The 57671-nt window shown below is 66.9% G+C and carries 48 protein-coding genes (1 of these 48 running past the window's edge); 16 read left to right on the top strand and 32 right to left on the bottom strand.

Annotated elements, in window-relative coordinates; genetic code table 11:
- Both H5V43_RS16385 and H5V43_RS16390 read left to right on the top strand, forming a co-directional pair.
- Positions 1-1188 carry a replication initiator protein A gene (locus H5V43_RS16385; RefSeq protein WP_025552294.1) on the top strand — a complete coding sequence of 396 codons (1188 nt, stop codon included), beginning with the start codon at positions 1-3 and terminating at the stop codon, positions 1186-1188.
- A gap of 54 nt (positions 1189-1242) precedes the next feature.
- A protein-coding gene (locus tag H5V43_RS16390) for an IS5 family transposase (RefSeq protein WP_128830902.1) occupies positions 1243-1994 on the top strand; the annotation gives its coding sequence in 2 pieces (ribosomal slippage) (positions 1243-1573 and positions 1573-1994; 753 coding nt in all).
- Positions 1995-2809: 815 nt separating this feature from the next.
- Here the strand turns inward: H5V43_RS16390 and H5V43_RS16395 are convergent.
- From H5V43_RS16395 to H5V43_RS16405, 3 genes are all read right to left on the bottom strand, one after another.
- Complete coding sequence (locus H5V43_RS16395) at positions 2810-3739, bottom strand: hypothetical protein (RefSeq protein WP_025550466.1); 930 nt, start codon at positions 3737-3739, stop codon at positions 2810-2812.
- A gap of 1156 nt (positions 3740-4895) precedes the next feature.
- Positions 4896-5768: a Ros/MucR family transcriptional regulator gene (locus H5V43_RS16400; RefSeq protein ID WP_037483436.1), complete on the bottom strand. Its 873-nt coding sequence runs from the start codon at positions 5766-5768 to the stop codon at positions 4896-4898.
- Between the two features lie 758 nt (positions 5769-6526).
- Complete coding sequence (locus tag H5V43_RS16405) at positions 6527-6802, bottom strand: HU family DNA-binding protein (RefSeq protein ID WP_007684484.1); 276 nt, start codon at positions 6800-6802, stop codon at positions 6527-6529.
- 449 nt (positions 6803-7251) lie between these two features.
- Between H5V43_RS16405 and H5V43_RS16410 the strand changes: the two genes are divergently transcribed.
- The 5 genes from H5V43_RS16410 to H5V43_RS16430 all read left to right on the top strand — a co-directional run bounded on the left by H5V43_RS16410 (position 7252) and on the right by H5V43_RS16430 (position 14147).
- Complete coding sequence (locus tag H5V43_RS16410) at positions 7252-8946, top strand: ShlB/FhaC/HecB family hemolysin secretion/activation protein (protein WP_242495899.1); 1695 nt, start codon at positions 7252-7254, stop codon at positions 8944-8946.
- Between the two features lie 47 nt (positions 8947-8993).
- On the top strand, positions 8994-9554 hold the full coding sequence (locus H5V43_RS16415; protein WP_025550470.1) for a 2OG-Fe(II) oxygenase: 561 nt from the start codon (positions 8994-8996) through the stop codon (positions 9552-9554).
- Between the two features lie 583 nt (positions 9555-10137).
- Positions 10138-11646, top strand: a complete 1509-nt coding sequence (locus H5V43_RS23685; RefSeq protein ID WP_037483438.1) for a hypothetical protein — start codon at positions 10138-10140, stop codon at positions 11644-11646.
- Positions 11647-11836: 190 nt separating this feature from the next.
- Complete coding sequence (locus H5V43_RS16425) at positions 11837-13054, top strand: autotransporter outer membrane beta-barrel domain-containing protein (RefSeq protein WP_025550474.1); 1218 nt, start codon at positions 11837-11839, stop codon at positions 13052-13054.
- 94 nt (positions 13055-13148) lie between these two features.
- Entirely contained in the window at positions 13149-14147 is a 999-nt protein-coding gene (locus H5V43_RS16430) for a ParB/RepB/Spo0J family partition protein (RefSeq protein WP_025550476.1), read from the top strand.
- A gap of 77 nt (positions 14148-14224) precedes the next feature.
- Here the strand turns inward: H5V43_RS16430 and sorB are convergent, their stop codons facing one another.
- Both sorB and sorA read right to left on the bottom strand, forming a co-directional pair.
- Entirely contained in the window at positions 14225-14539 is a 315-nt protein-coding gene (gene sorB / locus H5V43_RS16435) for a SorB family sulfite dehydrogenase c-type cytochrome subunit (protein WP_007684475.1), read from the bottom strand.
- Entirely contained in the window at positions 14536-15756 is a 1221-nt protein-coding gene (gene sorA, locus H5V43_RS16440; protein WP_025550478.1) for a SorA family sulfite dehydrogenase catalytic subunit, read from the bottom strand. Before sorA ends, sorB begins: the two co-directional genes overlap by 4 nt.
- A gap of 315 nt (positions 15757-16071) precedes the next feature.
- Between sorA and H5V43_RS16445 the strand changes: the two genes are divergently transcribed.
- A complete protein-coding gene (locus H5V43_RS16445; RefSeq protein WP_025550480.1) occupies positions 16072-16284 on the top strand; it encodes a hypothetical protein in 213 nt (70 codons plus the stop codon).
- A gap of 141 nt (positions 16285-16425) precedes the next feature.
- Here H5V43_RS16445 and H5V43_RS16450 read toward each other — a convergent pair whose 3' ends face one another.
- Complete coding sequence (locus H5V43_RS16450) at positions 16426-17493, bottom strand: cellulase family glycosylhydrolase (protein WP_025550482.1); 1068 nt, start codon at positions 17491-17493, stop codon at positions 16426-16428.
- 233 nt (positions 17494-17726) lie between these two features.
- A complete protein-coding gene (locus H5V43_RS16455) occupies positions 17727-19937 on the bottom strand; it encodes an SDR family oxidoreductase (protein ID WP_025550483.1) in 2211 nt (736 codons plus the stop codon).
- A gap of 292 nt (positions 19938-20229) precedes the next feature.
- Here H5V43_RS16455 and glf point away from each other — a divergent pair, with 292 nt between their 5' ends.
- Positions 20230-22476 (top strand): UDP-galactopyranose mutase, encoded by a 2247-nt coding sequence (glf, locus tag H5V43_RS16460; protein ID WP_065847779.1) that lies wholly within the window; start codon positions 20230-20232, stop codon positions 22474-22476.
- A gap of 291 nt (positions 22477-22767) precedes the next feature.
- On the opposite strand, the gene H5V43_RS16465 is transcribed toward glf, so the two are convergent.
- The 18 genes from H5V43_RS16465 to hutI form a co-directional block, all read right to left on the bottom strand.
- A complete protein-coding gene (locus H5V43_RS16465; RefSeq protein ID WP_025551554.1) occupies positions 22768-23301 on the bottom strand; it encodes a hemerythrin domain-containing protein in 534 nt (177 codons plus the stop codon).
- Positions 23302-23417: 116 nt separating this feature from the next.
- Complete coding sequence (locus H5V43_RS16470; protein ID WP_025551556.1) at positions 23418-23843, bottom strand: TadE/TadG family type IV pilus assembly protein; 426 nt, start codon at positions 23841-23843, stop codon at positions 23418-23420.
- A gap of 5 nt (positions 23844-23848) precedes the next feature.
- Entirely contained in the window at positions 23849-24031 is a 183-nt protein-coding gene (locus H5V43_RS16475; protein ID WP_025551558.1) for a Flp family type IVb pilin, read from the bottom strand.
- A 73-nt stretch (positions 24032-24104) separates the two neighbouring features.
- On the bottom strand, positions 24105-25901 hold the full coding sequence (locus tag H5V43_RS16480) for a TadG family pilus assembly protein (RefSeq protein ID WP_025551560.1): 1797 nt from the start codon (positions 25899-25901) through the stop codon (positions 24105-24107).
- Positions 25898-26101, bottom strand: a complete 204-nt coding sequence (locus tag H5V43_RS16485; RefSeq protein WP_103001658.1) for a hypothetical protein — start codon at positions 26099-26101, stop codon at positions 25898-25900. The genes H5V43_RS16480 and H5V43_RS16485 overlap by 4 nt, the downstream gene beginning before the upstream one ends.
- A gap of 1 nt (position 26102) precedes the next feature.
- A complete protein-coding gene (locus H5V43_RS16490) occupies positions 26103-26705 on the bottom strand; it encodes a tetratricopeptide repeat protein (RefSeq protein WP_025551562.1) in 603 nt (200 codons plus the stop codon).
- A gap of 8 nt (positions 26706-26713) precedes the next feature.
- Positions 26714-27577, bottom strand: coding sequence for a type II secretion system F family protein (locus tag H5V43_RS16495; protein ID WP_025551563.1), 864 nt, complete (start codon positions 27575-27577; stop codon positions 26714-26716).
- Positions 27577-28470 (bottom strand): type II secretion system F family protein, encoded by an 894-nt coding sequence (locus H5V43_RS16500; RefSeq protein ID WP_025551564.1) that lies wholly within the window; start codon positions 28468-28470, stop codon positions 27577-27579. Before H5V43_RS16500 ends, H5V43_RS16495 begins: the two co-directional genes overlap by 1 nt.
- Positions 28464-29792: a TadA family conjugal transfer-associated ATPase gene (locus H5V43_RS16505; protein ID WP_025551566.1), complete on the bottom strand. Its 1329-nt coding sequence runs from the start codon at positions 29790-29792 to the stop codon at positions 28464-28466. The genes H5V43_RS16500 and H5V43_RS16505 overlap by 7 nt, the downstream gene beginning before the upstream one ends.
- Entirely contained in the window at positions 29789-30940 is a 1152-nt protein-coding gene (locus H5V43_RS16510) for a CpaE/TadZ family protein (RefSeq protein ID WP_025551568.1), read from the bottom strand. Before H5V43_RS16510 ends, H5V43_RS16505 begins: the two co-directional genes overlap by 4 nt.
- 2 nt (positions 30941-30942) lie before the next feature.
- Positions 30943-32064 (bottom strand): type II and III secretion system protein family protein, encoded by a 1122-nt coding sequence (locus tag H5V43_RS16515; RefSeq protein WP_044662947.1) that lies wholly within the window; start codon positions 32062-32064, stop codon positions 30943-30945.
- A gap of 218 nt (positions 32065-32282) precedes the next feature.
- Entirely contained in the window at positions 32283-33194 is a 912-nt protein-coding gene (gene cpaB, locus H5V43_RS16520; RefSeq protein WP_065847675.1) for a Flp pilus assembly protein CpaB, read from the bottom strand.
- A 312-nt stretch (positions 33195-33506) separates the two neighbouring features.
- A complete protein-coding gene (gene hppD / locus H5V43_RS16525) occupies positions 33507-34547 on the bottom strand; it encodes a 4-hydroxyphenylpyruvate dioxygenase (RefSeq protein WP_025551574.1) in 1041 nt (346 codons plus the stop codon).
- 67 nt (positions 34548-34614) lie between these two features.
- The gene (gene phhA / locus H5V43_RS16530) at positions 34615-35478 is read right to left on the bottom strand and encodes a phenylalanine 4-monooxygenase (protein WP_025551576.1); all 864 of its coding nucleotides are present in this window, start codon (positions 35476-35478) and stop codon (positions 34615-34617) included.
- Between the two features lie 107 nt (positions 35479-35585).
- Positions 35586-37253 (bottom strand): urocanate hydratase, encoded by a 1668-nt coding sequence (hutU, locus tag H5V43_RS16535; protein ID WP_065847677.1) that lies wholly within the window; start codon positions 37251-37253, stop codon positions 35586-35588.
- Between the two features lie 87 nt (positions 37254-37340).
- Entirely contained in the window at positions 37341-38132 is a 792-nt protein-coding gene (gene hutG, locus H5V43_RS16540; RefSeq protein ID WP_025552217.1) for an N-formylglutamate deformylase, read from the bottom strand.
- The gene (gene hutH / locus H5V43_RS16545) at positions 38129-39649 is read right to left on the bottom strand and encodes a histidine ammonia-lyase (protein ID WP_193666841.1); all 1521 of its coding nucleotides are present in this window, start codon (positions 39647-39649) and stop codon (positions 38129-38131) included. The genes hutG and hutH overlap by 4 nt, the downstream gene beginning before the upstream one ends.
- Positions 39646-40833 (bottom strand): imidazolonepropionase, encoded by a 1188-nt coding sequence (hutI, locus tag H5V43_RS16550; RefSeq protein WP_170825658.1) that lies wholly within the window; start codon positions 40831-40833, stop codon positions 39646-39648. Before hutI ends, hutH begins: the two co-directional genes overlap by 4 nt.
- Positions 40834-41134: 301 nt before the next feature.
- On the opposite strand from hutI, the gene H5V43_RS16555 reads away from it, so the two are divergent.
- Both H5V43_RS16555 and hutC read left to right on the top strand, forming a co-directional pair.
- Entirely contained in the window at positions 41135-42463 is a 1329-nt protein-coding gene (locus tag H5V43_RS16555) for a formimidoylglutamate deiminase (protein WP_103000785.1), read from the top strand.
- Positions 42460-43155 carry a histidine utilization repressor gene (hutC, locus tag H5V43_RS16560; protein ID WP_025548458.1) on the top strand — a complete coding sequence of 232 codons (696 nt, stop codon included), beginning with the start codon at positions 42460-42462 and terminating at the stop codon, positions 43153-43155. Before H5V43_RS16555 ends, hutC begins: the two co-directional genes overlap by 4 nt.
- Positions 43156-43195: 40 nt before the next feature.
- Here the strand turns inward: hutC and H5V43_RS16565 are convergent, their stop codons facing one another.
- Genes H5V43_RS16565 through H5V43_RS16575 form a run of 3 tightly spaced genes read right to left on the bottom strand, consistent with a single transcriptional unit; the run spans position 43196 to position 50530 of the window.
- Complete coding sequence (locus H5V43_RS16565) at positions 43196-44041, bottom strand: oxygenase MpaB family protein (RefSeq protein WP_037482109.1); 846 nt, start codon at positions 44039-44041, stop codon at positions 43196-43198.
- A gap of 45 nt (positions 44042-44086) precedes the next feature.
- A complete protein-coding gene (locus H5V43_RS16570) occupies positions 44087-47482 on the bottom strand; it encodes an acyl-[ACP]--phospholipid O-acyltransferase (RefSeq protein ID WP_025548460.1) in 3396 nt (1131 codons plus the stop codon).
- Positions 47483-47506: 24 nt separating this feature from the next.
- Entirely contained in the window at positions 47507-50530 is a 3024-nt protein-coding gene (locus H5V43_RS16575; protein ID WP_193666842.1) for a DUF2339 domain-containing protein, read from the bottom strand.
- 109 nt (positions 50531-50639) lie between these two features.
- Between H5V43_RS16575 and H5V43_RS16580 the strand changes: the two genes are divergently transcribed.
- Genes H5V43_RS16580 through H5V43_RS16595 form a run of 4 tightly spaced genes read left to right on the top strand, consistent with a single transcriptional unit; the run spans position 50640 to position 53906 of the window.
- Positions 50640-51239 (top strand): TetR/AcrR family transcriptional regulator, encoded by a 600-nt coding sequence (locus tag H5V43_RS16580; protein ID WP_025548462.1) that lies wholly within the window; start codon positions 50640-50642, stop codon positions 51237-51239.
- Between the two features lie 53 nt (positions 51240-51292).
- Positions 51293-52441, top strand: coding sequence for a sterol desaturase family protein (locus H5V43_RS16585; protein WP_025548463.1), 1149 nt, complete (start codon positions 51293-51295; stop codon positions 52439-52441).
- Between the two features lie 38 nt (positions 52442-52479).
- Positions 52480-53112, top strand: a complete 633-nt coding sequence (locus tag H5V43_RS16590; RefSeq protein ID WP_025548464.1) for a DUF1326 domain-containing protein — start codon at positions 52480-52482, stop codon at positions 53110-53112.
- 2 nt (positions 53113-53114) lie between these two features.
- Positions 53115-53906 carry a DUF2182 domain-containing protein gene (locus tag H5V43_RS16595; RefSeq protein ID WP_025548466.1) on the top strand — a complete coding sequence of 264 codons (792 nt, stop codon included), beginning with the start codon at positions 53115-53117 and terminating at the stop codon, positions 53904-53906.
- 38 nt (positions 53907-53944) lie between these two features.
- Here the strand turns inward: H5V43_RS16595 and fixJ are convergent, their stop codons facing one another.
- The 3 genes from fixJ to H5V43_RS16610 form a co-directional block, all read right to left on the bottom strand.
- The gene (gene fixJ / locus H5V43_RS16600) at positions 53945-54568 is read right to left on the bottom strand and encodes a response regulator FixJ (RefSeq protein WP_025548467.1); all 624 of its coding nucleotides are present in this window, start codon (positions 54566-54568) and stop codon (positions 53945-53947) included.
- Between the two features lie 67 nt (positions 54569-54635).
- Positions 54636-55781 carry a sensor histidine kinase gene (locus H5V43_RS16605; protein WP_025548469.1) on the bottom strand — a complete coding sequence of 382 codons (1146 nt, stop codon included), beginning with the start codon at positions 55779-55781 and terminating at the stop codon, positions 54636-54638.
- Positions 55782-55801: 20 nt separating this feature from the next.
- The gene (locus H5V43_RS16610) at positions 55802-56617 is read right to left on the bottom strand and encodes a universal stress protein (protein WP_025548471.1); all 816 of its coding nucleotides are present in this window, start codon (positions 56615-56617) and stop codon (positions 55802-55804) included.
- Positions 56618-56731: 114 nt separating this feature from the next.
- Between H5V43_RS16610 and H5V43_RS16615 the strand changes: the two genes are divergently transcribed.
- Positions 56732-57094: a hypothetical protein gene (locus H5V43_RS16615; RefSeq protein ID WP_025548473.1), complete on the top strand. Its 363-nt coding sequence runs from the start codon at positions 56732-56734 to the stop codon at positions 57092-57094.
- A gap of 361 nt (positions 57095-57455) precedes the next feature.
- On the opposite strand, the gene H5V43_RS16620 is transcribed toward H5V43_RS16615, so the two are convergent.
- A protein-coding gene (locus tag H5V43_RS16620) for an elongation factor G (protein ID WP_052816678.1) crosses the window boundary here: on the bottom strand, positions 57456-57671 show its 3' end. The gene runs 1755 nt beyond the window's last position; only the last 216 of its 1971 coding nucleotides appear in the window; its start codon lies beyond the right edge, outside the window — the gene reads right to left on this strand; its stop codon occupies positions 57456-57458.

Below are 57671 nucleotides of genomic sequence, written 5' to 3' on the forward strand. Positions count from 1 at the left end.
ATGACCCGCGCTTCCAGGACCGAGATCACCGACCAGTTCGAACTCTTCCTCCCCTATATCGCGGACATGCCCCTGCGCGACCAGCGCGAGATGATGGAGCGCCCCTTCTTCAGCCTCGCCAAGTCCAAGCGGGTCAAGCCGATCGACTACACCTCCCCCGACGGCAAGGCCTGGGTCCATGTCTCGGCCAATCCGGACTATGGCATGGCCACCATCTGGGATGCCGACATACTGATCTACTGCGCCTCCGTCCTGGCCGACATGGCGCGCCGCGGCCTCAACGACATCCCGCGCAAGCTGCACCTCATGCCCTATGACCTGCTGCGCGCCATCCACCGCCCGACGACCGGCCGCGCCTATGAACTGCTCGGCCAGTCGCTCGACCGGCTCGTCTCCACCACGATCAAGACCAACATCCGCGCCGAAAACCGCCGCGAAGCGACCTTCAGCTGGCTCGACGGCTGGACCCAACTGGTCGACGAACGCACCGAACGCTCCCGCGGCATGACCATCGAACTCAGCAACTGGTTCTATGAAGGCGTGCTGATGCAGGGCGGGGTGCTCAGCATCGACCGCGCCTATTTCGACCTGACCGGCGGCCGCGAACGCTGGCTCTACAAGGTCGCGCGCAAACATGCCGGCGGGGCAGGGGAGGGGGGCTTCGCCATCTCCATGCCCACCCTCTTCGAAAAGTCTGGGGCCGAAGGCGCCTATCGCCGCTTCAAATTCGAAATCGCCAAGATCGCCGAACGCGATCCCCTGCCCGGCTATACGGTCGAACTGGAACAGCCCGACGGCAAGCGTGAACCGTCGCTCCGCATGCGCCGCCGCCCCCAGGCCGATCCGCTCCCGGCAACCGTCGCCCGCCGACCGGCGACGGCCTCGCAATCCACCCCTCCCAAGACAACGCCGTCCCCCGCACCAACCGACGCCGACATGCTGGTCGATGCCGGCAGCATGATCCGCCGGACCCTGGCCGGAATGTCCGCCAAGGCCAGCGCCGGGGAGATCACGGACGCGACCATGGCGACCCTGCGCGCCGACTATCCCGGCTGGGACTATCAGACGCTCCATCAGGAGTTTCGCGACTGGCTCGAAGCCGACCCCACCCGCACGCCTGTCAATTATCAGAAGGCGTTCATCGGCTTCGTCCGCCGCTTCCACGAGAAGAACCGCCACCGCCTCTAGGGGTTGTGGGGATTTAGGATTCCCATTTGTTGGGAGATGTGATTCACGCTCTGGATGGACCGTTTCGTACTGACCGACGCCCAATGGGCAAAGATGGAGCCACATTGTTTGGGTAAGCCGACTGACCCTGGGCGGAGCGGAAGGGACAACCGGCTATTCATGGAGGCGGTGCTGTGGATTGTTCGCACGGGCAGTCCATGGCGTGATCTGCCCGCCATGTTCGGCAACTGGAATACGGCGTTCAGGCGGTTTCGCGATTGGCGGGAAGCCGATATTTTCAAGCGTATTTTCGATGTGCTGTCGGAGGAACCCGACATGGAATACGCCATGGTCGATGCGACCATCGTCAAGGTTCACCGGCATGGCCAGGGCGCAAAAGGGGGACTCAGGGCCAGGCCATTGGTCGCTCAAAAGGCGGCATGACGACCAAGATTCTGGCGCTGACCGATGCCTTGGGCAATCTGGTGCGCTTCGAGTTGCTGCCGGGCAACCGCTACGACACCATAGGCGTCGCACCGTTGATCGACGGTATCGAGTTCGGTGCCCTGCTGGGCGACAAGGCCTTCGATTCCAACTGGATTGTACAGGATCTTGATCAGCGTGGGGCGAAGGTTGTCATTTCACAACATCCCGGCCGTGCCCAAAAGCTCAAGATCGACGTCGAGATGTACAAATGGCGTCACCTGATCGAAAACTTCTTCTGCAAACTTAAGGAATTCAAACGCATCGCTATGCGTGCCTGCAAAACCGACCAGAGCTTCTCTGCAATGATCTATCTCGCCGCAGCCATCATCAACTCACGATGAATCCCCACAAACCCTAGAGCATCGTGCGCAAAAGCGGGAACCGGTTTTGCGCTTAAAAGGATACGACAACAAAAGCCTGGAGCGCGCGGCCTGCGTATGATTTAACGCAGCGCGCTCCAGAGCGGGTTTCGCTCCGATTCCATCAGGTCGCCGCTCCACATTCCCCGTCTTCCGCGATTCCCGCCAGATTCGGAACCGGTCGCCTGGAAATCGCTCCAGAGCGCGCTGCATTAACCGGACGCAGGTCGTCACATCCTTTCAAGCAGAAAACCGGCCGTGCGATGCCGAGCCGCATCCCAAAAGGCCAAACCGCTTGACCAAAACCGGCCCAAAACTCGCGCCATATCCCGACCCTGCAATTCAGCCGACGCACCCCATGCCCATGCAACGCCGAAATGCCGGGGAGGGCGTTCCCGAAGTGTCGGGTAGCGCTGATGGGAAAGGACAACCCGTCAAACACCCCGATAGCGGACCTCAATCCGCCCCGGAATTTGAACGTCCTTTCCAACACCCCCCTCCAATATGATTCAATCCCCCACCCACCGACAACAGCAAATCGCATGCTTCGACACTCCGGGAACACCCTTCGCCCCTTTAGGAACGTTTCCCCGACATTTCAGGAACGCCAGCGTCGACACTATAGGAACGGACCAACGATCCTATGGGAACAGCGATCCAACGCCGACTCGTGCTCTTATGGCGATTCGCCTCCCGCATCCCCGCCCAGTAACTCTTTAACTTTCCTAGAAACCTTATAACCTGGGCGAGACATATTTTTGGCAAGAAACTGGATGAGAAGCCTTGGGCAGCGCCGTCTAATGCCGCCCTGTCAGTCTTTCGACCTGCGCTACCAGTTTCGTCGCGCCCTGGTGCGAAACGCCCAGCAGCCGCGCGACCGCCATCTTGCTCAGCCCCGGATAGGCCAGCTCAAGCCGCATCAGCAACGGGGCCTTGCTCCGCCGCGTCACCTCCAGTTCCACCGGCAGCCGAGCCAGCTTCGCCTCCAGCCGATCCAGTTCTATCAACCCCTGCGCCGCCTGGCGCGCGACCATGGCGGCAATCTCTCCCGCCAAAGAAGCGGCATCGTCCGGCAGGAAGCGCGGCAACCCGACAAGGCAGGGCAGGTGACGCAGGCTGAGCCCCGCCGCCACGAAGGCGCCGGGAAGGTGGCAGGCAAGCACCCAGCCCATATCAAACCGTCGCGGATCGATGCGCCATTGCCGCCCGTCGGCCGTCGTCACCAGATGCCCCTCGGTGACGGGCGTATCGAGGCTCCCCCTCGCATCGATCAGCCGCTGCGCGACCGCCGGCAGGGTGCCGGCAGCGTAGGGGGCGTCCAGCAGCATCTGGGCCATGCGCCACGCCGGGCCGAAGCGGACCAGATCCTCGGGCGCCCACAATCCCACCTCCTTGCGGTCGTCAAGCAAGGTGCGGGAGATGTTGAGGGTCGCGCGCGCGACCGGGTCCCGGTCATCGCCTGCCGACAGCGCAAAATGGAAGAGCGCGGCGACGGAAAGCGGATCGTTGAGCCCCTCGCTATGGCGCGGCGGCGGCGTCCGCCCGCAAATCCAGTTCTGAAGCTCCGCAACCGACACCGGCACGCCGGCAAAGCCCGACAGCATGGAGGCGCCCTTCAGCCTTGCCCTGGCCAGCCAGACATCGGTCGCCGGGCTGTTGCAAAGCCGCCCGTCGAGCCGCCCGAGAAGAAGCAGGGCATGATCCGGCGAAGCTGAAAAATCCTGCATTTCCCATGGATAGCGCAAGATGGACTACAACCAAAGAGGCGAGTTGGTTGTATATGCTATGATGGTGGGGAAGGCAGCTGCTCCGTCTGATCGACGGCGAATGGCCACGCTCTTTCTTATGCCATAATGCAGTAACGCCCGCCAGCGTCAATCGAACATCCAAAGTGGGGACCCGAACAAAAGCCCTGAAATAAGACGACGCCCCTCTCGGACACGTCCGTCGGGTAAAGGCGAAAGGGGAGGGCATCCAACCGATCCGCAAAACGGGAACAAAAGAGGAAATAGTGCTATTTTGCCCTGGGAAGCCCGTCAGGCACCGGTGGGCAGTCAAATATAGACAAGCTCATCGACACCGCCCTTTGCCTTTCAGAGAGCTTCCCAGCCTGCCCAAATTTTAGGCACTAGGCCCATCGATCTGTTCTCCCGTCCCACAGGAACAATGCGCCGGCTGCCGTAGCTCCTATCCTGCTGGGGATCGCGAACGTCATAGAGCCGCACGCGATGGATAGGGCGGCATCGATTCACCCCACGATGACCTGCTGCGGAGAAACTCATCATCATATCAAAGGAACAGGAACGGATGCCGCAACACGCCCGGCCTATATTCGATCGCCCCCGACGGGAGCAGGCAAGGGCACCGCCTGATCGACCGGACAACTGAAAGTCCCCGCAGAGGATCATGGGATATATTCATGATCCAGTGCAGCAATCTTCACCGGCATCCGGCCTTTGACAATCGCAAAACGGAGTCAGGCACGACCAAAGCCCGTCCATGACCATTATAGGGCATCCCAATCGAAGAGCCCGTTATCCCGAGAGGCACGGAGCGAGATCATCCAGCGAAGACTTTCACCCATCGGATCATCTTGCATTGCTGGCAAAGCTCGAACATTGCATCGCAAGGCAAGGGCGTCTCAATTGTGGTAATGGAGATGGATAGATCAACAGTTCAAGCCGCTGCCACCATTCTCGCCGCCTCCCGGTAATTGCGATTGCACAGCGCGATTTTCCGATAGCCTTGACCCCGCCGCCATCAATAAAGTCCAGCCCTCATCGGCCGCATCCTTGAAAGGAAAACGCCCCGAACGACATTTGCGTCGTTCGGGGCGTGATCTTGGTCGGCGGTCCGGATCGTCCGAACCGGCCAGACGTACAATCAGGCTTTTTCGGCCACAGGCGCCTTGGCGGACTTGGCTGCCGGCTTTTTCTTGGGAGCGGCCTTGGCGGGCGCCTTGGCAGGCGTTGCCGCCTTGCTTCCCGCCGCTGCCTTTTCCGCAGGCTTGGCAGCAGCCGGAGCGGCAGCGTCCTTCTTCGGCGCGGGCGCCGATGGCGTAGCGATGGAGAGGCGCTTGCGCGATGCGGCGGGCTTGGCAGCCGGAGCCTTGGCGGCGGGCGCCTTGGCAGCAACCGGCTTCGCCTCGGCAGGCTTCGTTGCGGGCGCCTTTGCCTCAGGGGCCTTTGCCGCCGGGGCTTTCGCTTCCGCAGGCTTGGGAGCGGACGTCTTCGCAGGGGCCTTGGCCGCCGCCGGCTTGGCAGGCGCTGCCTTTGCAGGTGCTGCCGTTGCAGGCGCAGCCTTGGGAGCAGCGGCCGCCTTCGGAGCCGCTTCGGCCGGCTTCTTGGCATTCACCGGCTTGCGGCCAAGGCCAAGCTTCGTCGCGACGGCGCGCCGCGCTTCCGAATAGTTGGGCGCGACCAGCGGATAGGACTTCGGCAGGCCATAGCGTTCGCGATAGTCATTGGGCGACAGGCCATGGCTGGCCAGGTGGCGCTTCAGCGTCTTGTACGGCTTGCCGTCGATCATGCTCAGAATATGTTCGGGCGAAGACAGGCTTTTGCGGACCGACACGGCCGGCGTGTAAGTCGGCGCCGCCTCCTCCTGGGGCTTTGCGGCAAGATCATCAGTCAAGGCCAGACGCGTGGTCCGAATGAGGTCGGCAAGACCTTCGCTCGCTACATTATTGTTGGAGACAAAGGCACTCACCAGCTGAACAGTGAGCGTCGTGATGTCAGGCTGGTTGTTTTCAGACATTGGCCCCGCTTCCCATCTTTGAGTAATAGAAGCGGCCTTTTGCGCGGTTTTGCGTTAAATGTAAATCCGAAACGACTTGACAGCCCGTCCGCATGCTGTCGAACAGGAACAAACAAGCTCATTTTGTTTCGAGATGGGACAGCCTGACCGCGCAATTCCGTCCGCCGGGGTGGAACCATCTTCGCCATATCATTCGCCAGTCAACGGCGCGAAGGCAGGGCGCCTTGAACAGCATAGGCAGGGCGCTCATCTATATTCGCCTGCCCAGTACCAGTGTTCGACCGGCGGGCGACAATATTTGTCGACAGCGAAACCTGTTCTGCACAAAAAAAGGCCGGTCTTTCGACCGGCCTACTGAGTTTAGGAGAGGATGCCTGAAAGGCACCCGCCAAATGGCGCGCCGGACTTCCAATGGCAAATGCGAAGCGCGGCGATGTGATTGCGTTGCGCGCAATTCCCGGCGCCGGCTTCATATCGCACCATGTCGGAATGCCCTGCCACGGACGGCGCATCGTTCAGGGCGAACGCTTCGCGACGAACGTCCATGCCGCGTGCGACGCACCCGGCAAAGATCGCGCATATGTCTGAAAAGGGCAGGGCGGGGGTCCATCCCGCCAGACTGGCGCGCGCCCCGCCGGTACGACAGGGGCGCGCCATTCGATCAAGGAAGGGATGGCGGCCCGTTCGTCCGGGCCGATCCTTCCGATCTTGCATCGATGAAGACTTGGGCGGCCAGGCGCGGCCGCCGAAGATCGTCTTCAGCCGTTCAGCTGGTCCTTCACGGCCTTGGCCGGGGTAAAGGTCAGCTTCTTCGAGGCGGCGATCTGGATCACGGCGCCGGTCGACGGATTGCGGCCTTCGCGAGCGGGCTGGTCCTTGACCTTGAACTTGCCAAATCCGTTCAGCGAAACTTCCTCGCCCTTCGCGGCGGCACCGGCGATGGCGGAGAAGACGCCGTCGACATATTTGCGCGCGTCGGCCTTGGTCAGGCCATGGTCGGCGGCCAGTGCTTCGGCGAGTTCAGTATTGTTCATGATGATCTCCCTTTCGTGGACGGATGGTCTTAACCTGTCTCTTCGCACTCAACTAGCCCCTTTGCGACCGGCGAACAGCGAAAATCGGCAGTAAAATCGCGTTATTGGCGCTTTCGGATGGGAAAATGACCCCGACCGGAGCCTTCGGGCCGCCTTTCCCGCCGGCGGCAACTCCTCCGCCCGGGTTCCGATCCGCCGCACGAGCAGGCATTTCGCCCGTGAAAAGGGCCCTCCGGGCGGCTGTTCCGCCAAAATGGTCGCAATTGTCGCGCGCCCCGCCCGCGCCGTGCCGGGGGTGGACCGCCAAGGGCGGGACTTTGGCCCGGCGCAGCCCTTTTACAAAAGCTTGCGGATAGAACCGATCCGGTCGCGGTTGCAGATGAAGGCCGCGTCATTTTCTCCCATCCTTCCTGCACGGCGGCCCCTTGCGGCCGGAATGGCGTGGGACGATGTGGCGGCAGAGCATGGCGGGGATGGGGTGGTGCAGGCGCGCGGCGCGGGCGGTCGCGGTGGGCCTCGGGCTGATGCTGGCGGTCCCTGCGGCGGCGCAGGACGCAGCGCCCGGCCAGCAAAGCGCCGCCCCGATCATCGACCGCGACCGCACCGACCGGCTCGAACCGCAGATCGCGCCTCCGCCTGTCGCCGCGCCGCGCCCGGCGCCCTCGGTCCAGGTCGCGCCCGCGGCTTCCTCCGCGGCCCAGACGCTGCTGACGCGGCTTATCTATAGCGGAACGACGCTGCCCAAATCCCGGCTCGATGCCGCCACTTCCCCCTTTATCGGTCGGCCGCTGACCGGTGAAACGCTCCAGGCCATCGCTCATGCGATCAGTGCGACCTATGCGAAGAGCGACATCGCCTTCTATTCCGTCTCCATTCCGCCCCAGCTGCCTGGCGGCGGCGTCCTGACCGTCCGTCTGGTCGAGGGGCGGGTCAGGGATTATCGCCTCGCGGGCATGTCGCCCAGCATGCCCGCCGGGCTGATCGCCGCGCATATGCGCCGGCTGATGCGGGACGCGCCGCTGCGCAGGAGCCGTCTGGAACGGACATTGGCGCTGCTGCGCGACATTCCGGGGCAGACGGTCGACGCCCGGCTGCGCCAGTCGGGCGCGCCCGGCGATCTCCTGATCGACCTCATCGTCAAGCGCAAGCAGGTGCAGATCGGCCTCACGATCGACAATAGCGGGGTCAGCAATGTCGTGCAGGGCGTGCAGGCGCAGATGTCGGTCACGGTCAACGGCCTTGCGCGCGAAGGCGACAGCACGCGCATCGCCGGCTACCTGCCCTTCTATCCCGACCGCTATCAATATTATTCGCTCAGCCACAGCACGCCCATCGGCAGCAATGGCCTGACCCTGGCCGCGCAGGCCGCCCATGTCGAAACCCGTTCGCGCGACAGCAGGACGACGGGTGAGGCGACATTGGCCGGCCTGACGCTCAGCTATCCCGTGCTGCGGTCGACAAAGTCCCAACTGTCCGTCACGGCGTCCCTCGACGGCATCGACAGCGACAATTATTTCCTCGACATCCGCTTCGGGGATTACCGGTCGCGGGCGCTGCGCCTGGGGGCCTCCTGGTCCCGCGCCGACGCAAGGAACGGCTATGCGGTTTCCACGGTCGTCAGCCAGGGGATCGACGCGCTGGGCGCCCGGCCCTTCACCGGCTTTTCCGAAACCGGCTTCACCAAGGTCAATGTTCAGGCCATCGCAGTGAAGGGGATCAGCAGCAGGCTCAGCCTCCGGACTTCGGTCAAGGGCCAATATTCGAAAGACGATCTTCCGGTGACGGAGCGCTTTCCGCTGGGCGGCCGGGGCGCGGGCATGGCCTTTCGCACCGGAACGCTGACGGCGGAACAGGCCCTTGCCGGCAGCGCCGAACTCTCTTGGTCGCTGCCCGCCCGGTCGCCTGTGCTGAAGGCCAGCGCGCTGTTCGTCGCGCTTGACGGTGCGCTGGCGCATGGCACGGCGCGGCCCGCCTACCGCCTCGCGGCGCGGGACTACAGCCTTGCATCGGCGGGGGGCGGGCTGCGGCTGGGCCTGGGCGCGAAATGGCGGGTCAGCGCGGAAGTGGCCGTGCCGGTCAAGCGGCCCGACCCGACCCTCAGCCGCAAGGCGCGGTTTTTCTTCGGGGTGGGGCGGGCATTTTGATCCGTCCTTTTGCGAATACGCAAAAACAAGAAAATGGGAAGCAAGACATGAACAATGTGTGGGAGGTATGGCCCTCGGCCCTGACCGGGGCCGAATGCGACGCCATCGTCAAGCGCGCGGCGCTCTATCAGCCGGAAAGCGCGACCGTCGGCTTCGCGCAGGCGGTGCGCAGCGATCATGCATATCGCTCGTCCACCATAAGCTGGCTGGACGTTCATCGCGACAAGGACATTGTCGACCGGCTGATGCAGTTCGTCCATTCTTCCAACCGCACCAATTTCGGGATCGACATCGCCGGCCCCTATGAACTGCAATATACCGAATATCATGGGCGGGCTCAGGGCAAATATGACTGGCATCAGGATGTGTGGCTGGAATCCTCCCGCCCCTTCGACCGCAAGCTGTCGGTGGTGGTGCAACTGTCCGACCCGGATGAGTATGAGGGCGGCGCCTTCGAATTTTTCGGCCTTCAGCAGCCGGGCGTCAATTTCGCGCCACGCGGCAGCATGCTGATCTTCCCCTCCTTCCTCCAGCATCGCGTCCTGCCGGTGACCAGAGGCGTCCGCCGCAGCCTGGTGAGCTGGATCGAAGGGCCCCGGTGGCGCTAGAGCCAATCGACATTCAGCCCTGACGGCCTGCAAATGACGCTTTTCCGTGCTTCCGGTGCTTACCTACCTTGAGTAGGCTGCGCTCCGGGTCACGGAAAACCACCCTTTTACCTTCGGTGGCCTTCGGCTCGGCTCGTCATCATCTGAATGTCGATTGGCTCTAAGCCGCCGCTGACGGTCCGATCCTCCGATCTCTGATCTTCCGGCGATCGAACCACGATCGGCGCGGCCCGCATGGATGCGCGCCGACCGCAGCCGCAACCCATGCCTTCCGTCGCCGCTTCGAAGGAAAATGGACCATATCGGAAGCAATTCCGCGAAGGACGATTTGCTTGCCCTGAACCCGGCTTTGCGGACGAGGGACCTTAAGGATGCCGCCAAAAGCCGCCGGATATGCGGATTCCCTGATCTTTCGACCAGCTTTGCGCAGGCGGCAACAGGCTTTTGCGCGCTGAACCGGGACCAATATCGGCAAAGCCGGCCGTTCTGACCAGACCGGTTTCTTCTTGACGCGGCGATAAGGACTGCCGGGCCTAACTTGCTCCCGTTGCGATCTGCTCGCAGGAAAACAGGGAGTCTTGCAATGCCACGTTATGGATCGGTCCGGTCGGGACGGCACTATCTGCTGTGCGCCACGGCGATACCTCTTCTTTTGCTCAGCGCCTGCGCCGACGGCGTGGGCTTCGACATAGGGGCGGGCGGCGGCCAGTCCCCCTCCGGTCCCAGCGGCCCGACAGGTCCGACAAGTCCCACCGGCCCGACCAACCCGTCCGGTCCCTCGGGTCCATCCGGCCCGTCCGGTCCCTCCGGTCCCAGCGGCCCCACGGGTCCGGGCGGCCCCGCCGGTCCCACCAGCCCAACCGGCCCAGCAGGCCCGACCGGCCCCTCCGGTCCCGTGGGCCCCGGCGGTCCGACCGGCCCAGGCGGCCCCACTGGACCCACTGGCCCGACCGGCCCCGGCGGACCCACCGGTCCCGGCGGCCCGACTGGTCCTGCCGGACCCACCGGACCCACCGGTCCGACCAGCCCCACCAGCGGCGGATCGATCATCGGGGCTTCCATCGGCAATCTGCCGGTGGTCGGGCCCACCGGTCCCGGATCGCTGATCGGCGTCAACGTCCTGCCGGGCGACAGCCAGGCGACCGGCAGCGTGGCCACCGTCGATCTGCTGACAGGCGACGGCACCGTCGCCCAGCTCGCCCTGCCGACCACGCCCCAGAGCGTGCAGCAGGGGCTGGCGCCGGTCGGCACGCTCGCAGGCGGCCTGCTCGGCGCACCGGCGGGGGAAGCGGTGACGCAGCTCACCGACGGTCTCTCCCCCACGGTGGCGGCCGTCACCTCGACGGTCGGCCAGCTCACCACGCCGCTGCTCGATACGGTCAACGGCGCGCTTTCGCCCGTCACCGGTCCGCTGGTGGGCGACAATGGCGTCCTCGCGCCCGTGACGGGGCTGGTCGAAAATGCGGTGGGCGGCCTGACCGGCGCTCTGGGCGGCGTCGGCGGCGATCCTTCCGCCGCACTGGGCGGACCGCTTGTCGGCGCGAATGTCGGCGGCAATGTCCTGACCGGCGCCTCTACGCCCGGCACGCTTGTCGGGGTCAACCTGCTGCCGTCGGACGGCGGCGCGGCTGCCGGACAATTGGCGACGGTCGATGTCCTGACGCAGGGCAATCTGGTCGACATCGCCGTGCCGACGACCGCGGCCGGGGTAGAGGCCGGATTGCAACCGGTCGGCAACCTGGCCGGGGGTCTCCTTGGCCCGCAGGCCGAAGCGACCGTCACTCAGGTCACCAGCGCCGTCGCCCCCGTGGTCGCGGCCGCCACCAGCACGGTCGACAGCGTCGCCGCGCCCCTGCTCGACACCGTCAACAGCCTGGCCCCGGCGCTGCCCGGAGGAGAAAGCGGTTCCCCGCTCGCGCCCGTGACCGGCCTGGCCGGCGGCCTGCTGGGAGCAGGGGAGGGGACCGGCGGCAATGCCCTGGCCCCCGTCACCGGCCTGCTGAACGGCGCGCTGGCCCCGGCGACCGGATCGGGTTCCGCCACGGCGCCCGTGACCGGCCTGCTCGGCGGGCTGCTCGGGGGCGGCAACTGACGCGGCGGCGCGGCCCGCCATGGTCCTCATGCATGGCGGGCCGCACGCCGACGATGCTCTCCCCCATAGCCCCCGGGGGAAGGGCGGGGGCGAGGAGGCAGTGGGCGCACTGCCTCCTCAAACCGATTCCGAACGCAGGCCGGCACGCTTTGCGTTCACGCAAAAATCTTCGCCAAAGGGGAATATCATCTTGCCGAACCGCCTTTTCTTCATCCGCCGCCTGATCGATGGCGCTGCGGCCCTGCTGCTGCTCAATGCCCAGCCCGCCATGGCCGGTCCCTACGCGCCCTATGCCGTAACGCCGGGCGAAACCGCGGTGGGAACGATGCTGGACGCGGCGACGCACGCACCCGGCGGCGACCGCGCGGCCATGCTCGCATCGATCGACGCCCTGCCGGCGGCCGCGGCGCGTGCCGATGCGCTGGGCCAGCTCTCGCCGCGCAGCTATTCGCTGCTGCCCCGCCTGTCGATCCAGTCGATGGACGCCGCCGACCGGGAAATCCGCTCCTGGCTGGCCGAACGGCGCAGCATCGCCATCGATGCGCCGGCCGATGTTCCGGCCAGCGGCGACCGCACCATCACCATGATGCTGAGCGGAGGGATAAAGCGGGCGAGCTATAAGGCGCGCGTCGACCGCCCCGAAGCGGAATCCGACAGCCGGTCGCTGCGCTTCGCCGTCGATGTGAAGCCCGTGCCCGGCCTCATCGTCGGCGCGACCCTGGGCATCGACGGCATCGATGCGCGGCTCGACCCGGCGCGGCGCCCCCGCATCAGCCAGTTCAACAGCCAGATCGGTTCCTATGCCAGCTATAGCGACGGCCGCTTCTATGTCGACGCGACGGCGGCCTATACGCTCTCCGAATATAAGCTGCGGCGCCAAATCGGCTGGGCGGGCTTTACCGGGCGGCTGGTGGCGCCCGTGGACGGCGACGGCTGGGCCGCATCGGGCGAGGCGGGCGCGATGCTGCGCGCAGGCCCGGTCCGGATACAGCCCTTCGCCGGCCTGCACCATCGCTATGCCGATGTCAGCGGCTTCGTCGAAAATGGCGGACCCGCCGCGCTGGAGGTCGCCGCCTTCCGCACCAGATCGCTTCGCGGCGCGTTGGGCGCGCGCATCTCCGCCAATGCGACGCAAGGCGGCTGGACCCTTCGCCCCTCGGTCGAGGCGCAATGGCAGCGCGAACTGCGCAGCCGCCCCGACAGCCGAATAGAGGCCCGCTTCGCCACCCGCGACTTGCCCATCTTCACGCTGCGTCCCACCCGGCTGGCGCGTGACGCGGGCCTGGTGAATGCCGGGATCAGCGCGACCTGGAACAACCGCACCACGTTCCGCCTGGGCTATGCGGGCGAGTTCGGTTCCGACCGCCATGTCCACGCGGCGGCGCTGACGGTCGGACGGCGTTTCTAGGCAAAAGGGATTGCTCCGAAACGAACCGGATTCCGCGCCACAATCGTGCATATCCCGCTATTGCGTGGGCCTGCTCACGCAAAGGAAGTGATCCATGGCCCGCTTCATCCGCGACATATTGGCGACCCTTTCCCACGAACCCGCCGGCAGGGGCCCGCCCGATCAGCAGGCGCTCAGCCGCCTCGACCAGCGGCTCGCGCCTTTCGCGGACAAGGGGCCGGGATCGCGCGGCACGATTTCGATCCAGCCGGACGAATGTTCGGTCTGGGACGGCAATCCGCGCGACCAGCCGGGACTGACGGCGGACGGCTGCCGGTCGCTGATCGATTCCATCGCCAGCGAAGGCGGCAACCGCATCCCCGTCCTCGTGCGCCTCAATCCGCCGGGTTCGGACCGGCCCTATCAGCTTCTGGTCGGCAGCCGCCGCCGTTTCGCGGTGGACTGGCTCAACCATAATGGGCGGCCGGAAATGCGGCTGGCGGCCCTGGTCGTCGACCTGTCGGACGAGGAAGCCTTCCGCCTTGCCGACATCGAAAATCGCGAGCGGGCGGACATCAGCGAACTGGACCGGGCGCGCAGCTATCAGCATGCGGTCGAACGCTTCTACGGCGGAGTGCAATCGCGCATGGCCGAAGCGCTCACCCTTTCCAACAGCCAGCTAAGCCGCCTGCTCGCCTTGGCGCAATTGCCGGAGGAGGTGGTGAACGCCTTCGCCACTCCCGATGAATTGCGCGTGCGCTATTCCGAAATCCTGACCCCGCTGCTGCGCCGTCCGGACCAGCGGGCGCGCATGATTGCCGAAGCGCAGTCCATCGGGGAACAGCAACAGGCGCTCGCGCGGGATGGCGGCCGCATGCTTTCCCCCGCGACGGTGCTGGCCCGGCTGCGCGATGCCGCCACGCCGCAGCCTTTGGAGGAAGCGCGCGACATGGCGATCGTCGCGGGCGGCGCGCGCATCGGCCGCCCCCGGCCCGGTCGAAGCGGCGGCCTGACCATCGACCTCAGCATATCGGAGGATGCCGATCTGGACGAACTGCTGGCGCGGCTGCGCGAAACCATCGTCGCGGCCCGCGCCGCGCCCGTCATGCAATAGGATCGCGATCGTTTCCGGAGCCTCAACAGGCGACTTTGCGTATACGCAAAAAGCCCGCGACCATTGATGCCGGCGCTCTATGAAGGCCCGGCGGCCTCCTTCCGGCCGTAAGTGGCGGCCAGATAGGCGGCGATCCGCTCGGCATCGGCAGGCTCGATCGGCGCGCCATAGACCTTGATCATCTTGCCGACGCTATCCTGCCAGAATTGCGCCCCCTTGCCGCGTGGCTGAGTGGTGACATAATCCAGCGAATGGCAGGCGGAACAGGTCGCCGCCGTCAGTTCCGCGCCGTCGCCGGGCGGCAGGACAATGGGTCGTTCGTCGGGCAGGCGATAGCCCGCGGCAGCCGCGCCGCTCGCGGCGAGAAGGGCGATGGGCAGCAGCGCTTTCACAGGGCGACGACCTCCACGGCTTCGACGACATTGCGCATATAGCCGGCGGGCTGCCAGAGCGGATCGAACGGCTGGACCTCTCCCGACCGGCCCGTCGCGCGGACGAGCATGCGATGGCGGCCGGGCGCCAGCCTCTGCGCCGACCGCCATGACCGGAAGCTGTAGCGGCCCAGATCCTCGCCCAGTTCGGCCTGCCGCCAGCTTGCGCCCCCGTCGGCGGAGATGTCGACCCGCGCGATTCCCGATCCGCCGTCGAACGCGATGCCGGACAGCGCCACCGGCTTGCCCGCCGCCACCTGCGCCCCGGACATATGGCTGGTGAGGAAGGACCGGATGTTGAGCCGGCCAATGGGCCGCGTCCTGTCCGGCTTGCCGCCGGGCGCGACGCAGGCGCAATCATTGTCGGGAATGCGATAGGCGGTCTTCATCCAATAGCCGTCATAGGCCGCGTCCACGACGTTGATCTCATGCAGATGCTTGATCCAATAGGTGCCGTAATGGCCCGGCACGACCAGACGCAACGGATAGCCGTTGAGAAAGGGCAGGTCCGCGCCGTTCATCGCCCAGGCCACCATCACCTCGCCATCGCGGGCATGGTCGACGTCCAGCGCCTTGATGAAGTCCGGGATGCCGTTGGCCTGCGGATTGTCGAGCCCGTTGAACGCAACCTGCCGCGCCCCCGCGCGCACCCCCGCGCGGTCCAGCAGCGCGCGAAGCGGAACGCCGCGCCAGCGGGCATTGCCCATCGCGCCATTGCCCAGCTGCCCGCCCCCGACACGCGGTTCGAAAAAGCCGCGCCCATTGCCGGAACATTGGTTGACCGCGACGATCTCCTGCACGGGAAAGTCGCGCTTCAATTCCGCGAGCGAAAGGGACAGCGGCCGCTCGACATGACCGCCCAGCGCCAGCCGGAACCGCCGCGCATCGATGTCGAGCGGCAAATCCGAAAGATGGTAGCGCACGAAGAAGGCATCATTGGGCGTGATCGGCCCGTCGAACAGCGCCAACGGCGTCTCCAGTTGCGGCGGCCGCGCGGTAAGGCCGATGAGCGCCCGCTTCTGCGGATAGCGGACTAAGGGCCGCTCGCCATTGCCGAAGGGCAGGGCGGCGTGGCCGTCACCGGCCCGCGCCCAGCCGGGCACCGGCAACATCGCCCCCGCCATGGCGGCGATAAGGCCGCGCCGATCCACCCCGTTCATGGTCCGTCCGTCCGCCATGGCTGTCCTGCCTGCACCTTCCTGCACTCTGATGATCGGAATGCGGCCGGTGATCCGGTGCGCGGTCTGGCTTTGTTTCTCTCGCCGCCCCGACGCCCCAGGGTCGGGCAACGCCGATCCGCTGTGGGTAGGATGCGGCGGCGGGCCAGTCAATCCGGGAGGTGCGGAGCTGCCTCGGCAGGATGGAAGCACGATCATCATTAGCGAAGCCCCGCCCCGCAAAACCATCTTGAACAGCCTCCGCCCTGTCCCTAATTTGGCGCGTGGCGGTCGCCGCCGGAAGGAAGAGAGGATTGGAAGAAAGGAGGCAAGCCCATGTCCCTCTCCCATTTTCAAGGCCCCTTCGAAGTGGCCCATCATCCCCAGTTGGAACCTGAAGTGAAGCGCGCGATCCTCGCATCCTGGGCTTCGGACGCCAATGCCGTGGAGGGCAATCCCGCCGTCAGGCGCCCGCCGCGGCACGATCGGCCGATCCCCATTGACGAGATTCTGGACGCGCTCCGCAAGGTGGATCGCAACCCCATATAGAGCAGCCAGAATCATCGGCCGCCCCCGGCCTTTGTTCTACCGCGTTTTCCGGGCCAGCAGATGATTCTGCCTGCCCGGAAAACGCTCTCGTCTCTCGATGCCGCCTCTCCCGAGCCGTCGCCCGCAGGAAGAGAGCCTCCTTCAGGCGGTCACTTCGTCCAGCCGGTTGATGAGCCGCAGGAAGGCCACCTCGCTTTCGTCATGCGGCGTGCCGTCCGCATCGAAAATATCGTGGAACCATTTTTCCTTCAGCCCCTCCAGATTGGGGTTTTCCCACTTGTCCCACGGCAGATGGGTCTGCGTCTTCCCCTTCACCAGGCCCCAGCAGAAGGTGCCGACCTGCTCCTCCTTCGCGATCGGCAGGATCGCCTGGAAGGTGCTGCCCGCCGGCCGCGCCATATATTCGGTGCAGAGCAGCGGGCGGCCCATGGTCTTCAGCCATTTGACGCGCTGCGCAAAATCCTCCGCAATGCCGTAATTGTGGAAGGAGATGACGTCGGAATGCGATGTCTGCGCCTGCTGGATCGGACTGAGCAGGTCGGGCGCCGACCAGTCGCCCAGCCAGATGCCGCTGGTCAGCGGCTGCATCGGCTGCATTTCCCGCGCCCAGCCGAACGCCGCGACCAGCAGCGGCACGACCAGGTCTGCCTTCGCCCTGAGCGCCGCGGGATCGCACAGCGCGACCTCCGGCCCATTGTCGGGCTCGTTCCAGATGTCCCAGGCCAGCACGCGCTCATCCTGCCCGAAGCGGCCGACCACGCCCCGCACATAATCCTCCAGCCGCGCATGCTCGGCCGGATTCCGGAGCACGGCGACGCCCGGCGACTGGACCCAGCCGCTGTTGTGAACCCCCTCGCGCGGCGGGGGCTGGGGCCCCAGCGCCGGTTCGGGATGCCAGCAGGAATCGAACAGCACCAGCATGACGCGGATGCCATGCCGATCCGCCACCGTAAGGAAGGCGTCGATGCGGTCCAGAAAGGCCGCCGCGTCGTCCAGCCACAACAGGTCGTGCAGATAGACCCTGACGCTGTTCATCCCCACCGAAGCCGCCAGCTCCAGCTCGCGGTCGATGGTGGCAAGGTCGAAGCTGCCCGCCTGCCACATTTCCAGTTGGTTGATGGCGTTGGAGGGCGTGAAATTGCACCCCACCAGCCACGGTTGCCGTTCGAACCAGCGATGCGCCGCTTCCGGCGTCCAACGATTGCCCATATACCCGCTCAAGACCCGCTTCTACTGTCACCCTGAAGGCGGCCATTAACATCGGTCATCTATAGGACAAGAAGATTAATATGATCTGAGTAAGAGGAAATTTCGATCTTTTCGAAGATTGTCCCAACCCGTCTTCGTTACATGATCGTTATAGTATGGAAACGCGCCCTTTGATTATGAAATCGAAATAATACAGGTCCGAAACGACCAACCGCATGGGACGGGATGCGGTCTCACGCCGCTTCCCGGACCATCTCCCCCGGCAGATGCGCCGCGAAATGATCGATCGCCGTGGCGAGCGAATGCAGCGGCGCCCCTCGACGGCTCGCCAGCGCCGTATTGGCGGGCCGCTCCGCCACCCAGCCGAGCGTCCGGTGGGGAACGCCCCGGATGCGCGAGGGGTCGCCGCCGCAGCGCATCGCGATCCGGCGGGCGAAATCGGCCCAGGACAGCGCCTCGCCATTGGTCAGGTGCCACGGCCCGACCTCGCCGTCGATCAGCAGGTCCAGCGACGTCGCGACCAGATGCGGCACATAGGTGGGCGTCACGATCAGGTCCTCCGCCGCCAATATGGTCTCCCCCCGGCTCAGCGCCCGCACCACGGCGACCGCGAAATTATGATCGTCATGGGGCGAGAAGAAGGCGGCGGTGCGGATGATCAGGTGGCGATTGGGCACCCCAAGCGCGGCGATCCCTTCCTCCATCTCCGCCTTGCTGAGGCCATAGCAATTGCGCGGTGCGGCCGCGTCATCCTCCACATAGGGCGCGCCCTTCTCCCCATCGAAGACGAGATCGCTGGAGAAGGAAAGCGACGCGATGCCGCGATCCCCGCATGCCTTCGCCAGCGCCACGGCCCCCCGCGCATTGGCGGTCAGGCAGGCGTCGCGTGCCGTTTCGGCCTCGTCCACCCGGACCCAGCCGGCGGCGTTGACGACGCCCCAGGGCGCGATGCGGTCGAGCGCGGCGGCGATCGTCCCCGGCGCCAACAGGTCCAGTTCCCCCCGCGACGTGAGGACGAAGGGAATGTTCCGCAACGCGCAGGCGCGCGCCATCGCCCGCCCCAGCGTCCCCGTCGCGCCGCATATCAGCAGCGGCCGTGCCGGAGAGAGACGGGCCGGAGAGGGATGCAAACGCCCGGCCAGATGCGCCTTCATCGATGCGGGGCGCGCCACGCCGGGATGGGCGATCCGCACGGGGCGCTGCCACCAGCCGGCGCCCTCCGCCAGCATCGGGCGCTCGCCCCCGCGCGCCAGCGCCCGCGCCAGAGGCAGCAGCGCCGTGGCGCGCGGCGTTCCGCTGCTGACGTCCCACAGCCCCGGCTCATAATGACCCGGCTGCGTCAGCAGGCTGTTCCACCCCGAACTGCCCAGCAGCGACCAGAGGGTGACCGCCTCGACCTTTATCCCCTCGGCGCACAATCGGCCGGCGACGTCCCAGGCCTGCGCGATCCAGCGCAACTGCTCCTCCCGCGTGCAGCCATTATGGACCTCGGTGACGGCCAGCGGCCGCCCATAGCGCGCCCATGCCTCGCGCAGCGCACCCTCCAGCCCCTGGGGCGGCGGCTCCAGCACGCGGATGGCTTCCACATCGGCATAAAGCTGCGTGTCGCTGCCGCCATGGCTATGCCCGGGATAGCGGTGAAGCCGATGGTCGAGGAAGCGGTCGCTCGTCAGATAATGGTTGATGCCGATGACGTCGGGCGGACAGGGATCGTCGGCAATGGCGCGCAGCCGGTCCGCGAAGCCGAAGCCCGAAAGGCGCTCCCACAGCGGATGCTCGCGCGTCATCATGCCGCAGAGCAGGTCCCAGCTCGCCCAGCGGCGCAGATTGTCGAACCCCGCCTGTTCCCGAAGGGAGGCGGTGGCATAGGTGCGGCCCAGATCGTCGGTCTGGATCAGCCGCGCGCCGGGACTGACGCGGCGGATGGCCCGCATCGACAGGCGAATGGCGTCGGTCTGGTTCAACAGCGCCAGCCAGAAGGATGGTTCGGACCGGTGATGCGGATACCAATGGCCGTACAGGGCGGAAAAGCGGGCGGTGGTCAGCGGCTCGTTGACCGGCGTCCAGTCGGCGATCCACGGATAGCGCTCCGCCGCCGCCCCGGCATGACGCGCCAGCCCGGCGGCGAACCCCTCGTCCAGCAGGCCGGTATGGGCCGGGCCGCTGCCATGATGGACCAGCCCGGCGATGACGCGGATGTCAAGGTCGCGCAGCCGCTTCAACCGTTCGTCGGTCCATTGCCAGTCGCGCTCGTCCGGATCGCGCGGGCTGACCCTCTCCCACAGGACGGGATAGCGGATCGCCCGGATGCCCAGCGTCGCCAGCCGGTCCAGGTCGTCCGCCCGATCCTGATGCCCTGTCGCGCGGATCTGGTCGCGGTAACTGTCGTGGACGCGGTTCACGGTGCATTCCAGACCACCCCATAGCTGCGGCTGCATGGTCATTCCGGTCTCCGTTGCAATGATGGGCGCGATTATTTGGCTCGTTGAACTTCGATCAAGTGAAAGCAGGATAATTGCGACATGCCAGCAACCTGGATCAGTGGAGAAGAAGGAACGGATCGTTCTCCGCCGCGGTTTGACCAATGTTCATCCCGCAGAAAGGTTGCATATAATGGTCCAGCCCCAGTCTTCCCCTTGGCATGAATCTGGATCAATTCCGTCGAACGGCACGCATACCATCCTCTGCTTCAGTCATTTGCGGTGGAAATTCGTCTTTCAACGTCCCCAGCACCTGATGAGTCGCTTCGCCGCCCAGTCCCGCGTCCTCTTCTGGGAAGAACCCTGCCTTGTCGAAAAGCTGGCGGAGCCCGACCTGCATATCGACGTCTGCGCCGCCAGCGGCGTCACCGTCATCACGCCGCAACTGCCCGCCGACGGCGCGCGCGAACAGGATGGGGAGAATTTGAAGGGCCTGCTCGACCTGTTCCTGGCGGGCGAATCCGGCCCGTTCGTCCGCTGGTACTACACCCCCATGATGCTGCCCTTTTCGGAGCATGTCATGGCCGACTGCATCGTCTACGACTGCATGGACGAGCTGGCCAATTTCAGGGGCGCGCCGCCCGAACTGCTGCCGCTGGAACAGCGCCTGCTCTCCCAGGCCGACCTGGTGTTCACCGGCGGCTACAGCCTCTATGAAGCGAAGAAGGACAGGCACGGCCATGTCTATCCCTTTCCCTCCAGCGTCGACGCGGCGCATTTCGCCCAGGCCCGCTCCGCCCGAACGCAACCTGCGCAGGACGCCCGCCCGCGCCTCGGCTTCTACGGCGTCGTCGATGAAAGGATGGATGTCGAACTGCTGGCGGCGCTGGCCGATGCGCGCCCCGGCTGGGATCTGGAAATTGTCGGCCCGGTCGTGAAGATCGGCGAGGCGGACCTGCCGCGACGGCCCAATCTCCATTTCCTGGGCGGCCGCTCCTATGACGATCTGCCCGGCTGCGTCGCGGGCTGGGACGTGGCCCTGATGCCCTTCGCCATCAACGACGCGACCCGCTTCATCAGCCCGACCAAGACGCCCGAATATCTGGCGGCGGGAAAGCCGGTCGTGTCGACGCCGATCGCCGACGTCATCCGCCATTACGGTGGGATCGGCGCGGTGCGCATCGCGGAGCGCGGCGAAGCCTTCATCCGCGCCTGCGACGCGGCGCTGGCCCTGTCCCGCTCGGGCGGCGACTGGCTGGCGGAGGCGGACAAGGTGCTGGCCGGCATGTCCTGGGACAAGAGTTTCCAGCAGATGAGCCGCCTCATCAGGGAAGCGATCTCGCGCGGCGCCCATGCCCATCCCATTGTGTCGCCCACCAGCTGGAAGGACGGCCCGCCGCGGCGTTATGACGTGATGGTCGTCGGCGCGGGCTTCGCGGGCGCCGTCATGGCCGAACGGCTGGCCGCGGACGGCGGCAGGAAGGTGCTGCTGGTCGACCGCCGGCCGCATGTCGGCGGCAATGCCTATGACGAGCTGGACGATGCCGGGGTCCTCATCCACCGCTACGGGCCGCACATCTTCCACACCAATTCGCAGGAGATATTCGACTATCTCTCCCGCTTCACCCAATGGCGGCCCTATGAACATCGCGTGCTGGCGGCGGTGGACGACCTGCTGGTGCCGATGCCGATCAACCGGACCACGCTCAACATGCTCTACGGCCTGGACCTGGGGACGGAGGAGGAGGCCGCCGCCTTCCTCGCCGCGCAGGCGGAGCCGGTGTCGGTCGTCCGCACGTCGGAGGATGTGGTGATCTCCGCCGTGGGCCGGGAACTCTACCAGAAGTTCTTCCAGGGCTATACGCGCAAGCAATGGGGTCTCGACCCGTCGGAACTGGACAAGGCGGTGACTTCGCGCGTGCCGACGCGCACCAATAAGGACGATCGCTACTTCACCGACAGGTTCCAGGCGATGCCGCTCGAAGGCTATACGCGCATGTTCGAACGGATGCTGGACCATCCCAATATCGACATATTGCTGGGCGTCGACTATTGCGAGGCGCGCGACGCCTATCCGCACGATCATCTGGTGTTCACCGGCCCGATCGACGAATATTTCGGCTATCGCCATGGCAAGCTGCCTTACCGCTCGCTCCGGTTCCAGCATGTCAGCCTGGACGTCGACCGGTTCCAGCCGGTGGCGGTGGTGAACTATCCGTCCCCCGACGTGCCGCACACGCGGATCACCGAATATAAGCATCTGACCGGGCAGCAGGTGCCGGGGACCAGCATCACCTATGAATTCCCCGCTGCGGACGGCGACCCCTATTACCCCATCCCCCGGCCGGAAAACCAGCAGCTCTTCAAACGCTATGAAGCGCTGGCGATGGTGCAGACCGACGTCACCTTCGTCGGGCGGCTCGCCACCTACCGCTATTACAACATGGACCAGGTGGTGGGACAGGCGCTGGCGACCTACCGCCGGATGACCAGGGCCCCCGCCATCCGCACCGTGCCCGCCCACCTCGCCGCCGCCGCGCAGCCCCGCCCTTCGGCGGGCTGACCCGCCACAGGCTGGACAGGACCGACCCTGAAGCGGCCGAGCCGATTATATCGGATCGGCCGCTTCAGGTCTTTTTTCTACCGCCCTCTCCAAGTCGGCCGATGATCCTGTCGGCCTGGAAAACGCCCTAGAGCCGATCGACATTCAGATGATGACGAGCCGAGCCGAAGGCCACCGAAGGTAAAATGGCGGTTTTCCGTGACCCGGCGCGCAGCCTACTCAAAGTAGGTGGGCACCGGAAGCACGGAAAAGCGTCATTTGCAGGCCGTCAGGGCTGAATGTCGATTGGCTCTAAAGCCCGCTGTCGTAACGCGCCATCTCCTCCCGATAGCGCGCGGTCATCCGTTCCTGATCCGCCGGGGGAATTTCCTCCTTCAGATGAAGGAAGCGGTCATTTTCCTCCTCATAGACATGATGGGCGACCGCGCCCCTGATATGCTCCAGCTTTTCGCTCCAATCCTCGCTCAGCGGATCGAGCGCTTCCAGCAGCGCAAGCTGGACCTTGGCGGCCTGCTGCTCCTCATAGGCCATCGCCATATGCGTCTTGTGACCGTGGGAAAGCTGCGGGTAGATGACCGCCTCCTCCGCGCTGGAATGGGCGGTCAGAAGCGCGGCGAGCTTCCTCTGGGCGCGCGTCCGGCTGGATGCGTCCATCGCCGCCTCCGCCTCGCTGAAGGCCATTTCGATCTGCTGGTGGTGCTGGAGGATCTGGTCGAGCCAGTCCCCCGCCATGGCCGCCGCCCGCGCCTTCTCCCGCGCGCGGGCGCGGTCCTCTTCCGATTCCGGCGGCGTGACGGCTGCGACGATCCTGTCGATGACGGACATGGGATGCTCCTCTGCTCATGGGCGTGACTCCCATGCAAGCGCCGCACCGCGCCCCCGGTTCCTGGACGGCGGGCCAAAGCGGAAGGCCGCTAACACAGGTTTAAGGGGCGTTCCCTTCAATAGCTCCCGTTGGTGACGACGATGCTGGCGCTCACCGTGGGGGAGGGCATGGGTATGAAGGCCGCATAACGCATCATCGGACTGCCGCTCATGTCATAGCTGACCCGCACCCGGAACGTGCCGGTCGCATCGGGCCCTGCCGTGACGACGGGCCCGCCCCCCGCCGCCAGCAGCGTGCCATAGCCGCCGATCACCGCCTGCGCCCGGCCCTGCGCCAGCGCCGTGCGTTCCGCCGTGGAAAGCCCCGCCACGGCGGCGCGGGCGCCCTCCACCGCGGCATGGCGCACGCCCATCAGCGCGGCGAAGTAGAAGGAATAGAGCACGACCGCGAAGACCAGCATCAGCAGCGCAGGCGCCAGCAGCGCGAATTCCAGCGCCGCCAGCCCCCGCTCGCATGTCCGCAGCCGCCGCGCCGCGCGCATCCCGATCAGCCCGGATTGACGCTGTTGAACATCGTCGTGAAGGCGGCGCCCAGCTGCGTGCGGAAATTGGCGCCGACCGCGACGATGGCGGCGACCACCACCGCGCCCAGCACGGCATATTCCACCGCCGTCAGGCCTTTCTCATCCCGCGCCAGCTTCGCGATCAGCGAACCCAGAAACTTGTTCATGCTTGTCCTCCAATCCCCTCCGCAAAGGACCGGCGGCGCATGGCGAGGGGGAACCGCGCGCCGCCATGAAAACTCACACCAGCACCGGCACCCCGCAGCGCGCGCCCGTCGCCCAGAGCGTCGCATGGCCAAGCTGGACGCCCAGCGCGGCGAGCAGATTGGTGACCAGCGGATCGATGGTGGTGCCGACCAGCCCGGCGACCGGATTGACCACCGCGCTCGACAATTGGGACCGGGCGAGCGCCCGGGTCGCGTCGCAGACGATCGGCAGGCATGATCCCAGCAACGTCACCTGCAACCCGTCCTGTCCGCCAAGGCTGCCCACCAGCGATGTCAGCAGCGGCCCGACCTGCGCCCCGTTGCCGATGCTGGCGGGCGTGCCGGGCGATCCGGGACGGCCTATGCGGCCCTGCCCGCCGGGGCCGAAGACGACGGCGCCGCTCGCGCCCATGACCGGCTGCGCCACCGCGCGGCTGTCCACCGCGACGACGCCCAGCACATTGACGATCTGGACCGGACGCACGTCGGCGGCGGACAGGGGCGGCATCGGCCGCGTCATGGCGCCGGCGGGCAAGGCGCCGATATAGGCGTTGACGAGGCCGCTGCCGGCCTGCACCGTCACCCGCGTGTCGCGCGCCTGTTCCGCCGTGTCGGGGCAATCGATGGCGCTGACCTGCCCCTGCGCCGCCGCAATGTCGATCGTGACCGGCAGGTTGACGACGATCAGCGGAACGCCCAGCAGGCTGACATTCCTGATCCCGACATCCAGTTGCAGCCGCAAGGCGGACGTGGAAACGCCGGTCTCCCCCGCCGGACCGAAGGAGAAGCGGGGCCGGTCCATCGGCCCGGTCGCCATCGCCGCCAGCAGGACGCTGCTGCCCGGCGCCACGGTGCCGACCGCGTCCGACAGGTCCACCGCGCCATTGCCCGCCTGCACCGCGTAGGAAAAGAGCTGATAGGCATTGATCCCGGCGCGCAGGGCCGGTTTCTCGTCCGCCCCGCCGACCGGCATGTTCTTCCACACGCCCAGGCCGAACAGGCCGTTGAGCGGCACGGCATATCCATTGCCGACCTGCCCGGCCAGCAGGTTCAGGGTCGCGGCGGTCGCGCTGTTGTCGGCCGCGCTGGCGGCGGCGGCGAGCAGGTCGCGAAGCGCCACCGTGCGCGCGGTGAGCGCGCCATAGCTGCCGCTCTCCCCGACCCGCTGCGCCAGCGCGTCGAAGAACAGGCCGGCATCGACATGGCTCGCCATCAACGCCTCGACATCGGCGGTGGAGAGGCGCAGCTTGATCCCCAGCAGCGCGCTCAGCAGGTCGTTGACGCTGTTCACCAGCGCATTGGTGACGGTCAGCACGCCGGAACTGATGCCGATCCCCGCCTCGTCGATACGCGCCGCCGTGGCGCTGGCCGACAGGTCGGGCAGGGGGTTGGCCGGACCCAGCACGCGCATCAGGAACTGGCGCGCCGGCTTCCCGGTGCGGATGCGCACGGCGTTGACCCGCCCATTGCCGGGACAAAGCGCCATGCTCGCGTCGAAGCGCTGCGCCGCGCCCAGCCCCGCATCGGCGCAATAGCGGCCCAGTTCGACCGATCGGAGAATGGCCGGATCATATCCGTTGCGGCTCAGGCTATCGCGCGCCCGCGCCGCCGCCTGCGCCGGATTCTGCGCGGCGGCCAGCGCAGCCGCATCGGTCGCCGCCCGCAGATTGCGCAGGCTCACATAATAAAGCCCCCCATCCAGCGCGAACCCCGCCGCCCCGATCAACACCGCCCCCAATGCCGCGATCAGCGGCGCGACGGCGGCGGATCGGTCGCCAGCCAGCCGCCGAAGCCATGCCCGACGAAACGCGATGCACAGCGCCCGGATCATCGCGCCCCGTCCACCGCCCGCTCGACCCGCCGGCCGATGGACTCCAGATAGCGCTGCCGAATGACCGCAGCCTCCTCCGCCGAAAGCCCCGCATCCTCGCGCACCGGGGCCTTCAGCTGCGCCTCCACCACCCGCCGCGCTTCGCCCGCCGGCGCCGGCGCCGGCGCGGGCGCAGCCGCCATCAGCAACAGCACCACCATCTCATCCTCCCTTGCCGATCCGCGCCGCTTCCGCCGCCAGTTTCTGCCGCAGCGCCCCGTCTCCCGCCCGGCGCAACCCGGCCTCCGCCTCGTCGCGCCGCCCGCCGATGATCAGCGCCAGCAGCAGGTTGTTGCGCACCACCGCCAGTTGCGGCCCCAGATCGCTCGCCCCGCGCAACGCCTCTATCGCCGCGCCGACCCGCCCGGCCCGCAACAGCGCATAGCCAAGCGCATTGCGCGGCAGCGGATCGGCCGGACTCGCCCGGCTCGCCCGCTCGTACCAGGCCGCCGCCTCGTCCCACCGCCCCCGCGCCGCCAGCAGATGCCCGCGCACCGCGCTGACCCCACCGCCCGCCGTCTCCGGCGGCAGGACCACCACTTCCGCCGCGTCGATCTGCCCGAGGTCGATCAGGCTGTTGACCCGCAGCAGCCGCGCCTCGGCATCGCCCGGATAGCGCCGCTCGAAATCGTCCAGATAGGCCAGCGCCGCCCGTGGCCGCCCGTCGGCCCGCGCCTGGTGGATGAGTTGCAGATACAGCCCTCGCGTGTCGGGCGCTTCCTCCGCTTCCCCCGGCGCGGCCGCCATCAGCATCGCCGCCAGCATCAACCGCCTCATTGCGACACCCCCCGCAAAGTATCGAAGATCGCCACCACTGGCGGCCCGCCCAGCACCACGAACAGGGCGGGCATGAAGAACAGGATCATCAGCACCACCATGCGCACGGTGATGCCGCCCATCGCCTCCCGCGCGCTGGCGACGCGGCGCTGGGTGAACTCCCGCACGAATTCGCGCAGGGCGGGGGCCAGCTCGACCCCCTGGAACAGCGCCTGGCGGAACAGCGCCGCCAGTTCCTTCGCCCCGTTCACCGCCACCCGCGCCGCCCAGCGGTCCAGCGCCTGCTCATAGCGCATGCCCCGGTCGAGATCGGCGACCAGCATCGCGATCAGCCGCGCATGGTGCGGCACCGCAATGGCCTCGTCCCGCGCAATGGCGCGGAAGCACTGGTCCAGCGAGATGCCGCTTTCCAGCATCATCAGCATCAGGTCCAGCAGGAAGGGAAATTCCGCCATGATCGCCCGCGCCCGCCGCGCCGCGAGCAGATGGATCGCCTGCTTCGCCCCGACATAGGTCAGGCCGGCGGCGATGACGATCAGCAGGGGCCGGGCAAGGAATCCGCCCCAGCCGATCCGCGAAACCAGCATCGCCGCCAGCCCCGCGCCGACCGTCGCCGCCATCCGCGCCCAGACGAACCGGTCCGCCGCCCGCGCATCCTGGAACCCCGCCAGCATCAGCCTGTCGGCAATCTCCGACCGGTCCCGCCCCCTGGCGGCGAAGGCCACGGGCAGGCGGAAGCCCGGCCGGTCGCCCGCCATGCCCAGCCGCGCCTCCAGCCGCCGGTCGGCCAGCAGCATCCGCACGCCCATCGCGGCGCAGGCGACGCCCAGCGCCGCGCAAAGGAGGAACAGCGCCCCCATCAGAAGGCCAGCCTCATCACCCGCCGCATCACCAGCATGCCCATGCCCTGCAAGACCAGCGCGATCGCCGCCAGCCGATGCCCGCGCGGATCGCGCAGGAAGAAACCGATATAATCGGGGTTCATCGCCACCAGCACGGCCATCGCCACCAGCGGCATGACGATCAGCACCCAGCCGCTGATCTTCGCTTCGGAAATGGCGGCCTTCAGCTCGCGCTTGATGCGGATGCGCTCGCGCAGGATGTTGGCCAGGTTCAGCAGCACCGCCGAAATCGACCCGCCATAGCGCATGTTCGTGCGGATCGCGGCGGCCAGCATCGATATTTCAGGAACGCGCAGCCGCTCCGCCAGCACCTGCATCGCATCGGCCACCGGCGCGCCCAGCTCCAGCCGCCTTGCGACCGGCGCGATATAGCTCCGCACCACGGCGGGCGCGTCGGCCAGCGCCCGGTCCAGCGCCTGCGCCAGCGAATTGCCGACCGCCTGCATCTGCCGCACCGCGTCGATATAATGGGGCAATGCCTCGATCAGCGCCTCCACGCGCCGCTGCGCCCGCCGCCGCACCCAGCCGACCAGCGCCATCGGCACGCCCGCCACCACCGCCAGCGCCGCCACCGGCCCCGCCGCCAGCAGGGCGAACAGCGCGATCAGCAGCAGCCCGCCGCCGACCATGCCCAGCGCCCGCGCCGTCACGTCGATCTGCGCCTGCGCCAGCAGCGGCGCCATCCGGTCCGGCGCCGCCAGCACCGCCGGGCGCGGCATCGCCGCGGTCGGGGCCAGTCCCAGCCGCCGGTCGATCGCCGCCCGCTGCCGCGCCTGCCGCGCCAGCAATGGCCAGCCGATCCCCATCAGGATCAGCAGCGACAATATCAGAAAGGCCGCCCCGCTCAGCACGGCCGCGCGCCCCGATAATCCCTCAGCCGCCCCGCGAAAAAGGGCCGCAACGACAAAGTGCGAAATTCCCCCGTCCCCGACAGCGCGGGCTGCTCCTGAAAGGCGAACAGTTCATTCAGCGAATAGGCGTCCCCCTCCAGCCCGGTGACTTCGCTCACCGACATCACCCGCCGGCTGCCGTTGGACAGCCGCTGCAACTGCACCACCACATGCACGCTGTTGGCGATGAAGCGCCGGATCGCCCGCACGTCACTCTGCACCCCGGCAAAGCCCAGCAGCATCTCCAGCCGCGCAAAGGCGTCCCTCGGACTATTGCCGTGCAGCGTCGCCATCGACCCGTCATGCCCGGTCGACATGGCCTGCAACATCTCCACGGCCTCGACGCCGCGCACCTCGCCCAGGATGATCCGGTCCGGCCGCATCCGCAGCGCATTGCGCACCAGTTCGCGGCTGCTCACCTCGCGGCTGCCGTCGACCGTCGGCGGCCGCGTCTCCAGCCGCACCACATGGCTCTGCCGCAACTGCAGTTCGGCGGCGTCCTCGATGGTGATCAGCCGCTCCCGGTCGCCGATGAAGGTCGACAGCATGTTGAGCAAAGTCGTCTTGCCCGCCCCCGTCCCGCCGCAGATCAATATGTTCAGCCGCGACCGCACCGCCGCGCTCAGATAAGCCGCCATGTCCGCGCTCATCATCTGCGCCGAAACGCAGTCCTCGATGGTCATGCTCTGCAACCGGAACTTGCGGATAGAGAGCGTCGGCCCATCCAGAGCCACCGGCGGAATGACGATATTCACCCGCGACCCGTCCGCCAGCCGCGCATCGACATAGGGACTGGCCTCATCCACCCGCCGCCCGATCGGCCCGACGATCCGCTGGATGATGTTCATCAGATGCGCGTCGTCGCGAAACCGCGTCTCGACCTTCTCCAGCAACCCGCCCCGCTCGGCATAGATATGCCCCGGCCCGTTGACGATGATGTCGTCCACCCCTGGATCGCGCAGCAGCGGCGCCAGCGGGCCCATGCCCGCCACCTCATCCTCGACATCCTCGATCAGCAGCAGCCGCTCCGCGCTGTTCAGCGCCATCTGCCCACGGCGGCTGCGGCTGGCGACGACCTGCTCTATCTCCTCGCGCAGCGCCCTCGGCCCCAGCGTCTCCGCCGTATCGCCCCGCGCCTCCAGCTGCTCGATCAACTGGGCGCAGGTCTGCGCCTTGGCGATCTGATAGATGTCGCTCATCCGCTGCGCCGCCGGCTGCGCGACAGGCGCCATCCGCACCTCCCGCGCCGGAATGAAGCCCTCTTCGCCGGTCAGCAGGCTCATGACGCACGCTGGACGACGCGCAGCATCGCCCCCCGCAACCGGTCGATCCCGCCGGGCTTCGGCGCGACCCCGCAAACCCGCCGGATCGCCGCCATATAGGCCCCGCCATCCGCCTCCATCGCCATCGGCCGCCCGGCGTTCAGCGCATTGCGCATCCGCGCCCGGTCGATGGGCAGCGCCAGCGCCGCGCCGACCCCCAGCGCATCCGCCATCCGCCGCCCATCCAGCAGCAAACCGGGCAGATGGTCCCACACCAGCAGCCGCATCGCCTCTATCCGCTCGCGCTCCGTCCCGATCCTGTCCAGCAGGCGGCGGCACGCCTCGATCTCGCAAATGGTCTGGCCGCAGAGCAGTTCGACCCGATCCGCCTCCGCCACCACCTCGCGCAGCAGCCCGCCATGGCGCAGGCTCCCCGCATTCAACACCACATGCCCGCAACAGCCCAGCAGCCGCCGGATCAGCGCCGCCAGGTCGCCCGGGCCCAGTCCTGCCGGTTCGGCGCCGGTCCCGCCGTCGAAGGTCAGCAGCATCAACCCGCTCGGCCCATGCCGCGCCACCGTGCTGGCCAGCAGGCTGGCGTCCAGCCGGTCCATGTCGCTGATCGCGGACGCCAGCCCATAATCGACGCCCAGGTCCAGATAGGTCGCCGCCGCGCTCGTCGGCAGGGTGCAGTCGATCAGCAGCGTCGATCCCCGCGCCGCCGTGGCGACGGCCATGTCCGTCGCCACCATCGCGCAGGCGTCGCGATCCGCTCCCAGCAGCAGCGTCAGCCGTCCCCGGCTGCCCCGGTCCGCCGCCGCCTCGTTCAACAGCCGCGCCAATATGGGGGCGATCTCCCCGCGCTCCCCGTCGCGCGGAACGACGTCGTGCACGCCGGCGCGAATGGCGCGCAGCAGCGGCCCCGCCTCCATCTCATCCGTCGCCAGCAGCACGGGCCGCCCGCCCGCGCCCGCCACCACGGCGCCGATCGCGACCGACAGGGCGCGCTCGGGCGGAATGGCGGCGCGGTCGATGACGATCAGCGCCGGCCCGTCCAGCGCCTCGCTCTCGACCGATTGCGCCAGCTCGACCGTGGCGCGGCCGCCCGCCGCTTCCTCGATGCGCTGCGCCAGCATCCGGTCGACCGACAGCAGAAGGATCTTCGCCATGCTCACCGCCGCACCACGCCGAAGGGCGCGCTGGACTGGTCCAGCCCGTCCGTGCCCAAAATCATGTCGCCTATCCCCGGATCGATGCCCGCCGTCGCCGCGCCGGGCAGGGGCGGCACCTCCTCCGGCTTCACCGGCCCCACCAGCCGGGGCGTGGCGACGATGATCAGCTCCTGCTTCTCCTTCTGGTTCTGCTGCCGCTTGAAGAAGGCGCCCAGCACCGGAATATCGCCCAGAAGGGGCGTCTTCTCCTTCGTCACCGTCTGGCTGGAATAGCTGAGGCCTGCGATGACGAAGCTCTGCCCGCTGCCCAGTTCGACCGTCGTCTCCGCCGACCGCCGCCGCAGCCCCGGCACGACATAGCCCTGCAACTGCACGCCATTATTATAATCGAGTTCGCTGACCTCCGGCGCGATCTTCAGCACGATATGCTCCTTCGACAACACGAAGGGCGTCACCGACAACCGCACCCCGAATTCCTTATACTGGATGGACAGCGTATTGCCGGACCCCGAAACCTGCGGCACCGGCACCGGAAACTCGCCCCCGGCCAGGAAACTCGCCTGCTCGCCGGACCGCACCAGCAGGGTCGGCTGCGCCAGCAGCTGCGACAGGCCGTTGGAGGACAGCGCGCTCAACACCGCCCCGATCCCCCGATTGGGGGCGGAGAGGAACAGGTTGAACGCATTCTGGATCGGCGCGCTCGCCTCCAGCGACAGCCCATCGGGATTGAAGGATGCGCTCCCCAGACTGCTGGGCGAAACGATCGCCCCCTGAATATCGCCGGAAAGCCTGGAGAAATTGAACCCCAGCGCCTTCAGCGTCGTGGCGGACACGGCGGCGAACTGCACATCCACCGCCACCACCTGCTCGCCCGCCCGGACCACCGGCGCGCTCGCCGCCGCATCGGCCCCCACGCGCACCGGCTCTCGCGCGATCAACCCGCCATCGCCGCCATAGACGCTGACGGTCGCCTCTCCCTCGCCGATCGCCGTCAGCCGCAGCGACCGGGCCGAAGGCGCGGCGACGGCCAGCACCCCCTCCCGATCCACCTCGACCCGCCCGATGGCGCGGGGGTAGGACAGGACATGCTGCTCCTTCACCCGCAACGCCGTCTGCGCCATCGCCCCCAAGGGCAAGGCCAGCGCGATCAACCCGGCGACCGGCCATAGAGCAGCGCGCCGCCCATAAACACCGTCATCCCAGCGTAAGCTGGGATCTCGTGAGGCCAGACCGCGCCCTATCGCCGGAGATCCCGGCTTCCGCCGGGATGACTGAAAACAAGACCAATCCGCGTCCCTGAACCGGATCGAAAGGCTCAACCCAAAATGCCCGGAATTCCTCAACGCCCGCCACTCCCCGAATAGATGGTCTCGCGCCGGTCGCCCACGACCAGTTCGATGGCATGCGCCGCCGGGCGGACCACGGCACGCGGCGCAGGCACCGCCACCACCCTAGGCGCGACCGGCGCGACCCCCGGCTCCAACCCGGCCGAAGCCGCGACGGCCACCGCCACCTGCGCGCTATCCGCCGGATTGCGCAGCGACAGCGTCAGCGCGCCCGTGCTTTTCGCCAGCGACAGCGTCGACACCTGCTCCGGCGTCAAGGCCAGCGTCACCGTCCGCGCAGGCGGGGGAGGGGCGGCCAGCGCCCCCTCCACGCCGTCATTGGCTCCGGACGCCTGCTGCGTCCCCACCACCACTTCACCGACGGCCAGAACCTGCACCATCTGCAACAGCGTCTGCGCCCGGCTGCGTCCGGCTCCCCGCGCCCCGCTGATGGCGTCCGCCCCCGGATAGACGACCTGCACATCCACCCGGTCGCCCGGCCGGACCAGCCCGGCCACGGCGATCTCCGCCGTCGTGTCGATGCTGATGGCGCGCATCCCCATGGGCACGCGAATGGCGAGCTTGCTTTCCATCCCCACCGCGTCGCGGGCGATGAGCGCCCCGGCCGGAATCTCCCGCGTGGCGACCTTCCCCACCACTTCGGCGGAGGTCGCGGCATAGGGAAAGCGCGCCGGATCGCCCGCCGCATTGCGGATCATGGCGGCGCTGATCGTCTCCCCGGTCCTGATCGCCCGCGCCGCCTGCACCAGCAGCGCGACCGGCGCGGCCACCCTCGCGGGCGCGTCCCGGCCCTCAACCGTCGCGGCGGAAGCGTTCCGCAATTCCCTGACGCCCAGCAGCAGAAAAGCCGAAGCGGCGGTCAGCCCGATGGCGATCGTCAGCCTGGCCCTCAAACCCAAACGCATCGCTTTCCCCCATGCGCATATTGCGTGAACGCAAAATGCTTCGACCGAGGGAATTCATAGGCTTTGGGCGATTGTCAGGGCATGAAAGAAGCAACCGGAACGGTGCAAAGTCATGGAGTGCGGACAGGTCGCGAAAAGCACGCTTTGCATATGGTGCCGCCGGGATTTTGCGTCCGCCTGCTACGCAAAAGCAGCCGCGATTGATCCGAACCGGTTCCGATTGCCCCACAATCCCCCGTGCTCCTGCCCTGGCTTACGCCCCCCTTCGGGCCGCAGGAGCACAAAGCAAATCAAACCGGGGAGTTCGCCCCCTCAGGCATCGACCGAAATCACTCCGCGCCGTATCTGATCCAGCTCGATGCTCTCGAACAGGGCCTGGAAATTTCCGTTCCCGAAACCCTCATTCCCCTTGCGCTGGATGATCTCGAAGAAGATCGGCCCAAACATATTCTCGGTGAAGATCTGGAGCAAAATCCCTTCGCCATTCTCCACCGACCCGTCGATCAATATCCGGTTCTTCCGTAACCGCTCCAAATCCTCGCCATGCCCCGGCACCCGCTTGTCGACCAGCTCATAATAAGTCTCGATCGTATCCTGCAACCTGACGCCCCGCGCCCGCAACTTCTCCACCGTATCGTAGATATTGTCGGTGGTCAGCGCCAGATGCTGAATTCCCTCGCCATGATATTGGCGGATGAACTCCTCGATCTGGCTCTTGTCGTCCTGACTTTCATTCAGCGGAATGCGAATGGCCTTGTCCGGCGCGATCATCGCCTGACTGAACAGCCCGGTCGCCTGCCCCTTGATGTCGAAATATTTCTGCTCCTCGAACCCGAACAGCGTGCGGTAGAACTGGCTCCACACCCGCATCTGCCCGCGCCGCACATTATGCGTCAAATGGTCGAGCAGATCGAGACCGACATTGTTCGCCGCCTCGGCCTCCCGCCACCCGGCAAACTCCGCCCAGCCCGCATACGGGTCTTCCCCATCCTTGATGAAATAGAGATAGGAGCCGCCAATCCCCTGGATCACGGTATCGTCCTCATCGGTCGGCTTCGCGCCATGCTCCAGCGCCCATTGCATCGCCGCCTCCGGATCGGCCACGCGAAAGGCCATGGCGCTCGCGGACGGCCCATGCTCGCCCCGGAAAGCCGCCACCCGCCCGGCATCGTCGCGGTTCAGCATCAGGTTGATGCGCCCCTGCCTGTAGCGGGTGATATTCTTGGTCGGATGCCGATGGCTCGCGACGAAGCCCAGTTGTTCGAACTGCCGCCCCATGGCTTCGGGATCGGGCGAGGTGAATTCCACGAATTCGAAGCCGTTCAGGCCCAGCGGATTGATGATGTCAGCCATGAAGGCAATCCTCTCGATTATGGAAAAGGCGCGATGCCCGCAGCGAAAACAGGATCGGTCTCCCGCGTCAGCATGCCATCTTCGCCCGCGCATGGTCCTGCGTGCCGCGATGATAGACCCGGTCCTCCGCCAGCACCGCATCGGGCGCCAGATCGCTCGCCCCTTCCAGCGCGCGATAGATCGGCCCAAAGTCGACGTCCGAAGTCCTGCGCAAAAGATCCTCGAAACTGTCGATGACGAAATAGCTCTGCTGATAGTCGTCGATCCGGTATTCGGTCCGCATCAACCGCTCCAGATCGAATCCGATCCGGTTGGGCGAAGCATCGTCCAGCGCGAACACCGACTCGCCAAAGGATGAAACGATCCCCGCGCCATAAAGCCGCAGGTCGTCGCCCCGCCGCATCAGCCCGAACTCCACCGTGTACCAGTAAAGCCGCGCGAGATGATCGATCGCCCCCATATGGTCGGCCCGCAACCCGCCTTCGCCATAGGCCTGCATGTAATCGGCAAAGGCCGGATGGGTCAGCAAGGGCACATGGCCGAACACGTCATGAAAAATGTCCGGCTCCTGCAGATAGTCGATCTGCTCCGGCTTGCGGATGAACCGCCCCGCCACGAAGCGCCGATTGGCGAGATGCTCGAAGAACACCCGATCCGGCACCAGCCCCGGCACCGCCACCACCTGCCAGCCGGTCCGCTTCATCAACCGCTCGGACAATTCGGCAAAGTCGGGAATCCCCGGCTTCGTCATCCGCAAAATATCCAGCCCATCCAGAAATTCCGGCACCACCCGCCCGGGCAGCATCGCCGCCTGCCGTTCGAACAGCCGGTCCCACATCGCATGCTCGTCGGGCGTATAGGCCGCCCAGTCCTGCGGAACCGTCCAGTCCGCAGCCGCGCCTTCGGGAAGTGTCAGTTCCGCATGTGCCATAGGAAAGCCTTATCGCACGCCAGACGGGAAAAGGGGTTTCAATTCCGCGCCCATTCCCCGTTTTCCTGAAACAGGATCATCACATCACCCAAAAATCTGAAACAGTGTCATCCCAATATTCCCGGCAGGTCCAACCCCTTCTCCCGCGCGCAAGTCCGGGCAATCTCATAGCCCGCATCCGCATGCCGCATCACGCCGGTCGCCGGATCGTTCCACAACACCCGTTCCAATCGCCTGGCCGCCGCCTCGGTTCCATCCGCAACGACCACCATGCCCGCATGCTGCGAATAGCCCATGCCGACCCCGCCGCCATGATGCAGCGAAACCCATGTCGCCCCCGAAGCCACATTCAACATCGCATTCAACAAAGGCCAGTCGCTCACCGCATCCGACCCGTCCATCATCGCCTCCGTCTCCCGATTGGGCGAGGCGACCGACCCCGAATCCAGATGATCCCGCCCAATCACCACCGGCGCCTTCAATTTTCCCTTCGCCACCATCTCGTTAAAGGCCAACCCCAACCGATGCCGGTCCCCCAGTCCCACCCAGCAAATCCGCGCCGGCAGTCCCTGAAAGCGAATCCGCTCCCGCGCCATGTCCAGCCACCGATGCAGATGCGCGTCATCGGGCAGCAACTCCTTCACCCTGGCGTCGGTCCGGACAATATCCTCCGGATCGCCCGACAGCGCGGCCCAGCGAAACGGCCCAACTCCCCGGCAGAACAGGGGCCGGATATAGGCCGGCACGAACCCCGGAAAATCGAAGGCGTTTTCGACCCCCTCATCCTTCGCCATCTGCCGGATATTATTGCCATAATCGGTCGTCGGCACCCCCGCCGCCTGAAAGTCGAGCATCGCCCGCACATGCACCGCCATGCTCGCCTTCGCCGCCCTAGCCACCGCCTCAGGCTCCCGCTCCCGCCGCTCGATCCACTCCGCCACGGTCCACCCGATGGGCAGATAGCCGTTCACCGGATCATGCGCGCTGGTCTGGTCGGTCAGCAGATCGGGCCGCACCCCCCGCCGGAACAGTTCCGGCAAGACCTCCGCCGCATTGCCCAGCAACCCCACCGAAACCGGCTTCTTCTCCCGGCAACTCTCCCCGATGATCGCCAAGGCCTCGTCAATCGAGGAAGCCGCCACATCCAGATATCCCGTCCGCAACCGCATCTCGATCCGGCTCGGCTGACACTCCACCGCGAGGCAGGAAGCCCCCGCCATCACCGCCGCCAGAGGCTGCGCGCCCCCCATTCCACCCAGCCCGGCGGTCAGCAGCCACTTGCCCGAAAGATCGCCCTGATAATGCTGCCGCCCCATCTCGACGAAAGTCTCATAGGTGCCCTGCACGATCCCCTGCGTGCCGATATAGATCCACGACCCCGCCGTCATCTGCCCGTACATGGCGAGGCCACGCCTATCGAGTTCGTTGAAATGCGCCCAATTCGCCCAATGCGGCACCAGATTGGAATTGGCGATCAGCACCCGCGGCGCATCCGCATGCGTCCGGAACACCCCCACCGGCTTCCCCGACTGCACCAGCAGCGTCTGGTCCTCCTCCAGCCGCGTCAGCGTCTCGACGATCCGGTCATAACTCTCCCAATCCCGCGCGGGCCGCCCGATCCCGCCATAGACGACCAACTCCTCCGGCCGCTCCGCCACATCGGGATGCAGATTGTTCATCAGCATCCGCAAAGGCGCCTCGGTCAACCAACTCTTCGCCCGCAGAACGGTGCCAATATCCGCCCGAACAACACGCCCATTATCGATCCGAGTCATCGAACATCCTTCCATATTCCCTCTCCCACCGGGAGAGGGAGGGAGCCGCGCAAAGCGCGGCGGAAGGGTGAGGGTGAGACGTCACCTTCACCCACCCCCTTCCGCAAACCGCAAACATCCCCCCAAAACCTCCCGAAGCACCGCGATCGTCCCCGCCGCCCGCCCGGCATCGAAAACCGGCGGCCACCCCGCGCCTTCATCCAGATAGCCCCGCATCGCCAATTCCATCTGGATCGCATGAATGCCCCGCTCCGGCGCCCCATAATGCCGCGTCGTCCACCCCCCCTTGAAGCGCCCGTCCACCACATGGCTGCTCCCCACGCAAACAGCCCGCACCGCCTCGGCCAGTTCCGCCGAACAACTCACCCCATCGAAAGTCCCGATATTGAACAGCGGCAACTCCCCCTCGAACAGCCGGGGCACATGGCTGCGGATCGAATGCGCGTCATAGACCACCACCCGCCCATGCCGCGCCCGCAGCCGATCGATCTCCCCCGCCAGCGCCGCATGATAGGGATCGAACCACCGTTCCCGCCGCCGCGCGATCTCCGCCTCGTCCGGCTCATCCCCCGGATAAAGCGGCTCCCCATCGAAAGTCGTCGTCGGACATAATTCCGTCGTCGCCATCCCCGGATAAAGCGAAGCCCCCGAAGGATCGCGATTCACATCGATCACGCTGCGCGACACCCCGGTCCGCACCACGGTCGCGCCCAAATCCCCGGCAAAGCCGTAAAGCCGGTCCACCCACCAGTCCGCATCCCGCCGCGCCACTTCCGGCGAACGAAACGCGCCCTCCACATCGACCAGATCGGTCCCCGCATGCGGCAGGGCCACCACCAGCGGAGCCTCGCCCCGCTCGACCGTCAGCCAGTCCGTCACAGCACGCCCGGCAGGTCCAGCCCCGCCGCCTCCACGACCGCCCCGCCGCGCACGAGAAGATTGGCGACCTCCATATCGGCATGGAAATGCCGGTCCTCCTCCAGATGCGGCACTTGCCCGCGCAGCGTCGCCCGCACCCGCTCCAGCGCCTGCGAAGACCGCAAGGGCGCATGAAAATCGCACCCCTGCGCCCCCGCCAGAAGCTCGATCCCGATCACGGCTTCCGCATTCGCCACCATCTCCGCCAGCCGCCGCGCCCCATGCGCCGCCATCGACACATGATCCTCCTGATTGGCCGAAGTCGGAATGCTGTCCACGCTCGCCGGAAAGGCCCGCTGCTTGTTTTCGGACACCAGGGCCGCCGCCGTCACCTGTGGAATCATGAAGCCCGAATTCAACCCCGGCCGGGGCGTCAAAAAGGCGGGCAGTCCCGACAGGGCCGGGTCGACCAGCATCGCGATCCGCCGCTCGGCGATCGATCCGATCTCGCAGACCGCCATGGCGATCATGTCCGCCGCGAAAGCCACCGGCTCCGCATGGAAATTCCCGCCCGAAAGCGCCTCGTCCGTCTCGGCGAAGATCAGGGGATTGTCCGAAACCCCATTGGCCTCCGTCTCCAGCATCGCTCCGGCCGACCGCATCACGTCCAGCGCCGCGCCCATCACCTGCGGCTGGCAGCGCAGGCAGTATGGGTCCTGCACGCGGGGATCATGGTCCCGATGCGAAGCGCGAATGGCCGACCCCGCCATCAGCGCCGCCAGAGCCTCGCCCACAGCCATCTGCCCCGCATGCCGCCGCAGCCGGTGAATGCGCGGATCGAACGGCGCATCGGTCCCCTTGGCCGCCTCGGTCGAGAGCGCCCCCGTCACCAAAGCCGTCCGGAACAGGCGATCCGCCCCGAACAGTCCGGCAAGGGCGTTCGCGGTCGAAAACTGCGTCCCGTTGAGCAGCGCCAGCCCTTCTTTCGGCCCCAGTTCCACCGGCCCCAACCCGGCCCGCGCCAATGCTTCAAGGGCAGGCACCCGCTCGCCCGAAACCCAGATCTCCCCGACCCCGATCATCGCGGCGGTCATATGCGCCAGGGGAGCCAGATCCCCGCTGGCCCCCACCGACCCCTGCGCAGGCACCACAGGAATCAGGCCTCGCGCCACCATCGCCTCCAGCAAAGCCACCGTCCCCGGCCGAACGCCCGAAGCGCCCTGCGCCAGACTCGCCAGCTTCAACGCCATCATCAACCGCACCACCGGCACGGGGGAGGGCGCACCGGTCCCCGCCGCATGGCTCAGCACGATATTGCGCTGAAGCACCGCCAGATCATCGTCGCCAATCCTGACGCTCGCCAGCTTCCCGAAGCCGGTATTGATCCCGTAGACCGGCTCATGCCGCGCCAATATCCGCTCGACCGCCGCCGCCCCGGCCGCGATGCGGGGCGCGCAGGCCGGGTCCAGCGCCACCGCCGCGCCCTCGTAAATCGCCTGCCATTGCCCCAGCGAAACCGCGCCCGGAACCAGCTTCATATTCCTCTCCACACACGCGCATGGAGCGGGTTATACCCCATGCGATACACCAGTTCCGCCGGCCGCTCGATGTCCCAGACGGCAAGGTCGCACCGCTTGCCGACCTCCAATGTCCCGACCCGCTCCAGCATCCCCAGCGCGCGCGCCGCCTCCCGCGTCACCCCGGCCAGACATTCCTCGACCGTCAGCCGGAACAGGGTCGCCCCCATGTTCATCGCCAGCAGCAGCGACGTCAGCGGCGCGGTCCCCGGATTGCAGTCGGTCGCGACCGCCATGGGCACGCCCGCCCGCCGCAAGGCCTCGACCGGCGGCGCCTGCGTGTCGCGCATGAAGTAAAAGGCCCCCGGCAACAGCACCGCGACGGTCCCCGCCCGCGCCATGGCCGCCACCCCCGCCGCATCCAGATGCTCCAGATGATCGGCGGAAAGCGCCCCATGCCGCGCCGCCAGTTCCGCCCCCCGGCTGTTCGACAATTGCTCCGCATGCAATTTCACCGGCAGCCCCAGCCGCCCGGCCGCCTCGAACAGCCTTCCGATCTGCGCCGGGGAAAAGCCGATCCCCTCGCAAAACCCATCCACCGCGTCGGCCAGCGGCGCAATCTCCGGCAACATGCCGCAGACCAGATCGATATAGCCGTCCGCGTCGCCTGAAAATTCCGGCGGCAGGGCATGCGCGCCCAGAAAACTGGTCCTGATGGAAACGGCCCGCTCGCTCCCCAACCGCCGCGCCGCCCGCAGCATCTTGACCTCATTGTCGAGGTCCAGACCATAGCCCGACTTCACCTCGACGGTCGTAACGCCCTCGGCGATCAACGCATCCAACCGGGGCAGGGCGCTTTCGACCAGCGCCTCCTCGCTCGCCTCCCGCGTGGCCCGCATGGTGGAGATGATCCCACCCCCAGCCCGCGCTATGTCCTCATAGCGGGCCCCGGCCAGCCGCATCTCGAACTCCGCCGCCCGGTTGCCGCCATGCACCAGATGCGTATGGCAATCGATCAGCCCCGGCGTGATCCACCGCCCTTGGCAATCGATCGTCTCGACCGCATCCGGCGCGCCGTCCGCACTGCCGACATAGCTGATCAAGCCATCCCGCACCCCCACCGCGCCGTCTTCGACGACACCCACCCCATCCCGCAAAGTCGCAAGACGCGCATGGGTCCAGATTCTGTCGCAGGCAGGCCGCATCGTCATTTCCACTGGCGCCGACTCAATAATGTATATACATAAATGGAGCAGATCACCATTGTCCAGAGCGCGCAAGGATTCAGGTTGGAAACGGAAACAGGGTGGAAGGCGGACATTCCCCCTCCCGCAGGCGGGAGGGGGTTAGGGGGTGGGCTGGCGCGGCATCTGCGCTGTTTTGCAACGGCTAAGTCAGAAGCTCGCTACGCTCGCGCCCACCCTAACCCCTCCCGTTTACGGGAGGGGAATGTCTTGGATTAGCCATCTCCGGCCAATCCCATGTCTTTGGAGAGGGGAAATCGAAATGGCGCTCTGGTTCGAACAGGCTCTCCTCCCCGAAGGCTGGCGTCCTTCCGTCCGCATGATTCTGAAAGGCCGGTTCATTGACCGGATCGTTCATGGAATTCCCCCCGAACCCGGCGACGAACGCCACGGCCCCGCCTTCGCCGGCCTGCCCAATGTCCACAGCCACGCCTTCCAGCGCGCCATGGCCGGCCTCACCGAAAGAGCAGGGGAGGGTGGCGACAGCTTCTGGACCTGGCGCGAGGCGATGTACCGCTTCCTCGACCGCCTGAACCCCGAAGGCCTCCGCGCCATCGCCGCCCTGGCCTATGCCGAAATGCTCGAAAGCGGCTTCACCAGCGTCGGGGAATTCCACTATCTCCACCACGACCCCAGCGGCGCGCCCTACGCCAACCCCGCCGCCATGGCCGAAGCCATCGCGCAGGCAGCCGACGACACCGGCATCGCCCTCACCCTGCTCCCGGTCTTCTACGCCCACTCGAATTTCGGCGGCGTCCCCCCAACCGAAGGCCAACGCCGCTTCCTCCACACCCCCGACAGCTACGCCCGCCTGCTGGAAGCCCTGAAACCCCTGAACGCGACCCTGGGCGTCGCTCCTCACAGCCTGCGCGCCGTCACCCCGCAGGAACTCGCCGCCATCACTGCCCTGACACCGGACGGCCCCATCCACATCCACATCGCGGAACAGCGTGCGGAGGTCGAAGCCTGCCTCGCCTGGAGCAACCAGCGCCCGGTCGAATGGCTCATGAACCATGCGGAGGTCGATCAACGCTGGTGCCTGATCCACGCCACCCACATCGCCGACAGCGAACGGAACGCCATCGCGAAAAGCGCCGCCGGCGTCGGCCTCTGCCCCATCACCGAAGCCAATCTGGGCGACGGCCTCTTCCCCGCCCGCGCTTTCCTTGCCCAGGGCGGCCGCATCGGCATAGGCTCAGACTCAAATATCCGGATCGATGCCGCCGCCGAACTCTGCCTGCTCGAATATGGCCAGCGCCTGACCCACCAGGCCCGCAACCTTCTCACCGCCCCAGGCCAGTCAACCGGCGCCAGCCTCTACCATCATGCCCGGAAAGGCGCCCAGGCGCTCGGCCATCCCCCCGCCACCCTCACGCCGGGCGCCCGCGCCGACATCGTCACCCTCCGCCCCGGCCAGCCCACCACCGCCGCCCGCTCCGGCGACCGCCTGCTCGACAGCTGGATCTTCGCCCGCGCCCAGATCGATAGCGTCTGGTGCGCCGGCGTCAGGCGCGTTACCGCAGGCCTCCACCACGCCCGCCCCGCCATAGAGGCGCGCTACACCCAACTCCTCAAGGCCCTGCTCGATTGACCCCGCTCCACCGCCGCATCCGCCGCGACATCGAAAGCCGCATCATGTCGGGCGAATGGCGCCCCGGCCACCGCATCCCGACCGAAGCGGAATGGATGGACGCCTATGGCTGCTCCCGCATGACGGTGAACAAGGCGCTGCGCGCGCTCGTGCAGTCGGGCCTGCTCGAAAGCCGAAAGCGCGCGGGCACCTTCGTCGCCGCGCCCCGCTTCCACCGTGCCGCGCTGGAAATCCCGGACATCCGCGCCGAAGTGGAAGGGCAGGGCCTCAGCTACCGCCTCGACCTCATCCGTCGCGAGCGCCGCCGGGCAAGCGCGGAAGACAAGGCGCTGCTGCGCGTGCCAGACGGCGATCTGCTCGCTCTGGAATGCCGCCACTTCGTCCAGGATTTGCCCTATGCGACGGAAACCCGCCTCATCAACCTGCGCGCCGTTCCCGAAGCGGCCGAGGTGGATTTCAGCGCCGAACCTCCCGGCTCCTGGCTGCTCGCCCATGTTCCCTGGACGGAGGCGGAACATCGCATCACCGCCCTCAACGCCGGTCCGGAGACGGCGGACGCCCTCGACGTCCCGCAAAACGCCGCCTGCCTGGCGCTGGAACGCTGGACCTGGCGCGGCGGGGAACGCATCACCTACGCCCGCCTGCTCTACCCCGGCGAACGCTACGCCCTCGTTGCCCATTTCAACGCCTGAACCCCGCTTCCGTCATTCCAGCCCCCACGGGGGGCGGCGATCAATCTTCGCCGCGAAACGCCCAGCGCATCGTTCCCGCCAGCGCAAAGGCCCCCGCCCGGACCAGCGGCCGCGCCACGACCGGCATCGAAAAGCCATGCATCCGCCGCGCCCAACCCGGCAGCAGCGCCACCGCGGCCTGCATCATCATCGCCTGCGCCGGCATCAGCCCCAGCGAGGGCGCTGGCTGCCGCAGCACGATCCGCGCCACCTCCCGCGTCCGTTCCGTCGCTGCCAGCTCGCCGCGAAAACGCGCCATCAGCGCCACCGCCTCGGCCCGGCAGTCCGGCACCGGATCGGCCCCCAGGGCCCGCGCCACCAGCGCCGCCTCGGCAAAATAGCGGTCCTGCTCCGCCAGCGGCATGAACGGTTCGCCATAGGCCATCCACGCGTCGAGAAAGCTCGTCGCCTCGCAGACATACACCCAGGCCAGCAGCCGGGGATCGCCCGCCGCATAGGCCATCCCGTCCGCCAGCGTCCCACGCACATGCTCATGCACCTGTCGCACCCGCGCGATCGCTTCCTCCGCCTCGGCCCGTTCGGCATAGGTGGTGACGGCAATGAACCGCGCCGTCCGCCGCAACCGCCCCAGCATGTCGTCACGGAACCGGCTGTGGTCCCAAATCCCGGCAAGGGCGGCCGGATGCAGCATCTGGAGCAGCAATGCGCCGACCCCGCCGATCATCATGCCGGTGACGTCGCCATGCACCCGCCGGATCACCGACCCCGGCGGATAAAGCGCCCGGTCCGAAGCGACGACCGGCGCCTCTCCCCGGGCGCTGTCATGGAACACGCCCCGCACCTGGCGCACCAGCAACCGCCGCACCAGATGAGAAGGCCGTTCCACCAACACCCAATCCTTCCCATGCCTTCGGCGCAGGAAGGATCTGTCCTACCCGGCCGCCATCTGGGTCATGGACGCATAGTCGGTCTTCCCGGTTCCCAGCAGCGGCAGCGCATCCAGCACGCGGATGTCCCGGGGCAGGGCCAGCTCCGCCACCCCATGCGCTTTCCCCCAGGCCTGCAACGCGGCCGCCTTCGCATCCCGCGCGGTCGTGAACAGCACCAGTTGCTCCCCCTTGCGCGCATCGGGCCGCGTCACCACCGCATGGTCCGCATCCGGCCACACGGCAGAGGCATAGCCCTCCACGGCGGGCAGCGAGACCATCTCGCCGCCGATCTTCGCAAAGCGCTTCGCACGCCCCCGGATCGTCACGAAGCCCTGATCGTCGATGGTCACGATGTCGCCGGTATCGTGCCAGCCCCCTTCCGGCGGTTGCAGCACGCCCGGCGCATCGGCCTTCATATAGCCCGCCATGATGTTCGGCCCCCGGATCGAAAGCCGCCCGCCTTCCTCGATCCCCGGCACATCGTCCAGCCGCGCCTCTATCCCCGGCAACAGCCGCCCGACCGACCCGGCGCGGAAGTGCATCGGCGTGTTGACCGCGATCACCGGCCCCGCCTCGGTCGCGCCATAGCCCTCCAGGATGCGCAGCCCGAACTTCTCGGCATAGATTTTCCGCGTCTCGTCCCGTACCCGCTCCGCGCCCGCGAAGATGTAGCGCAGCGAGTAGAAGTCATAGCCATGCGCCATCCGCGCATAGCCCGAAAGGAAGGTGTCGGTCCCGAACAGGATGGTCGCATTGGCGTCATAGGCGAGCGCCGGCACGATCCGGTAATGCAGCGGGCTGGGATAGAGCAGCGTCTTCACCCCATGGAAGATCGGCAGCAACGTCCCGCCGGTCAGGCCGAAACTATGGAATACCGGCAGGGCGTTCAGCACCACGTCGGCCGAATTGAAGTCGATCCTCGCCGCCAATTGCCGGCAGTTGGACAGAAGGTTGCGATGCGTCAGCACCACGCCCTTGGGCAGCCCCTCCGACCCGCTGGTGAACAGGATCACCGCCGCATCGTCCGGCGAAACCTTGAGCCGCCCATGCGCGCGCGCGGCAAAGCGGCTGGCGATCAACCCGCGCAGCTTCGCCCCGGTTCCAATGCCTGCCGCCACATCCTCCAGCCAGAGGAAGGCGATCCCCTCCGCCTCCAGCCCCGCGACCACATCGCCGAGCTTGCCCTGCTCGACAAAGGCCCGCGCCGTCACCACCGTCCGAATGCCGGCCGCCGTGCACGCCGCCTTCAGGTTAGCCAGCCCGGCGGTGAAGTTCAGCATCGCTGGCACCCGCCCACCCGCCTGCAAGGCAAAGAAGGCCACCGCCACCCCGGCGACATTGGGCAGCAGCACGCCGACCGCCTCGCCCTGCCGCGTCGAACGCGCCATGACCCGCCCCAGCACCAGCGACCCCGTCACCAGCCGCCCATAGCTCAGCGGTTCGCGCTTCACATCCTCGACGATGGCCGACCCGCGCCCATGCACATGGCACGCCTCCAGCAGCGCCTCGAACAATGTCCTGTCCGTGTCGGATGTCGCGAACATCATCTGGCTCATCTCGTCATAGAGCCGCCGCCCCGCGATCGCGCGCCGTGCCCGCGCCGTCATCTCGCCCTCGATGGCGAAGCGGCGTGGCGGCAGGACGGTGAGCGTGATCCTGGGAAAGCGCCGCAGCCGGACCTTGCCCCTGAGCCGCGAGAAGGGCGTGAACTGCGCGCCGTCGATCCGGACCGGAATGATCGGCGCGTCGGCCTTGTCCGCGACCATGCCGGGGCCGTCGAACACCTTCATCAAAGCGCCGGTGACGGTGATCCGCCCCTCCGGAAAGATCACCAGCGTCCGCCCCTCGCGCACCGCCTTCACCATCGCCTTGGCCGACAGCGGATTGGTGGGATCGACCGGAAAGGCGTCGAACAGCGACAGGAACGGTTTTACCCACCACGCCCTGGCAATCCGCGTATGCACCGCGAAGGTGGGCTTCCCCGGCAGGAAGGCCGCCAGCAGCAGGCCGTCCAGGAAGGACACATGGTTGACCACGACGACCGCCGGTTCGCCCACGCCGGGCATATTCCCGGCGCCCAGCACCTCCACCCGATAGCAGAGCCGCAACATCCCGCGCACGATCGCCTTGATCACCGTCTCCGGCAGCAGCCAGCAACTGATCAGCGCCACCGCCAGCGTGGCGAAGCCCATCACCCCGATCACGCCGGGCACGCTCTCGCCCCGCGCCAGCATCGCCGTCACCGCCGTGACGACCGCCACCGTGACCGCCGCGTTGACGATGTTGTTGGCCGCAATGGTGCGCGACCGTTCCTCGCGCGGGCTGTGCGTCTGGAGGATCGCGTAGAGCGGCACGATGAACATGCCGCCTGAAAAGGCGATGCCGAACAGATCGACCATGATCCGCCAGCTTCCCGGCGACCCGACGAATTCGGCTATGCCAGCGCCCGAATGCATCGGCGCATAGGAACCGGTCGACAGCCACAGGTCGATCATGAACCCGGCCAGCGCCAGCGCGGATACCGGCACGAAGCGCGCTGAAACCTGCCCGCCCAGCAGCCGGTTGACCAGCATCGACCCCAGCGCCACGCTGACCGAGAAGATCAGCAGGAAGAAGGTCGCGACCTCCTGCTTCGCCTTCAGCACCCCGCTCACCAGCGGCGCGAACTCCGCCAGCAATACCGCGCCCACGGCGAAGAACCAGCTTATCCCCAGGATCGACAGCCACACGCCGCGCCCATGCCGCGCCGCCTTCAATATATGCCAGGTGCTCCTGAAGATGTTCCGCTCGATCCGAAGGCCCGGCACCACGGTCGGCGCGGCCGGCACCGCCAGGCTGGCCAGGAAGCCAAGCGTCGCCAGCCCCACCGCCACCAGTCCCGCTTCCCAGGGCGGGATCACCCCGGCCAGCAACTGCCCGCTCAATATCGCAAGGAAGGTGCCCGCCTCGATCAGGCCGGTGCCGCCCATGATCTCGTCGGCACGCAGATGCTGCGGCAGGATGGAAAATTTGACCGGCCCGAAGATGGTCGAATGCAGCCCCATCAGGAACAGGCAGGACAGCAGAACCGGCACCGATTCCAGCCAGAATCCGGTGACGGCGAGGGCCATGATGACGATCTCCGCCGCCTTCACCGCCCGCACCAGTTTCGCCTTGTCCCAGGCGTCGGCCAATTGCCCGGCCAGCGCGGAAAAGAGGAAATAGGGCAGGATGAACAGGCCCGTGGCGATGGTCGCCAGCATCTCCGCCTTGTCGGGCTCGGCCCGATAGAGGCTGAAATTGGCGAGGAACAGCAGCGCGAACTTCAACAGATTGTCGTTGAACGCGCCCAGGAACTGCACCACGAACAAGGGCGCAAAACGGCGTTTACCCAGCAAAGACAGATCAGGTGCGGACATTTTCTTACCCCCGTCCTTCACGCATTATGCAGCAATAGTCGCGGAGTTGTTAACCGGCTCCCGCAACAGGCGATTATAGAGCCATCCGATGCCGATGAGGCTGAAGCCCAGGGCAAGGAAGGATGCGATCCGCAGCAGCCCGGTCAGCCCGGACGCATCGAACAGGAACACCTTGGCCACGGCGAACAGCATCAGCAGCAGCGAAGCGATGCGCCAGTCCCTGGCGTTTGCGGCCTGCGCCTGCCCGCGGATGCCCCAGAGCAGGAAGCCGATGGCGAGCGCCAATGCGAGCACCGAACGGAGAATATCCTCCACCTGGCCTACTCCGCGCACGGTCAGCAGCGATCCGACGAAAAGCTGCCGCAGCAGCGCCACGCCGAACAGCGCGATCAAGGCCATCCGCACGCCATCCGCCATCCGCCGTGACCAGCCATCCGCCACCTTCAGCGCCACGAAGGCAAGGGCCAGCACCACCGGCAGCAGATTGAGGAGGGGCCAACGCCCCACCGCCTGCGGAAACCAGAGCGGATTATGCAGCACCACCGAATAAACCAGCAAATGCCCCAATCCCGCCGCGATGAGGCATGTCCCGACCGCGCGCTCCACATTCTCCCCGGCTTTCCGCAACGGATGGAATCGGGCCAGCGCGATCCGGCCCCGCAACGCAACGAAACCCAGGCCCATCAGCACAGCCTCCCAAAGCGTGCGCTCCGCCAGGGCGAGGCGCGTCACCTCCGCCAGGCTCCCCAAAGCGAAAAGCTGCTTGAATGCGACATGCGCCGCCACTCCGCCAAGCACCGCCGCGACACAGCAGCCGATCCGCCGCCCGACCGCATCCACGGCGGAACCGCCCCGCCACAGGGCAAGGCCCAGCGCCATCGCCGGCAAGGCGATCCGCCGCGCCACCTCGCCTATTCCGGGCAAGTCCCGCACCAGCACGGGTTCACCCACCAGCGACAGCAAAACCCGGCCCAGCCAGATTCCCAGGGGCCAGGCCGCCCATAGCGCCACCAGCGCCAAGGCCACCCCCAGGGCGGGCGCCATTCGCCCGACGGCCAGCCGCCGCGCTCCTTCCGCCAGCATGGCCAGCCCCAGCGCGAGTCCCACCGGCACCCAGAGCGCCGGCACCGTCTGCGCCACGGCCCCATAGGCGAGCAGCACCGCCACGCCCTGCGCGACCATCCGCCCCTCGGCAAAGCGCGCCCGCCAGGCGAACAGCGCCGCCATTGCCGCTCCCGCAGCCCAACGCATCACGCCCTGCCAGCCCGGCTCATCCGCCGCCTCTCCCCACAGCCGGACGACATCGTCCGATCCGGCCAGAACCACCAGCGCGCCGAAGGCGAAGCCCCAGCCGCTCCATTCGACCCGCCGGTCCTCCGCCAGCGCCGCCAACCTCAGCAGCGCGGCTGCAACCGCAGCGATCACCATGGCCAGACTCCACTCCGGCAGCCCCAGCCCGCCGGCCACCACCAGCAGCAGCGCCGCGGCGCTCGCCAGCGTCACGAAGCGCGCATCCTCCCGCCGCGTCCCGCATCGCCAGCCCATCGCCATGGCCGCGCCCGGCAATCCGGCGGCGGCCAGCGCCAGCAGGGCGAATTCCCCGTCCAGCCCGACCCGCCAGCATTGCCCCAACGCGACGGCAAATCCACCCAGCGCCAGTCCTGCGATCTGTCCCGCCTCGACCAAAGCGCCGCGCCAGACCCGCAGCAGGGCCGCGCCGCCATAAATCGCCACCATGCCCAGCATCACCAGGGCGAAGCGACCCATTTCCGGCTGCGGCCACACCGCCGCCAGCAGCAGCGCGACACCGGCGCCGATCGCCGCCAGCGGCCGCAAGGCCGCGTCCCGCCCCAGCCACACCAGCATGAGCGACAGCAGCCCGAACAATCCCCATTGCAGCAGGCCGAAGCCGCCCGTCGCCACCAGCGCCGCCATCTGGCCCGCCGCCACCACGGCCGCGCCCATGCGCAGCAGCGCGGCCCGCGTTCCGGAAAAGGCCAGGACCGGCAATGCCATCCCCAGCATCAGCACCAGCAACCCGACCGACAGCGACGATGCCCAATCCAGCGCGCCCATCGCCAGCATGACGACGCCCCAGCCGGCCCCGCCGACCAGCGCGCTCACCCCCAGCCACATCCAGCGCTGGGTGCGCGACAGCACGCATAGCCCACCGACCGCCAGCGCGAGATAACAGCTTAGTAGGGGCACATTGGGCTGCCCCGCCTCGACCAGGGCGGGCGCCGCCAGACCGCCGACCAGCCCCAGCAGCGCACTCGGCGCGCCAAAGCGCAGCGACAGCGCCATGGCCAGCCCCGTCACGCCCGCAAGCCCCGCAAAGGCAGTGCCCGGCCCGACCAGCCCATACAGCATGTGCGCCGCCAGGATCGCGGCATAGAGCGTCGCCAACCCCGCACCCGCCAGCGCCTGCCGCACCCGCGCGTCACGGACCCGATCCTCCAGCCGCAACGCCGCCTCGGCCCCGCCGATCAGCGCTCCGCCGAACAGCAGTCCCAGAACCACTCGCACCAGCGGCGCGAGCAGCCCTGCATCGATCGAATATTTGACCAGCAGCACGCCAGCCACGGCGAGCGTCACCCCGCCCGCCCAGATCGGAAGGCGGCGGCCGAACAGGTCCTCGAAGCTGAAGGAGGGGCGGGCCGGGCGCTCGGCTGCCATATCGATGCCTTCCCCCTTTTCCCCGTCATCCGGGGAAAAGGGGGCATCGATCTCCCGAACCTCATCCGAAGCGGACCGCGCAGGAGAGTGAGTCCCGCCTTCGCTGGATCGACGGTCGATCACGACCGCAGGTATGGGGTATGGCGGAGCGGTGTCTATGGCAACCCGCCGCTCCACGACGCTTGCGGGCGCCGCCGTCTTCACCCCGGCATCGTCATCTCCATCCCCGTCGGCGCGCCGGTAGCGAGCGGGGAAGGGCGCGTCTCCAATCCCCCCTTCCAGCAGCGCCAACCTATGCTCGGCCGCCTTCAACCGCCCGCGCATGTCGAACAGCATCACTCCGAAAGCCAGCAGAACCAGCGTCACAAGCATGAGTCGAACCCCTGCAAACCCAGCCAATGGAGTCTCAGCTACCCAAAAATTACACACTGTTCAATAAAATAATTCGACAGCGTTCAATTGATCTTCTATCCGCTTGTCCATGGGCAGACGATCCGACCATAGCCGCGAACAACTGGAGGCGCTCATCCTGGAGGAAGGCCATCGCCACATGGCCGAGTCCGGTTTCGCCAAATTCTCCTCGCGGGAGGTGGCGAAGCGCATCGGCTATTCGGTGGGCACGCTCTACAATGTCTTCGGCAGCTATGACCGGCTGATCGTCGCCATCAACACACGTACCTTCGACCTCTGGGCCGCCTTTCTGGAACAGCGCCTCGCCAGCCGGCCGCAGGACAGGATCGCCGCGCTGGTGGAGGGCTATTTCCGCTTCGCATCGGAAAACACGAACATCTGGATGGCGATCTACGACCATCGCCTGCCGCCTGGCGTGCCCATGCCGGATGATTATGCCCGGCAGCGCGCCGGCCTTACGGAGGTCGTCGTGCGCGAAGTCGCGGCTGTCCTGCCGCCGGATGCGAAGGACGTGGCACCGCGCCTTGCCCGCTCGCTGGTGGCGACGGTGCATGGCCATTGCACCTTCGCGCTCAACGGCAGCTTCGCCCTTTTGGGCGAGACGGCCCCTCTCGAAATGGCCACCGCGCGGGTCAAGGAAAGCTTGAGGGCGGCAGGGGCGAAGCTTTAACATAGGCAGCAGGCACGGCAGGCGGGGCAAGCCGGAGGTAAAGGGGACATATCATGGCAAACTGGTTCGACAGTCTGGAACGCGACCTGCAATCGCCCCTTGCCGTGCGGCGCCTCGGCAGCGGTTGGTTCTCCGGCTTCTTCGCGCTGTTGCTCAGCATCACCGGGCTCTGTCTGGTCATGGCGCTACGCTGGCCCGACTGGTTTTCGACGCCCGAACTGGCGGCGCTGCATGCATGGGGCGGGCTGCGTCCCATGGTCCATGCGCTGCTGATCGGCGGCTATGCCCTGGCATTGCTCAGCCTGCTTTTGCGTACACGCAAAGCGATCGGCGTCACCGCGCTCATCGTCGCGCTGCTCGCCACCCTGCTGGGCGGAGCGGAAGTCCAGCCGCGTGAGACCCATGATTGGGGCGTGTTCTTCGGCGTCGATTTCTTCGCCGTCAACATGGTCGCCACCGGCCTGATGTTCGCCCCCATCGAGCGCCTCTTCCCACATAGGGCGCAGCAGCGCCTGTTCCGACAGGAATGGCGGGAGGACCTGTTCTATTATCTGATCAGCTCGATGATGGTGCAGCTCATCACTTTCCTCGCGCTGGCGCCGTCCAGCTTCATCAACGCCAACACCGCCGGCCTCGCAGGCATCCGCGCCATGATCGCTGGCCAGCCCTGGCCGCTCCAGTTCCTGGAAGTGGTGCTGCTGACCGATTTCGTCCAATATTGGTTCCATCGCGCCTTCCACCGCATCCCCTTCCTTTGGGGTTTCCATGCCGTGCACCATTCGGCCAGGTCCATGGATTGGCTCGCCGGCGCGCGCATGCATTTCTTCGAGATCATCGCCCTGCGCGGCGTGACATCACTGCCGCTGCTCACCTTCGGCTTTTCGCCATCGGTGATGCAGGCCTATATCGGCTTCGTCTACATCTACTCCTCGCTGCTCCACGCCAATCTGCGCGGCGACTTCAACCGCCTCGGCCGCATCGTCGCGACGCCGCGCTTCCACCACTGGCATCATGCGATAGAGGAGGTCGCGGTCGACAAGAATTTCGCGATCCACTTCCCTTTGCTGGACCGCCTGTTCGGCACCCACCATCTGCCCGACAGCGCATGGCCGACCGGCTATGGCGTGCCCGAACAGGTGCCCCAGGGCTATCGCGCGCAATTCCTCTATCCCTTCCGCCGAAAGCGCGACGCGGCCGCGTGAATCTGCTATGGTCTTCCGGCTGTCAGGGGAGTCGGACCATGGTCTACTGGATGCTCAAGGGCCGCGAATTCGCCAACTGCAACTGTGAATATGGCTGCAACTGCCAGTTCGGCGGCCTGCCCGACAAGGGGCATTGCCAGGCCGCCTTCGGCTTCGCCATCGATGAGGGGCGCCACGGCAGTACCGACCTGTCGGGCCTCAATATCGCCGCGGTCTTCCGCTGGCCCGGCCCGATCCATGAAGGGCAGGGGGAATGTGCCGCCTTCGTCGACGAACGGGCGACGGAAGCGCAGCGCAATGCCCTGCTGACGATCATGACCGGCGGCGACACCGCTCCGATGGCGACGGTCTTCGCCGTCTTCGCTTCCACCATCGCCACCATGCATGAACCCAGCTTCGTTCCTGTCGATTTTGAGGTCGACGTGGAAGGACGCAAGGGCCGCCTGCGCATCCCGGGCCATCTGGAAATGGACGGCGAACCGATCCGCAGCCCGGTGGACGGATCGGAAATCCGCGCCCAGATCCACTTGCCCGACGGCTTCGAATATGAAGTGGCGGAGGTCGGCTCCGGCGCCAGCCGCTCGATTGCGCCGATGCGGCTCGACCATGCGGCGAGCTACGGCCAGTTCGCCTATCTCCACCTCGACAGCCACGGCGTCGTCAGGGGCTGACGGTGCCGGCATTTAGCGCGGTGCTCGCCCGGCACCGCTTGATTTCGCTTGTCGCGCTTGCGGTGCTGATCCTTGTGGCCTGGGGCTGGCTGCTTTCGGGCGCGGGCATGGGCATGGCGCCGACCGCCTCCCTGCTTCCGGCCGGCTTGGCGGAAGACCCGATGCTGGCGATGATGATGCCCGGCGACATGCCATGGACCGCCGCGCAGTTCGTCGTGACGTTCGCCATGTGGTGGGTGATGATGATCGCGATGATGCTCCCCTCCGCCGCGCCGATGGTCCTCCTCTACGCTCGCGCCGCACCCGCCTCCACGCGCCCCGCGACGGAGAGCTTCACCCTGGGCTATCTGCTGGTCTGGGGCTTTTTCTCCCTGACAGCCACGCTGGCGCAGTGGCGCTTGGCCACAATGGCGATGCTGTCCCCCATGGCGATGGCGACATCCAGCCGCCCGTTGGCGGCCGCGCTCCTGATCGGGGCGGGGGCCTATCAGATCAGCCCATGGAAGGACGCCTGCCTGCGCCAGTGCCGCAATCCCGCGCAATTCCTCAGCCGCCACTATCGGCCGGGATGGACCGGCGCTTTCCGCATGGGGATGATCCACGGCGCCTGGTGCGTCGGCTGCTGCTGGATGCTGATGACGCTGTTGTTCGTGGGCGGGACCATGAACCTGGCCTGGATCGCTTTGCTGACGCTGCTGGTGGCGTTGGAGAAGCTGCTGCCTTGGGGCCGCATGGTCTCCGTGGCGGCGGGCATGGGCTGTATCCTGCTGGCATGGGCGATATTGACGGGCTGACGGTTTTCGGCCGGGGCCATGCCGGGCGCCAGCCCGATCTACGCCTCGTCCTTCTCCGCTCCCGCATGGAAGGCGATCCTCAGCGCTTCGGCCAGGCTTTTCACCTCCAGCTTCTGCATCAGGTTGGCGCGGTGGATTTCCACCGTGCGCGGGCTGATCCCCAGGTCATAGGCGATGGTCTTGTTGGGCAGCCCTTCCACCAGCCCGTCCAGCACCTCGCGCTCCCGCTCCGTCAGGATGTTGAGCCGCGCCCGCGCATCGTCCGCCCGCGCGCTCGCGCCACGGTCGGCCACGGCCACCCGCCGCGCGGCATCGACGCAGCCCAGCAACGCTGCCTTCTCGAACGGTTTTTCGATGAAGTCGCTCGCGCCCGCCTTCATCGCCGTCACCGCCATGTCGATGTCGCCATGGCCCGTCATGATCACCACGGGCAGCATGATGCCCCGCGCCCGCAGCTCGCGCTGCACCGCCAGCCCGTCCATGTCGGGCATCCGCACGTCCAGCAGCACGCAGCCCGGCTCCAGGTCGGCAGCCTCCTTCAGAAAGGGCAGGCCGCCGTCGAACAGCTTCACCGCGAAACCGCTCGTCTTCAGCATGAAGGACAATGACCGCCGGATCGCCTCGTCATCGTCCACGACATAGATGGGGAATGGCTCGCTCATGCTATGGTCCTTCTTGTTGGCCGCATTTTGCAAGCCCGTCAGCCGTGCCGGCCGACTTCAAAATGCTCTAGTCCGCTGCGTCCAGGGTGAAGTGGAAGGCCGTGCCGCCCCATTGCGACGGTCCGGCCCAGATGCGCCCGCCATGACCCTCGACGATGGTCTGGCTGATCGACAGGCCGACGCCCATGCCGGATGGCTTGGTGGTGGTGAACGGGGTGAAGAGGGTGCGTGACATCTCCGGCGCGAGCCCCGGCCCGCTGTCCGCAACGATCACCTCGACCCTGCCGTTTTCGCCGGGGATGGCGGACAGGCGCAGGATGCGCGCCGGGCTGCCGGCCATCGCCTCCACGGCGTTCTTGGTGAGGTTGATGATGACCTGCTGCAACTGCACCCGGTTGACCAGCACCTTGTCGACGCGCGGATCGACGCTGATGTCCATATCGAGGCCCCGGCTGTCGACGCCGATGAAGGCCAGCGCCGCCCCCTCCGCCAGCAACAGGCGCAGGGGTTCGGGTTGCCGCATCGTCTCGCCGCGCTTGATGAACTCGCGCAGGGACCGGATGATCTCCCCCGCGCGCAGCGCCTGGGCCGCGCTTTCCGCCATCGCCTCGCGCAGCAGATCGCGGTCCACCGGACCCTCGGCGTCGAGCATGTCGCGCCCCGCCTCCAGATAATTGGCGATGGCGGTCAACGGCTGGTTGAGTTCATGCGCAAGGGCCGACGCCAGCGTGCCCATCGCCGTCACGCGGCCCGCATGGGCCAGTTCCGCCTGCAGGTCCGCCACGCGCCGCTCGGCCTGCTGGCTCTCGGTCAGGTCGCGGATGAAGCCGGTGAACAGCCGCCGCCCCTCGTCCTGCACCTCGCCCACAGACAGTTCGATGGGAAAGGTCGACCCGTCCCGCCGCCGCGCGCTGGTCAGGCGGCCGATGCCGATGATCCGCTTTTCGCCCGTGGACAGATAATGGCCGATATAGCCGTCATGCCTCTCCCGGTCGGGGGAGGGCATCAGCATCGAGATATTCTCGCCCAGTACATCGCTTTCGGCATATTGGAACATGCGCTGGGCCGCCGCGCTGAAGGACACGATCTGCCCGTGCATGTCGATGACGATCAGCGCGTCCGGCACGGTCGCCAGGATCGAGCCGAGCAGCGCCTGTTCCAGGCTGTGCTCGCGCTGCGTCAAGCCTTCCGTCTCATCGTCCGCTACCGCCATGCTCCCACCATGCCGTGGCTTCAGTGCGCCAGCAAGAGCGGAACATGTATCTCGCGCAACATGGCGCGGGTGACGCCGCCGAACACCATTTCCCTGAGCCGGCTATGGCCGAAGGCGCCCATCACCACCCAGTCCGGCTTCAGCGTGCCGACCGCAGCCTTCAGTGCCGCTTCGACGGTCCGGCCATCCTGCGGCCAGCTATGGAACTGGCATTTGATGCCATGGCGGGCCAGATATTCGGGCGCGTCGGTCGCGGGGAAGGGATATTTGCCCGCTTCCTCGACCGTCACGACATGCACCTCCTCCGCCAGCTTCAGCAGCGGCACGGACAGGCGCAGCGCGGCGGAGGCTTCCTGCGAGCCCTCCCACGCCACGACGGCGCGGCCCGTCACCGGAAAGGACTTCGCCTCCTGCGGCACGGCGATCACGGGAACCCGCCCGGCCAGCGCCAGATCGGCGGCCAGATGCAGCGGGTCGGCGAATTCCCGGCGCGGCCCGGACGGCAGCGTGACGATCATGCCGTCGGTCAGCGTCGCGGCGGACAGCAGGCCATGGACGACATCGCCCTCCACATGGCGCCAGTCCCAGCTCACGTCCTCGCGGCGCAGCCGATCCTCGGTGCGCATTCGCGCCTTTTCATCGATGTCGTAAAGCTCCGCCATCATCGCGGGGGCCATGGACGCGCCGCCATACATGTCGGCCGCCACGAAATCCGGCATGGCGGTCACCTGCACGCAATGGATATGCGCGCCCGATGCGCGGGCGAGATCGCAGGCCGCCTGCAAGCGGCTTTCCGCGCCATGATCTTCATGAATGTGCAGCAGGACCGATTTCATCGTCTGTCTCCCGGCAAGCGTCTCTTCACCCTCTGGCTAGGACTGCCCCGGCGCGGTCGCCATCAGGAATAATCCTTATATCTCTTTCCGCCGCGGAATCCGATTGCAATGGTCATGAGTTGGACGACCATACGCCTTGAACTTGCCCGGACGCCGGCCTTTCCCAACGGATCGGCAGCGCGAAGCTATGTCCTGCGCCTGCCGCTCGGCAGCGGCGGCGTGATCGACGAAAGGGAATATCGCATCCATCCCGAACTGGCGACGGCGCGGCGGTTCTGGCCCAATGAGCCGGACCGGCACGGTACGCTGCTGCACACCCGGCATGGCTGGGCGCTGTCCTATGAGCCGGGGGAGGCGGATGACGAGAAAATCTATCGGCTGGACGCGCATGCCATCCATCCGGGCGCCTATCTGACCCTGACCGACCCGGACGGGGAATGCCTGCCCTTCGTGGTGAAGGGGCTCAGCCCGGCCTGATCGCAGGCGCGCCGGACCGCCGCTTTGGGTCCTGAGCCTAGGCCCGTTCCCATTGCGTCTGCGCGCGGCCATCCTCAAATGCGCACCCAACCGCAACAGCTTCCTCCAAAAACATCCTATTTCTCCAACAGGGCCCATTCGGCCTGTCCTATTCCGTCCCTGCCGCGCTATCTCGCGTCCCTTTTTGAAACGTCCGATCAAAATCCCGCCTTCGCATACGCGCGCGCTGGCACGCGTGCGCGTACACTGTGAACTTCGACGTAAAACCGCCATTTTCGGCTCGTCATCATCTGAATGTCGATTGGCTCTAAGCCGGCTCCTTCGCCCGCTGCACGATGCTGTCGGCCAGCTTCGCATTGACCTACGCCAGATGATCGAAATGCGCCTCATAATGCGCCATGCCCTGGCTCATCGAGCGGATCTCGGCTTCCAGCCCCTGCAACCCAGCCTCAGGGAGGAGGACCTCCAGCACGTCCCAATGGTGCCAGCCGTCCCGCGTCGTCATCCGCAACATCTGGCCCCGGCGGCTCGCAATGGCGGATGTGATGCGGGACGTGGCGGCGCCCGGACTCATGAT

The organism is Sphingobium fuliginis, from assembly GCF_015074805.1.
GTDB lineage: Bacteria > Pseudomonadota > Alphaproteobacteria > Sphingomonadales > Sphingomonadaceae > Sphingobium > Sphingobium fuliginis.

Coding starts and splice junctions, on each gene's coding strand:
- H5V43_RS16385 (WP_025552294.1), top strand. CDS start 1: ATGACCCGCGCTTCCAGGACCGAGATCACCGACCAGTTCGAACTCTTC.
- H5V43_RS16395 (WP_025550466.1), bottom strand. CDS start 3,739: ATGCAGGATTTTTCAGCTTCGCCGGATCATGCCCTGCTTCTTCTCGGG.
- H5V43_RS16400 (WP_037483436.1), bottom strand. CDS start 5,768: ATGTCTGAAAACAACCAGCCTGACATCACGACGCTCACTGTTCAGCTG.
- H5V43_RS16405 (WP_007684484.1), bottom strand. CDS start 6,802: ATGAACAATACTGAACTCGCCGAAGCACTGGCCGCCGACCATGGCCTG.
- H5V43_RS16410 (WP_242495899.1), top strand. CDS start 7,252: ATGTGGCGGCAGAGCATGGCGGGGATGGGGTGGTGCAGGCGCGCGGCG.
- H5V43_RS16415 (WP_025550470.1), top strand. CDS start 8,994: ATGAACAATGTGTGGGAGGTATGGCCCTCGGCCCTGACCGGGGCCGAA.
- H5V43_RS23685 (WP_037483438.1), top strand. CDS start 10,138: ATGCCACGTTATGGATCGGTCCGGTCGGGACGGCACTATCTGCTGTGC.
- H5V43_RS16430 (WP_025550476.1), top strand. CDS start 13,149: ATGGCCCGCTTCATCCGCGACATATTGGCGACCCTTTCCCACGAACCC.
- sorA (WP_025550478.1), bottom strand. CDS start 15,756: ATGGCGGACGGACGGACCATGAACGGGGTGGATCGGCGCGGCCTTATC.
- H5V43_RS16445 (WP_025550480.1), top strand. CDS start 16,072: ATGTCCCTCTCCCATTTTCAAGGCCCCTTCGAAGTGGCCCATCATCCC.
- H5V43_RS16450 (WP_025550482.1), bottom strand. CDS start 17,493: ATGGGCAATCGTTGGACGCCGGAAGCGGCGCATCGCTGGTTCGAACGG.
- H5V43_RS16455 (WP_025550483.1), bottom strand. CDS start 19,937: ATGACCATGCAGCCGCAGCTATGGGGTGGTCTGGAATGCACCGTGAAC.
- glf (WP_065847779.1), top strand. CDS start 20,230: ATGAGTCGCTTCGCCGCCCAGTCCCGCGTCCTCTTCTGGGAAGAACCC.
- H5V43_RS16465 (WP_025551554.1), bottom strand. CDS start 23,301: ATGTCCGTCATCGACAGGATCGTCGCAGCCGTCACGCCGCCGGAATCG.
- H5V43_RS16470 (WP_025551556.1), bottom strand. CDS start 23,843: ATGCGCGCGGCGCGGCGGCTGCGGACATGCGAGCGGGGGCTGGCGGCG.
- H5V43_RS16475 (WP_025551558.1), bottom strand. CDS start 24,031: ATGAACAAGTTTCTGGGTTCGCTGATCGCGAAGCTGGCGCGGGATGAG.
- H5V43_RS16480 (WP_025551560.1), bottom strand. CDS start 25,901: ATGATCCGGGCGCTGTGCATCGCGTTTCGTCGGGCATGGCTTCGGCGG.
- H5V43_RS16485 (WP_103001658.1), bottom strand. CDS start 26,101: ATGGTGGTGCTGTTGCTGATGGCGGCTGCGCCCGCGCCGGCGCCGGCG.
- H5V43_RS16490 (WP_025551562.1), bottom strand. CDS start 26,705: ATGCTGGCGGCGATGCTGATGGCGGCCGCGCCGGGGGAAGCGGAGGAA.
- H5V43_RS16495 (WP_025551563.1), bottom strand. CDS start 27,577: ATGGGGGCGCTGTTCCTCCTTTGCGCGGCGCTGGGCGTCGCCTGCGCC.
- H5V43_RS16505 (WP_025551566.1), bottom strand. CDS start 29,792: ATGAGCCTGCTGACCGGCGAAGAGGGCTTCATTCCGGCGCGGGAGGTG.
- H5V43_RS16510 (WP_025551568.1), bottom strand. CDS start 30,940: ATGGCGAAGATCCTTCTGCTGTCGGTCGACCGGATGCTGGCGCAGCGC.
- H5V43_RS16515 (WP_044662947.1), bottom strand. CDS start 32,064: ATGGCGCAGACGGCGTTGCGGGTGAAGGAGCAGCATGTCCTGTCCTAC.
- cpaB (WP_065847675.1), bottom strand. CDS start 33,194: ATGCGTTTGGGTTTGAGGGCCAGGCTGACGATCGCCATCGGGCTGACC.
- hppD (WP_025551574.1), bottom strand. CDS start 34,547: ATGGCTGACATCATCAATCCGCTGGGCCTGAACGGCTTCGAATTCGTG.
- phhA (WP_025551576.1), bottom strand. CDS start 35,478: ATGGCACATGCGGAACTGACACTTCCCGAAGGCGCGGCTGCGGACTGG.
- hutU (WP_065847677.1), bottom strand. CDS start 37,253: ATGACTCGGATCGATAATGGGCGTGTTGTTCGGGCGGATATTGGCACC.
- hutH (WP_193666841.1), bottom strand. CDS start 39,649: ATGAAGCTGGTTCCGGGCGCGGTTTCGCTGGGGCAATGGCAGGCGATT.
- hutI (WP_170825658.1), bottom strand. CDS start 40,833: ATGCGGCCTGCCTGCGACAGAATCTGGACCCATGCGCGTCTTGCGACT.
- H5V43_RS16555 (WP_103000785.1), top strand. CDS start 41,135: ATGGCGCTCTGGTTCGAACAGGCTCTCCTCCCCGAAGGCTGGCGTCCT.
- H5V43_RS16570 (WP_025548460.1), bottom strand. CDS start 47,482: ATGTCCGCACCTGATCTGTCTTTGCTGGGTAAACGCCGTTTTGCGCCC.
- H5V43_RS16575 (WP_193666842.1), bottom strand. CDS start 50,530: ATGCTTGTGACGCTGGTTCTGCTGGCTTTCGGAGTGATGCTGTTCGAC.
- H5V43_RS16580 (WP_025548462.1), top strand. CDS start 50,640: ATGGGCAGACGATCCGACCATAGCCGCGAACAACTGGAGGCGCTCATC.
- H5V43_RS16585 (WP_025548463.1), top strand. CDS start 51,293: ATGGCAAACTGGTTCGACAGTCTGGAACGCGACCTGCAATCGCCCCTT.
- H5V43_RS16590 (WP_025548464.1), top strand. CDS start 52,480: ATGGTCTACTGGATGCTCAAGGGCCGCGAATTCGCCAACTGCAACTGT.
- fixJ (WP_025548467.1), bottom strand. CDS start 54,568: ATGAGCGAGCCATTCCCCATCTATGTCGTGGACGATGACGAGGCGATC.
- H5V43_RS16605 (WP_025548469.1), bottom strand. CDS start 55,781: ATGGCGGTAGCGGACGATGAGACGGAAGGCTTGACGCAGCGCGAGCAC.
- H5V43_RS16610 (WP_025548471.1), bottom strand. CDS start 56,617: ATGAAATCGGTCCTGCTGCACATTCATGAAGATCATGGCGCGGAAAGC.
- H5V43_RS16615 (WP_025548473.1), top strand. CDS start 56,732: ATGAGTTGGACGACCATACGCCTTGAACTTGCCCGGACGCCGGCCTTT.